The 57,671-nt window shown below is 39.0% G+C and carries 53 protein-coding genes, 1 tRNA gene and 1 rRNA gene (1 of these 55 running past the window's edge); 24 read left to right on the top strand and 31 right to left on the bottom strand.

Going from position 1 to position 57,671, the window contains the following annotated elements; all coding sequences use genetic code 11:
* On the bottom strand, positions 1–480 hold the 5' portion of the coding sequence (locus tag T432_RS0105145; protein WP_028884438.1) for an FAD-binding oxidoreductase. Its footprint begins 945 nt before the window's first position; the window shows 480 of its 1,425 coding nt (coding positions 1–480); it begins with the start codon at positions 478–480; its stop codon lies off the left edge, out of view.
* Positions 481–556: 76 nt separating this feature from the next.
* Between T432_RS0105145 and T432_RS0105140 the strand changes: the two genes are divergently transcribed.
* Complete coding sequence (locus T432_RS0105140; protein WP_248646282.1) at positions 557–1,978, top strand: phosphohexomutase domain-containing protein; 1,422 nt, start codon at positions 557–559, stop codon at positions 1,976–1,978.
* 52 nt (positions 1,979–2,030) lie between these two features.
* Here the strand turns inward: T432_RS0105140 and tviB are convergent, their stop codons facing one another.
* Genes tviB through gcvT form a run of 6 tightly spaced genes read right to left on the bottom strand, consistent with a single transcriptional unit; the run spans position 2,031 to position 9,025 of the window.
* Positions 2,031–3,305, bottom strand: coding sequence for a Vi polysaccharide biosynthesis UDP-N-acetylglucosamine C-6 dehydrogenase TviB (gene tviB, locus T432_RS0105135; RefSeq protein ID WP_015552071.1), 1,275 nt, complete (start codon positions 3,303–3,305; stop codon positions 2,031–2,033).
* Complete coding sequence (locus tag T432_RS0105130) at positions 3,295–3,801, bottom strand: dihydrofolate reductase (protein WP_028884436.1); 507 nt, start codon at positions 3,799–3,801, stop codon at positions 3,295–3,297. Before T432_RS0105130 ends, tviB begins: the two co-directional genes overlap by 11 nt.
* 2 nt (positions 3,802–3,803) lie before the next feature.
* Positions 3,804–4,598, bottom strand: coding sequence for a thymidylate synthase (locus T432_RS0105125; RefSeq protein ID WP_028884435.1), 795 nt, complete (start codon positions 4,596–4,598; stop codon positions 3,804–3,806).
* A 1-nt stretch (position 4,599) separates the two neighbouring features.
* Positions 4,600–7,557, bottom strand: a complete 2,958-nt coding sequence (gene gcvP / locus T432_RS0105120) for an aminomethyl-transferring glycine dehydrogenase (protein WP_044971139.1) — start codon at positions 7,555–7,557, stop codon at positions 4,600–4,602.
* A gap of 6 nt (positions 7,558–7,563) precedes the next feature.
* Entirely contained in the window at positions 7,564–7,929 is a 366-nt protein-coding gene (gene gcvH, locus T432_RS0105115; RefSeq protein ID WP_028884433.1) for a glycine cleavage system protein GcvH, read from the bottom strand.
* 16 nt (positions 7,930–7,945) lie between these two features.
* Positions 7,946–9,025, bottom strand: coding sequence for a glycine cleavage system aminomethyltransferase GcvT (gcvT, locus tag T432_RS0105110; RefSeq protein WP_028884432.1), 1,080 nt, complete (start codon positions 9,023–9,025; stop codon positions 7,946–7,948).
* A gap of 111 nt (positions 9,026–9,136) precedes the next feature.
* On the opposite strand from gcvT, the gene T432_RS0105105 reads away from it, so the two are divergent.
* Positions 9,137–10,342, top strand: coding sequence for a cobalamin-independent methionine synthase II family protein (locus tag T432_RS0105105; protein WP_028884431.1), 1,206 nt, complete (start codon positions 9,137–9,139; stop codon positions 10,340–10,342).
* On the opposite strand, the gene T432_RS07945 is transcribed toward T432_RS0105105, so the two are convergent.
* The 6 genes from T432_RS07945 to apbC are packed head-to-tail and all read right to left on the bottom strand — an operon-like array spanning position 10,331 to position 19,225.
* Complete coding sequence (locus T432_RS07945) at positions 10,331–11,239, bottom strand: BaiN/RdsA family NAD(P)/FAD-dependent oxidoreductase (RefSeq protein ID WP_282705281.1); 909 nt, start codon at positions 11,237–11,239, stop codon at positions 10,331–10,333. The two genes, T432_RS0105105 and T432_RS07945, sit on opposite strands and share 12 nt — an antisense overlap.
* 28 nt (positions 11,240–11,267) lie before the next feature.
* Positions 11,268–11,570 (bottom strand): NAD(P)/FAD-dependent oxidoreductase, encoded by a 303-nt coding sequence (locus T432_RS08750; protein ID WP_282705280.1) that lies wholly within the window; start codon positions 11,568–11,570, stop codon positions 11,268–11,270.
* Positions 11,570–12,133 (bottom strand): dCTP deaminase, encoded by a 564-nt coding sequence (gene dcd, locus T432_RS0105095; RefSeq protein ID WP_028884430.1) that lies wholly within the window; start codon positions 12,131–12,133, stop codon positions 11,570–11,572. The genes T432_RS08750 and dcd overlap by 1 nt, the downstream gene beginning before the upstream one ends.
* Positions 12,134–12,139: 6 nt before the next feature.
* Positions 12,140–16,309, bottom strand: a complete 4,170-nt coding sequence (locus T432_RS0105090) for a translocation/assembly module TamB domain-containing protein (RefSeq protein ID WP_028884429.1) — start codon at positions 16,307–16,309, stop codon at positions 12,140–12,142.
* 1 nt (position 16,310) lies between these two features.
* On the bottom strand, positions 16,311–18,098 hold the full coding sequence (locus T432_RS0105085; protein WP_028884428.1) for an autotransporter assembly complex protein TamA: 1,788 nt from the start codon (positions 18,096–18,098) through the stop codon (positions 16,311–16,313).
* Positions 18,099–18,142: 44 nt separating this feature from the next.
* A complete protein-coding gene (gene apbC / locus T432_RS0105080) occupies positions 18,143–19,225 on the bottom strand; it encodes an iron-sulfur cluster carrier protein ApbC (protein WP_028884427.1) in 1,083 nt (360 codons plus the stop codon).
* Between the two features lie 90 nt (positions 19,226–19,315).
* Here apbC and T432_RS0105075 point away from each other — a divergent pair, with 90 nt between their 5' ends.
* From T432_RS0105075 to lysM, 4 genes are read left to right on the top strand one after another with little or no spacing between them, the layout of a single operon-like run.
* Positions 19,316–19,609 (top strand): hypothetical protein, encoded by a 294-nt coding sequence (locus T432_RS0105075; protein ID WP_028884426.1) that lies wholly within the window; start codon positions 19,316–19,318, stop codon positions 19,607–19,609.
* 7 nt (positions 19,610–19,616) lie between these two features.
* Positions 19,617–21,725, top strand: a complete 2,109-nt coding sequence (metG, locus tag T432_RS0105070) for a methionine--tRNA ligase (protein ID WP_028884425.1) — start codon at positions 19,617–19,619, stop codon at positions 21,723–21,725.
* Between the two features lies 1 nt (position 21,726).
* Positions 21,727–22,437, top strand: coding sequence for a tRNA (guanosine(46)-N7)-methyltransferase TrmB (gene trmB / locus T432_RS0105065; RefSeq protein ID WP_028884424.1), 711 nt, complete (start codon positions 21,727–21,729; stop codon positions 22,435–22,437).
* Between the two features lie 53 nt (positions 22,438–22,490).
* Positions 22,491–22,934, top strand: a complete 444-nt coding sequence (gene lysM / locus T432_RS0105060; RefSeq protein ID WP_015552085.1) for a peptidoglycan-binding protein LysM — start codon at positions 22,491–22,493, stop codon at positions 22,932–22,934.
* Positions 22,935–22,988: 54 nt separating this feature from the next.
* On the opposite strand, the gene ffh is transcribed toward lysM, so the two are convergent.
* Positions 22,989–24,404: a signal recognition particle protein gene (ffh, locus tag T432_RS0105055; RefSeq protein WP_028884423.1), complete on the bottom strand. Its 1,416-nt coding sequence runs from the start codon at positions 24,402–24,404 to the stop codon at positions 22,989–22,991.
* A gap of 63 nt (positions 24,405–24,467) precedes the next feature.
* On the opposite strand from ffh, the gene T432_RS0105050 reads away from it, so the two are divergent.
* From T432_RS0105050 to purU, 6 genes are all read left to right on the top strand, one after another.
* On the top strand, positions 24,468–25,307 hold the full coding sequence (locus T432_RS0105050; protein WP_028884422.1) for a cytochrome C assembly family protein: 840 nt from the start codon (positions 24,468–24,470) through the stop codon (positions 25,305–25,307).
* 8 nt (positions 25,308–25,315) lie between these two features.
* A complete protein-coding gene (locus tag T432_RS0105045) occupies positions 25,316–25,621 on the top strand; it encodes a PP0621 family protein (protein WP_028884421.1) in 306 nt (101 codons plus the stop codon).
* Positions 25,618–26,202, top strand: coding sequence for a 1,6-anhydro-N-acetylmuramyl-L-alanine amidase AmpD (gene ampD, locus T432_RS0105040; RefSeq protein ID WP_028884420.1), 585 nt, complete (start codon positions 25,618–25,620; stop codon positions 26,200–26,202). The genes T432_RS0105045 and ampD overlap by 4 nt, the downstream gene beginning before the upstream one ends.
* 52 nt (positions 26,203–26,254) lie before the next feature.
* Positions 26,255–26,339, top strand: a tRNA-Leu gene (locus T432_RS0105035).
* Positions 26,340–26,513: 174 nt separating this feature from the next.
* Entirely contained in the window at positions 26,514–26,906 is a 393-nt protein-coding gene (locus T432_RS0105030) for an SEN1984 family lipoprotein (RefSeq protein ID WP_015552090.1), read from the top strand.
* A 55-nt stretch (positions 26,907–26,961) separates the two neighbouring features.
* Positions 26,962–27,807: a formyltetrahydrofolate deformylase gene (gene purU, locus T432_RS0105025; RefSeq protein WP_028884419.1), complete on the top strand. Its 846-nt coding sequence runs from the start codon at positions 26,962–26,964 to the stop codon at positions 27,805–27,807.
* Positions 27,808–27,879: 72 nt separating this feature from the next.
* Here the strand turns inward: purU and T432_RS08555 are convergent, their stop codons facing one another.
* Positions 27,880–28,053, bottom strand: coding sequence for a hypothetical protein (locus tag T432_RS08555; RefSeq protein WP_014110986.1), 174 nt, complete (start codon positions 28,051–28,053; stop codon positions 27,880–27,882).
* A gap of 132 nt (positions 28,054–28,185) precedes the next feature.
* On the opposite strand from T432_RS08555, the gene T432_RS0105015 reads away from it, so the two are divergent.
* The 4 genes from T432_RS0105015 (at position 28,186) to T432_RS0105000 (ending at position 30,845) form a co-directional block, all read left to right on the top strand.
* Positions 28,186–28,971, top strand: a complete 786-nt coding sequence (locus T432_RS0105015) for an enoyl-ACP reductase FabI (RefSeq protein WP_015552091.1) — start codon at positions 28,186–28,188, stop codon at positions 28,969–28,971.
* Positions 28,971–29,687 (top strand): DNA polymerase III subunit epsilon, encoded by a 717-nt coding sequence (gene dnaQ / locus T432_RS0105010; protein ID WP_049959888.1) that lies wholly within the window; start codon positions 28,971–28,973, stop codon positions 29,685–29,687. The genes T432_RS0105015 and dnaQ (T432_RS0105010) overlap by 1 nt, the downstream gene beginning before the upstream one ends.
* Positions 29,688–30,248, top strand: coding sequence for a DNA polymerase III subunit epsilon (gene dnaQ / locus T432_RS0105005; RefSeq protein ID WP_028884417.1), 561 nt, complete (start codon positions 29,688–29,690; stop codon positions 30,246–30,248).
* A gap of 78 nt (positions 30,249–30,326) precedes the next feature.
* Complete coding sequence (locus T432_RS0105000) at positions 30,327–30,845, top strand: universal stress protein (RefSeq protein ID WP_028884416.1); 519 nt, start codon at positions 30,327–30,329, stop codon at positions 30,843–30,845.
* Here the strand turns inward: T432_RS0105000 and bioB are convergent.
* Positions 30,832–31,824 (bottom strand): biotin synthase BioB, encoded by a 993-nt coding sequence (bioB, locus tag T432_RS0104995; RefSeq protein WP_028884415.1) that lies wholly within the window; start codon positions 31,822–31,824, stop codon positions 30,832–30,834. The two genes, T432_RS0105000 and bioB, sit on opposite strands and share 14 nt — an antisense overlap.
* 108 nt (positions 31,825–31,932) lie before the next feature.
* Here bioB and T432_RS0104990 point away from each other — a divergent pair, with 108 nt between their 5' ends.
* Positions 31,933–32,922 carry a YoaK family protein gene (locus T432_RS0104990; protein WP_028884414.1) on the top strand — a complete coding sequence of 330 codons (990 nt, stop codon included), beginning with the start codon at positions 31,933–31,935 and terminating at the stop codon, positions 32,920–32,922.
* A 7-nt stretch (positions 32,923–32,929) separates the two neighbouring features.
* Here T432_RS0104990 and T432_RS0104985 read toward each other — a convergent pair whose 3' ends face one another.
* Positions 32,930–33,709 (bottom strand): transporter substrate-binding domain-containing protein, encoded by a 780-nt coding sequence (locus T432_RS0104985; RefSeq protein ID WP_028884413.1) that lies wholly within the window; start codon positions 33,707–33,709, stop codon positions 32,930–32,932.
* A gap of 135 nt (positions 33,710–33,844) precedes the next feature.
* On the opposite strand from T432_RS0104985, the gene T432_RS0104980 reads away from it, so the two are divergent.
* Entirely contained in the window at positions 33,845–34,549 is a 705-nt protein-coding gene (locus T432_RS0104980; protein ID WP_028884412.1) for an ABC transporter permease, read from the top strand.
* Positions 34,549–35,244: an ABC transporter permease gene (locus T432_RS0104975; RefSeq protein WP_028884411.1), complete on the top strand. Its 696-nt coding sequence runs from the start codon at positions 34,549–34,551 to the stop codon at positions 35,242–35,244. Before T432_RS0104980 ends, T432_RS0104975 begins: the two co-directional genes overlap by 1 nt.
* Here T432_RS0104975 and cls read toward each other — a convergent pair.
* Both cls and T432_RS0104965 read right to left on the bottom strand, forming a co-directional pair.
* Positions 35,239–36,720, bottom strand: coding sequence for a cardiolipin synthase (gene cls / locus T432_RS0104970; RefSeq protein ID WP_028884410.1), 1,482 nt, complete (start codon positions 36,718–36,720; stop codon positions 35,239–35,241). The two genes, T432_RS0104975 and cls, sit on opposite strands and share 6 nt — an antisense overlap.
* Positions 36,721–36,727: 7 nt before the next feature.
* Positions 36,728–37,675 carry an NAD(P)/FAD-dependent oxidoreductase gene (locus T432_RS0104965; protein WP_014110975.1) on the bottom strand — a complete coding sequence of 316 codons (948 nt, stop codon included), beginning with the start codon at positions 37,673–37,675 and terminating at the stop codon, positions 36,728–36,730.
* A gap of 99 nt (positions 37,676–37,774) precedes the next feature.
* On the opposite strand from T432_RS0104965, the gene T432_RS0104960 reads away from it, so the two are divergent.
* From T432_RS0104960 to queF, 3 genes are all read left to right on the top strand, one after another.
* Positions 37,775–38,143 carry a dihydroneopterin aldolase gene (locus T432_RS0104960; protein ID WP_014110974.1) on the top strand — a complete coding sequence of 123 codons (369 nt, stop codon included), beginning with the start codon at positions 37,775–37,777 and terminating at the stop codon, positions 38,141–38,143.
* 1 nt (position 38,144) lies between these two features.
* Positions 38,145–39,014 carry a tRNA 2-thiocytidine(32) synthetase TtcA gene (ttcA, locus tag T432_RS0104955; protein WP_028884409.1) on the top strand — a complete coding sequence of 290 codons (870 nt, stop codon included), beginning with the start codon at positions 38,145–38,147 and terminating at the stop codon, positions 39,012–39,014.
* Between the two features lie 112 nt (positions 39,015–39,126).
* On the top strand, positions 39,127–39,987 hold the full coding sequence (gene queF, locus T432_RS0104950; RefSeq protein ID WP_028884408.1) for an NADPH-dependent 7-cyano-7-deazaguanine reductase QueF: 861 nt from the start codon (positions 39,127–39,129) through the stop codon (positions 39,985–39,987).
* Positions 39,988–40,001: 14 nt separating this feature from the next.
* On the opposite strand, the gene T432_RS08675 is transcribed toward queF, so the two are convergent.
* A complete protein-coding gene (locus T432_RS08675) occupies positions 40,002–40,082 on the bottom strand; it encodes a hypothetical protein (protein ID WP_081799298.1) in 81 nt (26 codons plus the stop codon).
* Positions 40,079–40,336, bottom strand: a complete 258-nt coding sequence (locus tag T432_RS0104945; RefSeq protein ID WP_028884407.1) for a hypothetical protein — start codon at positions 40,334–40,336, stop codon at positions 40,079–40,081. The genes T432_RS08675 and T432_RS0104945 overlap by 4 nt, the downstream gene beginning before the upstream one ends.
* A 141-nt stretch (positions 40,337–40,477) precedes the next feature.
* Here T432_RS0104945 and T432_RS0104940 point away from each other — a divergent pair, with 141 nt between their 5' ends.
* Positions 40,478–41,056: a TMEM165/GDT1 family protein gene (locus T432_RS0104940; protein ID WP_028884406.1), complete on the top strand. Its 579-nt coding sequence runs from the start codon at positions 40,478–40,480 to the stop codon at positions 41,054–41,056.
* Positions 41,057–41,078: 22 nt separating this feature from the next.
* Here T432_RS0104940 and T432_RS0104935 read toward each other — a convergent pair whose 3' ends face one another.
* Positions 41,079–41,450, bottom strand: a complete 372-nt coding sequence (locus tag T432_RS0104935) for a hypothetical protein (RefSeq protein ID WP_248646280.1) — start codon at positions 41,448–41,450, stop codon at positions 41,079–41,081.
* A gap of 193 nt (positions 41,451–41,643) precedes the next feature.
* On the bottom strand, positions 41,644–42,480 hold the full coding sequence (locus T432_RS0104930; protein WP_028884404.1) for a DUF3289 family protein: 837 nt from the start codon (positions 42,478–42,480) through the stop codon (positions 41,644–41,646).
* 345 nt (positions 42,481–42,825) lie between these two features.
* Between T432_RS0104930 and T432_RS0104925 the strand changes: the two genes are divergently transcribed.
* Positions 42,826–43,920, top strand: coding sequence for an NAD(P)-dependent alcohol dehydrogenase (locus T432_RS0104925; RefSeq protein ID WP_014110967.1), 1,095 nt, complete (start codon positions 42,826–42,828; stop codon positions 43,918–43,920).
* Positions 43,921–44,016: 96 nt separating this feature from the next.
* On the opposite strand, the gene bioD is transcribed toward T432_RS0104925, so the two are convergent.
* From bioD to rrf, 8 genes are all read right to left on the bottom strand, one after another.
* Complete coding sequence (bioD, locus tag T432_RS0104920) at positions 44,017–44,664, bottom strand: dethiobiotin synthase (protein ID WP_028884403.1); 648 nt, start codon at positions 44,662–44,664, stop codon at positions 44,017–44,019.
* Entirely contained in the window at positions 44,661–45,422 is a 762-nt protein-coding gene (gene bioC, locus T432_RS0104915; RefSeq protein WP_028884402.1) for a malonyl-ACP O-methyltransferase BioC, read from the bottom strand. The genes bioD and bioC overlap by 4 nt, the downstream gene beginning before the upstream one ends.
* Positions 45,419–46,075, bottom strand: coding sequence for a DUF452 family protein (locus T432_RS0104910; protein ID WP_028884401.1), 657 nt, complete (start codon positions 46,073–46,075; stop codon positions 45,419–45,421). Before T432_RS0104910 ends, bioC begins: the two co-directional genes overlap by 4 nt.
* Complete coding sequence (locus T432_RS0104905; RefSeq protein ID WP_028884400.1) at positions 46,056–47,180, bottom strand: aminotransferase class I/II-fold pyridoxal phosphate-dependent enzyme; 1,125 nt, start codon at positions 47,178–47,180, stop codon at positions 46,056–46,058. The genes T432_RS0104910 and T432_RS0104905 overlap by 20 nt, the downstream gene beginning before the upstream one ends.
* The gene (bioA, locus tag T432_RS0104900; protein ID WP_028884399.1) at positions 47,161–48,477 is read right to left on the bottom strand and encodes an adenosylmethionine--8-amino-7-oxononanoate transaminase; all 1,317 of its coding nucleotides are present in this window, start codon (positions 48,475–48,477) and stop codon (positions 47,161–47,163) included. Before bioA ends, T432_RS0104905 begins: the two co-directional genes overlap by 20 nt.
* Positions 48,478–48,680: 203 nt before the next feature.
* Positions 48,681–56,420, bottom strand: coding sequence for a pectate lyase-fold domain-containing protein (locus tag T432_RS0104895; protein WP_248646279.1), 7,740 nt, complete (start codon positions 56,418–56,420; stop codon positions 48,681–48,683).
* Between the two features lie 17 nt (positions 56,421–56,437).
* Positions 56,438–57,133 (bottom strand): hypothetical protein, encoded by a 696-nt coding sequence (locus T432_RS0104890; protein ID WP_028884397.1) that lies wholly within the window; start codon positions 57,131–57,133, stop codon positions 56,438–56,440.
* A gap of 236 nt (positions 57,134–57,369) precedes the next feature.
* A 5S ribosomal RNA gene (gene rrf, locus T432_RS0104885) occupies positions 57,370–57,482 on the bottom strand.
* Positions 57,483–57,671: the final 189 nt, after the last annotated feature.

Genomic DNA, 57,671 nt, shown 5'->3' with positions numbered 1-57,671 from the left:
ATCACGTGCATTCCCGTAACGAAGAACCTGAGTACCACCAGCATTTGTAGCAAGATTACCGCCTATAGTACAACTGCCTTCCGCTCCCAAGCTTAGTGGAAACAATCTGCCAGCTTTATCTGCCGCATCTTGAACATCTTGAAGAATACAACCAGCCTGAACAGTCATCGTGTCATTTGCTGTATCAACATCAAGAACCTTATTCATGCGGGATAGAAGAATGATAACGGCATCTCCCTTATTTGAAGGGGTCGCACCACCACACAATCCAGTATTTCCGCCCTGTGGAACCATAGGGGCATCCGCCTGCTGACAAAGTTTAACGACTTCCGCCAACTCTTCGGTATCAGCTGGTTTAACAACAGCTAAGCACCTACCTGAGTAACGATTACGCCAATCTGTAAGATAAGGGCTTGCTTCTTCTCCAGTGAGTACATGCTCACTTCCAACTAATGCAACTAAATCTTCTAATAATGACATACATTAAGCGGTGTAAATAAAAATTTGATTTTACAATAATTTGTAGCAATATAAATTTAAAGGAAACCCTATGTACATGCTGCCAGTTAAAGTATTCAAAGAATACGATATTAGGGGCAAATACCCAGAGGAAATTAACCCTCAATTTGCTTATATCTTAGGTATTGCTTTAATGAAAATATTTGCACCTAATAGACTTGGATGTGTCCTTATTGCTCACGATTCCAGAGAAGGCGGACAAGAATTGGCCAAAGCCTTATATCACGCTCTTAAAACAAAAGTTCCTGAAAATAAAATTAAATTTTTAGGCATGCAGCATTCAGGGGGTTTGGGCGTTCTTAATCTGAGCATAGATGGTGCTCTGGCGATTTATATTACGGCAAGTCACAATCCACTAGGCTATCACGGATTCAAAATATATATCGATCGCTTACCCTTTAATAGCGAACTAATAAATATCGTAAAAGTCAGTGCCTTAAGTCTTATAGGGGCTGATGCGAGTGTATATAAATATGATGCAGAAAGTTTCGCTGAGCCCCCTATTGAGAGGCTTGATAATTCATACTATATAGATGCGATTTTGGCTGAGCCTTTTTTGGAACAGCCGAAGTATAAATTTAGAGTTGCTGTTGACGGTGGCAATGGAGTCGGCGGTATCATTGCCAGCGAACTCTACAGAAAAATGGGACACGAGGTGTTGGAATTAAATTGCGAGCCAGATGGGAGTTTTCCGAATCATCATCCAGACCCGTCAATTCCTGAAAATATGGTTCAGCTACAAAATTTTGTTCGCGAAAACAACTCTGATATTGGCTTAGCATTTGACGGAGATGCGGATAGACTGGGCGTTGTAGATTATCGCGGTGAAATTGTGGACCCAGATCGTGTATTCATTTTCTTTATACGGCAAATGATGAAATATCATCATTCTCATGAAATGCAACATAAAGGCGAAAAAGTAAGAATTGCGTATGACCTTAAATCAAGTAGGCATATTGAAAAAGAGATTTTGAAAGCGGGGGCATTGCCACTGATATGTAAAACAGGGCACTCAAATATGACATGGGATATTCATCATAAAGACGGTGTGTTGTTTGGGGCTGAATACAGTGGGCACTACTATTTTTTCAAAGACGGTTATGTTTTAAACGATGGGGTCTACTCAGGGTATAAGCTATTGCGATTTCTTTCATTGGCCGGGCGTGAGGCTTTCGATAATTTGCCGCAAGATGAGTCGATTCCAGAGCTACGGATTCCATATTCACACGAACATATTACTGAGTTTTTGACTTTTGCGAAAGACGAAGCTACCGCTTTACTAAAGCCGAAACAGATTATTGAAATTGATGGAATTAGGATTGAAACAGAGCATGGATTCTTATTGATACGGCCCTCAAAAACGGAAGAAGTGCTTTCGATACGGGCAGAAGCAGATTCCAAGGAGCATTTAGAGGCTTTGCTTGATTTTGTACACGCAAAAATTGCAGAATTCGGCTAAAACAAAAGGCTCGCCCCAGATGAGAAGCGAGCCTAGAGTCTCAGACTACAAATTACAAACGGATATCGGAATTCTCTTTATCTAAGACATATTTAAGATCATAAAGCACATGATTCTCTTTGCCGAGCGCACGAATTTTATCCACTCCCATTTCGCGGAATTCTTTATGACCTACAGCAAGCACTATGCCGTCATACTGTCCATCTTTCACTGAATCGGTAAGTGTAATTCCATACTCTTGTTGAGCCTCTTCTGGATCGACCCATGGGTCATAAACATCCACATCGATGTTATAGTCTTTAAGTTCTTCCACGATATCAACAATTCGCGTATTTCTGATATCGGTGCAGTTTTCTTTAAATGTAAGGCCCATAACAAGCACATGACTTCCAACGACCTTAACATTTTTCTTAGTCATAGCTTTCACAAGCTGTTCCACAACATAACGTCCCATAGAGTCGTTCAGACGACGGCCAGCCAAAATAATTTCAGGATGGTAGCCGATTGATTGAGCTTTATGCGTTAAATAATAGGGATCGACGCCAATACAGTGCCCGCCCACAAGACCAGGCCTAAATGGCAAGAAATTCCATTTTGTACCAGCCGCCTCAAGCACATCTTCCGTATCGATACCTAAGCGATTACAAAGCAGTGCAAGCTCATTTATGAGGGCAATGTTTACGTCTCTTTGCGTATTTTCTATAACTTTAGCCGCCTCAGCGACTCTTATCGACGAAGCTTTATGCGTACCAGCTGTGATTATGGATTTATAAAGTTCATCAACCAAATCCGCTATCTCAGGAGTAGAGCCTGAAGTAACCTTCTTGATGTTATATACTCGATGCTGTTTATCGCCTGGATTAATACGCTCTGGGCTATATCCAGCATAAAAATCTTCGTTATATTTAAGACCCGAGACTTTCTCCAAAACGGGAATACATACCTCTTCTGTAGCCCCTGGATATACAGTCGATTCATAGATTACGATATCGCCTTTTTTAAGGGCGCCGCCTATAGTCTCACTCGCTTTAATAAGCGGTGTGAAATCAGGAATTTTGTGGTCATCGATTGGAGTCGGTACAGTTACTATAAAAGTATTGTAATTTTTAAGACTCTCTGGATTGCTTGAAAATTTGAGATGTTTGGCCTCGGCTAATTCATCATTCTCAACCTCAAGAGTGATATCTTCTCCCGCTTCTAGCTGATCGATGCGCTTTTGATTGATATCAAATCCGAGCACCTCGCGTTTTTTTCCAAATTCAACTGCAAGCGGTAGACCAACGTAACCTAGCCCAACTACGGCCAGTTTCAAATCCTCAAGTTTCACTATTAACTCCTTTTTCGTACACGACAAAGTCGTACGAAATTCCGTTTTCTTCGGGTTGTGGATCTCGTGAAATTTCAATCCACTCCGACCCATCTAATTGCGGAAAAAAAGTGTCGCCTTTGAACTCATGTTGAATTTCGGTTGCATACACTCTGTCCGCAAGGGGCAAAGCCTGTTTATATATTTGCCCTCCGCCTATTATAAAAATATCTCGAGTTTCATAGTGTTTCTTTGCAAATTTCAATGCATCCTCTAGAGATGGCAATGTTTCCGTCCCCTCTGCCTTGTACGTTGTATCCCTAGTAATTGCGATATTAAGTCGTCCTGGCAAGGGTCTTCCTAAAGAGTCTCTAGTTTTACGTCCCATAATTATAGGGCAGCCCATGGTGGTTTTTTTAAAATAGGCCAAATCACCTTTAAGCCTCCACGGCATATCACCGTCTAAGCCGATAACATGATTCTTTGAGTAGGCTACGATAATACAAATTTTAAGCATTCTTATACGGCAACAGGTGCTTTAATGTGTGGATGATGTTGATAGTCGATAATCTCGAAGTCTTCGAATTCGTAATCGAAAATGCTCTCAGGTTTACGCTTTATACTAAGCTTCGGATATGGGTATGGATCTCTTGAAAGCTGCTCTTTTACCTGTTCAAAATGATTTGTATAAATGTGGCAGTCTCCGCCTGTCCAAATAAATTCCCCAACATCAAGACCGCACTGTTGAGCAATCATATGAGTAAGCAAAGAATAACTTGCGATATTAAAAGGAACTCCCAAAAATATATCCGCACTTCTTTGGTATAGCTGGCACGATAACTTGCCCTCAGCTACATAGAATTGGAAAAACGCATGACACGGTGGAAGCTTCATTTGAGGGATAAGCCCTACGTTCCATGCACTCACGATCAATCTGCGAGAGTCGGGATTGGCTTTAATTTGCTCGACAATCTGAGAAATTTGATCGATTTTAGAACCATCGGGTGCAGGCCAACTTCTCCATTGCACCCCATAGATTGGGCCAAGTTCACCGTTTTCATCGGCCCATTCATTCCAAATTGAAACTCCCCTTTCTTGAAGCCATTTCACATTCGAATCGCCTCTTAAAAACCAAAGCAGTTCGTAAATTATGCTTTTTAGATGAAGTTTCTTTGTGGTGACCATCGGGAAGCCTTCTTGCAAATCAAATCGCATTTGATAGGCAAATAAGGACTTCGTTCCAGTTCCAGTTCTATCTGTTTTATCCACGCCATTTTCAAACACATGACGCATAAAATCTTCGTATTGTCGCATTTTAAATATAAGCCTCTATATTTGGGCAAGTACACACAAGGTTTCTGTCGCCGTAAGCATTATCCACACGAGCTACAGGGCACCAGTATTTTGTTTTAGGATCTACTCCATCAGGAAATGCCGCTTCTTGACGAGAATATGGATGAGTCCATTCGTTTGAAGCAACCATTTGAGCAGTATGAGGTGCATTTTTAAGCAAATTATCATTTGCATCCGCAGCACCCGATTCAATCTGAGCAATCTCTTTTCGAATTTCTATCATCGCATTGATAAATCGCTCTAATTCTCCAAAATCCTCTGATTCAGTCGGTTCAATCATAAGTGTTCCAGGCACAGGGAAACTCATGGTTGGTGCATGAAAACCATAGTCCATCAAGCGCTTGGCTACATCATCTACCGTAACACCGCATGACTCCTTAATTGGACGCAAGTCGATAATACACTCATGAGCTACAAAACCATTTTGATCTGTATATAAAATCGGATAATAATCAGCCAATCTATGAGCAATATAGTTCGCACTTAAAATTGCACATATAGATGAAAGTTGACAACCTTCTTCTCCAAGCATAATTAAATACATATATGGAATTGGCAATATCCCTGCCGATCCGAATGGTGCAGATGAAACGGGTCCTGCTTCATCAGAATCCGTAAGAACTCCTTGCTCATTTAATATACCTGGTAAAAATGGGGCAAGATGTTCTTTTACGCCTATTGGTCCAACACCTGGCCCACCTCCACCATGAGGGATACCAAAAGTCTTATGCAAATTAAAGTGAGAAACATCAGAGCCAAATTCACCAGGAGCAGCAAGCCCAACCATGGCGTTCATATTTGCTCCATCAAGATATACTTGAGCTCCAGCCATATGAACCATATCGCAGATTTGAATAATATTCTCTTCAAACACACCATGAGTAGAGGGATAAGTAATCATCAAAGCGGCTACTTGATCGCCAAGCTCATTTAATTTGGCGTTCAAGTCTTCTACATCTACATAGCCATCTTTAGTCGTATTAACGATAACGACTTGATAACCAGCCATAACTGCAGAAGCTGGGTTTGTTCCGTGAGCAGATGCTGGAATTAAACATATATTGCGATGCTCTTCACCATTTGCCTCGTGATATGCACGAATAGTGAGTAATCCTGCATACTCTCCCGAAGCCCCTGAATTAGGCTGAAATGAAAACGCATCATACCCAGTCACTTTTTTCAAAATATTTGTTAGACGCTCTATAAGCGTTCCATACCCTGTGGCTTGATCAGCTGGGGCAAATGGATGCATATTCGCAAATTCTGGAAATGTTATCGGAATCATTGATGAAGCCGAATTCAACTTCATGGTGCATGAACCCAAAGGAATCATACTGCGATCTAATGCCAAATCCATATCAGAAAGCTTACGCATATAACGCATCAATTGAGTCTCAGAATGATACGTATTAAAGACGGGGTGTGTAAGAAATTTAGAGGTTCTTGCCAAATGGCCAAATGTTTCTTCAAATAGGGTACATATAGATTGAGACGTGTTTGAAGGATTGTCTTCTTCAGCCTCTAGATTAGGAATAAAATCGTAATCCTCTCCATATTTCTTTATTGATTCAGATATAAGTTCATCAAGCTCTATCAGTTCTAGATTATTAAGCTCATCAAAACTAATAGATACAGAATTAGAGTCTACTAAACGAATATTAATTCCCTTTTGAGCCAAATCGTTTACTAGTTCTTGAGCCCATGGGCAGGCAATATGTAGAGTATCAAAATATCTTCTATTTAATATTTTTAAACCCATACTACGTATTATCTTAGCGAAATCGTCTGTAGCCCGATAAATAAGCAAAGCAATTTTTGTTAAATTATCTGGTCCGTTATATACGGCATACATGCTAGCCATAATTGCTAATAGAGCCTGTGCTGTACAAATATTGGAAGTGGCTTTCTCTCTTCTAATATGTTGCTCTCGCGTTTGCATTGCCAACCTAAGGGCAGGGGCACCCTGAGCATCAACTGAAACACCAACGATACGACCTGGAATTGAGCGCTTTAAATTTTCGCTTACTGCAAAAAATGCCGCATGAGGGCCACCAAAGCCCATAGGCACACCAAATCGCTGAGAATTCCCGAAGGCAATATCCGCACCCCACTCTCCAGGCGGTTTTAGCAATGTAAGTGCCAATAAATCTGTAGCCACAGCTACTAATGAACCTTGTGCATGAGCCTTTTGTACTTCTTCAGAATAGTCGCTCACATCCCCTGTAGATTGAGGATATTGCAAGATTACTCCAAAGCAATCACCGAATCCATCAAACTCATCGCCTATTTCTAGCTCGATTCCAAGCGGAGCGGCCCTAGTTTTTAAAACCTCAATTGTTTGCGGATGAAGATGTTTTGAAACAAAGCATGTTTTACTTTTATTTTTCGCTGCCCTATACATTACGAGCATCGCTTCTGCGGCTGCTGTTCCTTCATCTAACAATGATGCATTTGCTATTGGCAATGCTGTCAAATCCGACACCATAGTCTGAAAATTCAAAAGTGCTTCCAAACGTCCTTGCGAAATCTCAGGTTGATATGGTGTGTATGCTGTGTACCAAGCAGGATTCTCCAATATATTTCTTTTAATAACGCTTGGTGTTATAGTGCCGTAATAACCCTGCCCAATAAAATTCAATTTAAGCTGATTTTCTGATGCTATTTTTTTTATTTCATCAAGTGCATCTTCCTCACTTGAGCCAAAATAATCATAAATTGAGATATTTCTTTGAGGATCAAATATAGACGCAGGCACTATATCCTCAATAAATGATTTTAGAGAATCGTAGCCAAGCTCTGAGAGCATTTCTTCTTGAGCAGCTTCACTCAAACCAATATGTCTATCTTTAAAAGACTTTTTAGATATTGAGGGCCTTGAAAAACTAATCTCAGGACCATAAAGTCCTACTGGAATACTCATATAATACTAAGCCTCGTATTGGTCTGAATTTAGCAAGCTATCAAATTGAGAAGCATCACTAGCTTTGATTTTAAAAATCCAGTTTGCATATGCATCTTGATTAATCAAAGTTGGATCAGAATCCAAAGCCTCATTAAATTCAACGATTTCACCATCTACAGGGGCATAAATATCAGAAGCGGCTTTAACGGATTCAACTACAGCAGCCGTTTCACCTGCTTTTAAAGTTTCACCCACTTTTGCATCACCGACAAAAACAAGATCACCCAATTGATCCTGTGCATCATTTGTGATTCCGACTAAGAATAAGTCACCCTCTTGTTTTACCCATTCATGAGATTTTGTATATTTGCGATCTGTAGGTAGATTCATAAAATTTCCTTTAAATTTAAACTAATGCTTTTCCGTTTTTAACAAATGGCAATTTCACTAACTCTGCTTCGTGCCATTTGCCGCGAATATCGACTTCAACTTTTTGATTAGGCTCTGTCCCAAGCGGCATGCGAGCAAAGCCAATCGAATAACCTAATGTGGGCGACATGGTCCCACTTGTGATTTCACCTTCGGCCCCATCAGCCGTGCGCACTTTCATATGAGAGCGCATAACACCGCGTCCCAATAATCGCACCCCTAAAAACGCCTTTTTGCGTGAGTCATCTAATGCAGCACGTCCAATAAAATCACGCCCCTCATCCTTAAGCGATACAGTCCACTGTAAGCCACTCTCAGAAGGTTGAGTGCTCGTGTCCATATCAGACCCATAGAGGTTCATACCCGCTTCAAGACGCAAAGTATCTCGTGCACCCAATCCACATGGCTGAGCCCCTAGTGCCACCAAATCATTCCATAATTTAATAATTAAATCGGGTGTTGCAGAAATTTCGAACCCATCCTCGCCTGTATATCCTGTTCTGGCTATAAAATACGATTCCGTTTGCTTACTTGAAAATGGCTTAATATCGGAAAGCCCCTCTATTTGTGGCAATGCCTCCGCTACTCTATCCACTGCGTTTGGCCCCTGCACAGCAATCATGGCTAAATCCCTACGAGATTTAACTCCGATATCGTAGGCCGCCGCTTGTTTTTCGATCCATGCCAAATCGCTATCGGCACATCCTGCATTTACGACAAGACGCCATGCCCCATCATGAATAAAATACACTATAAGGTCATCGATAACGCCTCCTGCATCGTTTAACATGCAGGAATATAGGGCTTTTCCAGGGATTGTAGAGATTTTTGATACGTCGTTTGCTAGAAGTGTGCGTAAAAATTCCTCGCATCTAGCACCTGATAAATCGATATTCAACATATGAGAAACGTCAAATAATCCAACGTTCGTTCGCACAGCATTATGTTCTTCAATTTGTGACCCGTAGGAGACGGGCATCTCCCATCCTCCAAAGTCTATTAATTTTGCTCCTGACTCAAGATGTAATTCATAAAGTTGCGTGCGTTTTGCGCTCATATAGTCTCCAAAATTAATCCTTAATTGTATCTTATGACTTTTCTTTATTTAAATATAATGGTGGTTATAGAAGTTAACGGGTATATTCTCTTATGAAATAAGGAGCCATTTATGAGCAATAAAATTTTAACTAGTCATGTGGGCTCTTTGCCCAGAACACCAGAACTTCTTGAGGCCAATGAGAGAAGAGCCGCAAACAAAATTGACGATAAGGAATTTTTTGAAATTCTGCAATCGGCCGTAGATAGTGTTGTAAAACGTCAAGTCGATATCGGATTAGATATCATAAATGAGGGCGAATATGGCCATATTACAAGCGGTGCAGTTGATTACGGTGCCTGGTGGAACTATTCATTTAGTCGCTTAGGTGGCCTAACTTTAACCGACGAAGATCGTTGGGCCAATCAAGATAAGGTCCGTTCAGCCCCAGGTGATATAAAACTAACCTCATTTACAGATCGACGCGACCGCGTCAAATTCAAAGAAGCTTACGAAGACCCCGATTCAGGAATCTTCACAGGCCGCAAAAAAGTTGGAAATCCAAAAATAACCTCAGAACTAACATATATCGGGCTTGATCAAGTACAAACCGATATAAAACTTATGAAAGCCGCATTTGAAAAATATGGGGTTGACCGCGGATTCATTGCCGCCCTATCGCCTGGGTCGTGTGCACGCATCAAAAATGAATTTTATGCTTCAGACAAGGAGGTGCTAGATGCCTGCTCAAGGGCCATGGCACACGAATATAAAGCGATTACGGATGCTGGATTTATAGTGCAGCTAGACGCACCTGACTTAGCTGAATCATGGGATCAAATCAATCCCGAGCCATCGATAAAAGATTATCAGGATTGGTTGCAGCTTCGCATCGATGCTATAAATCGTGCTATCGAAGGGATTCCACGTGAGCTAGTGCGACTACATATCTGCTGGGGGTCTTGGCATGGACCGCACACTACGGATATACCATTTAAGGATATTGTGGACCAGAGTTTGGCTGTAAATGCTGGCGCTTATAGTTTTGAAGCATCATCACCGCGACATGCTCATGAATGGACATTGTGGAAAGACCATGCATTGCCACCAGGGACGAAAATTGTGCCAGGTGTCGTAAGCCACAGCACAAATGTAGTAGAACACCCTGAGCTAGTGGCAGAGCGGGTCATAAGATTTGCCGAGCTCGTAGGCCCTGAAAATGTTATCGCATCTACCGACTGCGGTTTGGGCGGCCGATTACATCATCAAATCGCATGGGCCAAGCTTGAGAGCTTAGTGGAAGGTACGCGCATCGCAGAGAAAAGGTTATTCGGATAATCTCGATTTGAGTGCCCGAGCACATGTGACGGCACTCGACCACGCCCACTGAAAATTATAGCCACCTAAATGGCCCGTAATATCGAGGACCTCGCCTATGAAATATAGGCCGTCCACGAGCTTGCTTTGCATTGATTTCGGGTCAACTTCCTTCGTATCCACGCCTCCAGACATGGCTTCCGCTTTTTTATATCCTTGAGTGCCCGTCGGTTTCACACGAAAATTATGAATCGAGTCGGCCAGTTGTCGCAAAGCCTTATGTCCTAATTCCGATAGATTCCTATTAGGTGGCAATGCCCCCACCATCACCGCCTCAAGCCTTTTCGGCATATATTGCTCTAATATCGAAGCTGGTTTTGACTTATTCGATCCACTCGATTTACTCGCTTCAATTAATACTTCAGCTAAATCAATGCTAGGACACAAATTAATGCTAAGTTCTTCACCTTCATTCCAATATGATGATGCATTTAATATTAATGGCCCCGACAGACCCTTATGTGTAAAAAGCATATCATCTTCGAAAACGCATCCACCAATTGCAATAATGGCCCTCAGACTTACGCCTGCTAGCTGCGAAAATGGCTCCCACTCTTTTGGATCAAACACAAGGGGCACCAATGCAGGGTTTGCAGGAACAATAGTGTGACCAAATTTGCGAGCAATATGAAGTCCGAAATCCGTTGCACCCACTGCTGGTGCAGCCATACCGCCTGTGCCAATGATTAAATACTTTGCTCTAACCTCACCTTTATCGCAAATAATCCTAAATTCATCGCCTTCCTTTTGCATCTCAAGCACACTTACAGGATTATGTATTTCAATATTTGGTGTATCACAGTGTTTAAGAAGCAGATTCACGATTGCATGACTTCCATCGCGTGTAAAGTACTGCACATCATTTTTAAGAACCCATTCTACTGAGTTACGCTAATAATCGTAGGAAATCATCGGGCTTATATGCATTTAATGCATGCTTTGCAAACTTTGGATTCTTGGAAACAAAATTATCTGGAGTTACTTTTTTATTTGTGAAATTGCATCGTCCACCGCCACTAATGCGAATCTTCTCTCCAAGTCGTGTTGCATGATCAAGCAAACAAATTCGTAATGAATCTTTGAAGGGACAAACCTCCATACCAGTGCAACCCGCAAGTTCAGCCGCAAACATAAGCCCGGAGGCCCCTGCCCCAATTACGACTATATCGTAAGATTGGCTCAGTTGCATTAGATTCGTGGCAATGTCACGCCCTCTTGCCCTTGATACTTGCCGCCTCTGTCTCTATAGGATACTTCGCAAATCTCGTCCGCCCCTAAAAACAAGAATTGAGCACAGCCTTCATTTGCATATATTTTCGCTGGCAATGGCGTCGTATTCGAAAATTCCAGTGTTACATGCCCCTCCCACTCTGGCTCAAGTGGTGTGACATTAACGATTATTCCGCAACGCGCGTATGTGCTTTTTCCAAGACATATCGTTAAGACATCACGCGGAATCTTAAAGTACTCAACGGTTCTTGCAAGAGCAAAAGAATTAGGCGGAATTATGCAAACATCACCTTCGAAATCAATAAATGATTTTTCGTCGAATTTTTTCGGATCGACTATAGTGGAATTAATGTTTGTAAATATTTTGAATTCACGTGCACATCTAACATCATATCCATAACTACTAGTGCCGTAACTTACAATTTTATTATCGTTTACGTAACGCACCTGACCTTCTTCATAAGGTGTAATCATGCCATTGAGTGCGTGTTCTCGAATCCATCTATCGTTCTTAATACCCATATAAAACTAAAACTTAAATACTCTTTTGTAAATTAATTCTATACCATTCACTGAACCAGCTTTAATATCGGCCGTTACGTTCTCGAATAATTTATAACTTGCTCGTATAACTGTACCACCCCCTGATATGGATTGTTCCAAAGCAGCAGACCATTTTTCTGTTAATTGTTTTGAGATATACAGTAATTGCTCTGAAGTTTCACTACCTCGATATGAAGTACTATCTGCAACAGATCTTTGTGGCAATATCGCTCCGCTCGCACCCACTGCCCCTGAACGCACACCAATATTATCTATTCCGAGCCTTCTATAAAGTGGTTCCTCACCACCAAGCAATGAAGTACCGATAGATAAAAGCAAAGCCAAATCGGCACCACTACTATCTGGCCCCCTACCCATAATTAGCCATGAGAGTTTTTCAACTTCGCTCACATCAGGATATGAGACAAGTGAGATCTTAGGTAATCTTGCATTTCCTTGGACTCGAATACCTGCTTCAACTTCAAATCCTTTGCGAATCGCCTCTATATCAAGGTTTGGATTTTCGATAGCTCCATTAAATGTAATTTGTCCTTTTTCGATGGATAACTGCTGACCATAAGCTTCAATTTTTCCGCCATCAGTCTCAAACATACCTTCTGCAGAAATAGGACCATCTTTTTTTACGATATTTAATGAACCTCTAACTTTTGAATCAAGTCCAAGACCCACAATAAAGAATCTATTTCCCAAATTAAAATCGATATCTAAATCTAATTTAGTATCAGTTTTTCGTGGTGCAGGATTTGCCTCACCTTCTTTTAGAATGATGATATCGCTATCAAGTTTAGGAGTCGACTCAAGAATATCAACGCTCGCAAAGCCAGCATCCGTAGTGAAATCACCAGTGATATTAATTTGAGGAAGAGGAGCGGTTATTTCACCATTGCCACTGACCATTATGAAACGGTCCGATCTTTGAACGATTGGATATTTACGAACTTCAGCTTTAAATTCTCCATTTGAATCGACTAAATCCCAGAAACCGTTAAGTTTAAAATACCCCCCAGATCCATTTTTATCGACCCATAATCTTGTGCGAGGCTCATTTGGTTTTACGCGAAACACACTTGGGAACGTTAATTCATCTATAAAGTATCGTCCAGAATCAAGATGTGATTTTAGTGTACCTTCTAAGAAACGCACCCCATTTTCGACTTCAACAATCTTCAAATTTTTCGCATTAAGATATCCCGTCGTAGTCCAATTTCCATCTGATTTTGTATTAAGTTTTATATCAAAATCAGCTTCCCCTCCAAGTTCTAGCAAATCATCCGTAAAAGCGGACACCCATGCAATATCATTAATTTTTCCGACGGCCGTAACTTGAGTACCGCTTCTTAATTGGGGTTGTAACCCAATAAATGGTACTTTTGCAACAATCTTAAGGTTACCTGTAGTATTGGTATTTAAAACAATCGACGCATTAAAATCACTGCGATTTCCAGTGGTTGGAGCAAAGTTTGCCTTGATATCAAACTCTTGAATACCCATATGTTTATTATTACTACGTGGCAATACAAAGTCGCCCGAAACCCGCTTAACAACTAAGCCTCCACGCAATGCTTCATCAAATTCAATACCCCACTGGGCATCAACTTTTAAATCACTAGATTTTTTATCTGCTGGATTTCTAACGACTATTCCACCAGGACCAGAATTCTCTTCGAATTCAAGCATTTTTGTGAAATCGCTTAAGTACTTATCAAGGACTATGTTTTTAATTTCTCCAGAGGAGCGCCACTTATTCCCTTGACCTTCTGAATTGATATGATTCAGAGTTATGACATGCTTATTAGGCATGGTTAGATTAAGTGTACCTTTAGTGACTTTCCAACTTAAATCACTAAGATCGCTCTCCTTCTTAATCTCAATATGAATAGAATCGTCACTCGATAAATTGTATTTTTCGAATTCTGATTTAATATTAGTTAATTCACCAGCCCAAGCTTTAATTTCATCACCAGCAGTAATCAATCCTCCTGTCACCGAACCAGATAAATCAATAATTTGTGGATCTTTTCCACCAAAGCCATTTGGTGCATATTGCAGTTTACCTGTAGTGGTATGTCTTGCAGCAGTACCTGTTGTAGAGCCCTCGATTTTCGCACCCCCTTCTAATGTGGGCCATAATTCTTTGAAATTAGGGGCATCGATTTTACCCTGGAGTTTATCGTCTGGCCTACCGAAAGAGCCGCTTGAAACTATAGAGTTAGAACCGATTTTTAAATTGGTATCGGCTTTCCCGAATATATATAACACGGGGGTGAATATAGTTGAGTTTTCTACAAGCTCTTCATCAAATGGAACGAATTTTAAATCCGCAACCCCTGAAATAGGTTTGCCCAACCATTTACTATCTTTAGAGATATCAAGTTTAAGACTGCCTTTAGTAGGAATTTTGTTTTTATTTAATCTTAGTATTCCGTTTATATTTCCATTAATAACAGAGTCTTTAACTGCTCCTGCAGTAAGCAATTCAACATCTAATCGATTAGTATTTACGTTTAATGCAATGGATTGCTCGTCCTCTGCATCAGGGCCAATATTGCCTTTTAAAGAAGTTCCATTTGAGAGGGTGATATCGATTTCGCCTGTCTCAAAACCAATCATATTTTTTGGGTCAACGATGAAATCACCCTTAACTTCAGTTGATTCACCATGACCTTTCAAATTAACAACTAGTTTTTCTTCAGGAGTTGCTTTTAGATTGAGAATTAATTCCTTAACATTTAAAAGTGGATTTTTTTGAAGATCTAGGCTCTCTTCACCCTTACGTGACAGAGTTATATCCGCCTCAAGAAGTGGTGCTTTTTTAAGGTTCCATCTAGCATCGTAGAGTTGATTTTCATACATCAAATCTTGCACATAACCTTCAGAGAAAATTTGATTTTTAAAACCATGACTCGATTCATGAATTATAACAGTATCCGTCATACCCTTACGTTCAAATACCAACTCAGTTTCAGCTATTTTCCATTCTGCAGGCGGACCAAACTGCACATCGATATGAATTGGGGCGTTATTAAAAAGTTTATTTTCATTATTATGAATATCAATTTTCGTGATATCCCCAATCCAAGACTTATCTGAACCTTGACCAGAAGCTTCGATATCGATTAATAAATTATCCTTTCCTAAAGGAAAATCTGGCAATGGCTCATACACTCCATTCACCTTAAATTTATGAGCAGCAATATCTCCCGTTATTCTTGCATCAAGTGTTAATGATTTACCAGCCCCTGGTGCCATATTATCCAATTTAGGGGCGGTCGCTTTTAATAAAATCCCTTCAGATTGCTCACCCTTTTCAATAGGCAATGATCCGCCGATATGAAGTTTATTATCTCCAATTTGAATATCAACAAGAGGCTTAATTTGCTTACTAGAATCGATAAGAATTTTTGCTTCACCTACAACTGCCTGATTTAAGAGAAGGCTCTTATCATCTAGTTTTGCATCAATATTAAGATTATCCCAAACAACAGGACTTAAACCCGAACCCTCACCTTTTATATCTGATGTGATGCGATAGCCCTGACCAGTTAGTGTAATGTTTGAATCAAGTTCAAAATCAAGATGTTTTTTTCTTAAAAAATTAAGTTTTAAATCATCAACCTTGCCTGCTATTTCAACCATAGGAGGGCTTTCTTTAAGAATGTTCCCTTTCTTTACCGTTTGTTGAATATCAAAGTTATAAAGACTGGCGCGCTCCACAATTATGTCTACAGGTAGGCTTGGATATTCAATTACACTACCTTCTCTTTTATCGACTTCTTTGGCTACATCTTCAACAACTTCTGCAGCATCCTTAGCCACAATTTGCATATGTAAATTACGACCAGTAAAGGATGAGATATAAACTTGTCTATCGAGTAATTTGGCTAACTTGGCTTTTAGGGCCAATCCTTGGGCATCAACTTTAATAGTTGGTGTATCAACCAATAAATTTCCGATTAATATGCCATCCCAAAGATTGCCTTGCACATCGTCCGCATGAATTCCAGCTTTTGGCAATACATGGTCAGTCATAATCCTAAGACCAAAATTTGTAAATATCACGGTATAAAAAGTTACACCGAAAATAATCAAAAACAGTAGAAAGAGGACCAGGAAAATTCTTAATAATGCTTTCATATTAGAACGAAGCTCCTAGCGTGAAGTGGAGCCGAATTTTCTTATCGTTTATAGCCCATGCTAAATCCGCTTTTAATGGGCCAGCTGGAGTTTTAACTAAAGCTCCAACACCAATACCGACCTTAGGCTTCATGTCACGAAGTTTTTCGGTCGCATTTCCTATATCAATAAAAGCTGACATGCCAAATGTGTCATCAAAATATTTTTGATACTCTGCACTTACTACAGCCAGATTCTTAGCTCCAACTATGGTGTCACCTATGGATTTCCCAAGACCGTAATATTTATAACCGCGAATTGAACGTGCTCCACCAGTTCGATAGGCAAAATCATCGGGATATAAAGTCCCTTCACTAGCCCATACACGACCAATTTCTCCACGAATGGTCACAACATCACGCTTTCCTACTGGAAACCAGTACTGACCACGAATCGAGGCTCTGTAGAACATTCTTTGCTGCTTCAGATTACGCCCAATGCCTACACCCATTCCAAATGCATTTCCCGCACGAGGGTCTTCTTTTGACTTTATATCGCGGCGGACAACTTCATAAGTAGCAACTACGGATGGCAATACATAATCTTTATTTATCGGATCTTCAGGTCTCTTAATCCTATCCCGATTCGCCATAATCGCCCAACCGTTTGACCATTCAACATTACTGTCTGGATCAAGTTTGAAGTCGCGTTTTCTTCTAAATCCAAAACCAAAACGCAAAACTTTCTCATTATTTATATTTGATCTACGAACCATAACCCCCATGCTATCGACTGAGTGATTCTGATTTGGAGGAAAGTAAACATCAAAATAAGCACGTTGAGCTTTCTTATCGACTCCTACACCGCCTTCTATAACAAGTGGCTGTTGGATAATAATATTCTGTCTATAAACCGCTTCAGCATGGGCACCCACACTATCATCCACACCTATTGAACCTGTCAATACACTTGCTGGTGCCTCGGTAACCCTAACCTGAACTGGTAGCTCAATCACTTCCCTGTTCATAATATCTGGATCATTAGGAACGATAGGGTTTATAAAAACGCCACGAAAATAATTAGTTTGCTGTAAGAGACTAACCCACTTATCGAAATCGTTTCTATCGTAAGCTCTACCTGGTTTGTAATTTAGATATTTTTCAACAATTTTCCTAGGTACACGCCTAAGGCCAAAAATTTCAATATGACCCAATTTAACTTCGGGCCCACTATCGATAAGCACTAATGTTTCAACTGAAGATTTTTTTGGATCTACAACAGCCCTAGTCTGACGAAGTTGGGCAAGATAAAAATCTCTTTGTAGCACTTCATCCAATATATCTGTTTTAGCCTCAGACCAATTTTTATTAATGAAAGCACTTCCCTCGGGCAATTCCCATGAAGCTTTGATACTTTGGACTCTAGTGACATGTTTAGGTTTAGTTATCGCACCTTTGAACTGAGTCGTGGCCTGAGTAACTTTACTTAATTCACCAGCTTCTATGGAAATATCCCAAGTATCGCCTCCAATGTCTTGACCTACTTCAAGTGTCACTAATGGAGAATAATAACCCATAGTTGCAAGTGCAGTCACAACTGCCTCATGACCTTTTCTTCTGATACGTGCCGCCTCGCCTCCATCTTGGTCATCGGCTTGACGCACTACGGCACTAATAGCTTTTTGGACGGCGGTAAGTTCTTCCGGTGATAGACCACTCGGAATGAGAAGGACCTCTGGCTTATGATTAGCAGACGATGAGGCAGATATTGAAAATAAAAGACATAGCCTGAGCCATGTGCTTACTCTCATGAACTTTCCTGAAGCAATAATTTAAACAAATGTTAATTATATCTTTAACTTTGTACCACAACGTTAGGCATTTTATGGGCCATATCGTTTGGAGTCCTCGAAATAGATATTGCAATCTGTCTCGATATGTTTCGATAGATTTTTGAAACCTCTGCGTCAGGATTGTTTAAAGTTAATGGAACACCCGCATCAGAGCCCTCTCGAATTTTTATTTCTATTGGCAATGCCCCCAAATACTGCAATCCCATTTTTTTCGCCAGTTCGAGGCCACCATCTTTGCCGAAAATATGATCCGAATGCCCGCAATTAGGACAAATGAAAATGGACATATTCTCCACCACTCCCAAAATTGGGACCCCCACTTTTTCAAACATTGCAACTCCACGCTTAACGTCCATTAAAGCGAGATCTTGAGGTGTCGTGATAATCACAGCTCCAACCACTGGTATTTTCTGTGACATGCTCAAAGCGATATCTCCAGTTCCAGGAGGCATATCCACGATTAAGTAATCTAACTCTGGCCAATCAGTATAAGAAATCAATTGATTTAAAGCTTGCACAACCATAGGCCCACGCCAAATGGCTGCCACATCATCCTCAACTAAAAAGCCAAAGGAATTTGTCCAAATACCATGTTTGTAATGAGGGACCATAAGTTGATTTGCATTTATCTGAGGCTTTTCATGTAAACCCATCATGGTAGGGACACTCGGGCCATATATATCCGCATCAAGCAAACCTACTTTAGCCCCTAATTGAGATAAACCAATAGCAATATTAATTGCACAAGTACTCTTTCCGACACCGCCTTTTCCTGATGCTATGGCAATAATATTTTTAATCTTCTCCAGTGGCTTTAGTCCAGTTTGCACTTTATGTTTTCTTACTGTGGTATCGAAATTTATATCCACATTTCTTAAGTCATTTGAAACTAGTAAATTCCTAGCTTGCTCTTGAAGATTTAAAATTTCGTTATCACTTAAACTATACCCAACTGGAAAGTTAACTTTGTAGGTACCACTTTCGTTTTTTACATGTGATGGCTTAAGAATTCCTCTTAGCTCAAGGCCTGTAAGTGGGTCTTTTAGTTGACTTAAAGTTTCGATAATGAGTTCTGTTTCATTCATGGGTATACATTTAAATATCGATTTCTGTAATAATATCTTGTTTTAGTCTTTCAGGATTAAAACACCTCATAAAGTATAGGAGTTTGTTTAATGGAATTAATCCTTGGTATCTTGCAAAATATTTTTATTATAGGGATTACAATTCTTGGCTTTTTATTAGTTCTCTTTTTGATTTTAATTGCCTTCATTATTGGAGGTTTTATGTTCATTGCGAATAAATTAACTGGGAGAGCCTTCTCATTCGGAGACTATATGAAACGCACAAGATCTAAAGCCGTTAAAACTCAGAAAGACTTTGCGGAAAAATTTAGACATCCGACTTATAGCCGCCGTGAGCCTGAAGAAATCACGGACGTTGACTTTGTAGAAACAAAAACAAAATAGGACACACATGGCACGCACCATATTTGCTACCACAGCATTACCATACGCAAATGGATCTTTTCATATCGGTCATATTATGGAATATATTCAGGCCGACATCTGGGTTCGGTCTATGCGAATGTCGGGGCACACTGTTTATTTTATGGGTGCGGATGATGCACATGGTGCCCCAATTATGCTTAAAGCTGAAGCTGAGGGAATCACACCAGAGGAGCTAGTCGGACGCATTGCCAGCGAAAGACCAAAATACTTAAATGGCTTTGAAATTGAACATGATTTCTGGCACAGCACTCATAGTGAAGAAAACAAGGAAATTTCACAAGATATCTATAAGGTACTTAAGTCTAATGGCTTTATATCCTCAAAAACGATTGAGCAATTTTTTGACCCTATAAAGGGGATGTTTCTTCCTGATAGGTATATTAAAGGCGAATGCCCTAAATGTCATGCGAAGGACCAATACGGGGATTCATGCGAGAGTTGCGGAGCTGTTTATGCACCTACAGACTTAATCGAACCATACTCTACTCTTTCAAAGGCTAAGCCCGAAATTAGAAGTTCTGAGCATTTCTTTTTTAATTTATCCGATTCGAGATGTATTGAATTTCTTCATCAGTGGACTAATAGCAGTGGACAATTCGAAACGCCGCATCTTCAAAATGAAGTGTTAGCTAAGACAAAGGAGTGGTTGGGCGATTCGGAAAATGAAAGCAAGCTAGGGGATTGGGATATATCTCGTGACGCGCCTTATTTTGGTATTCCTATTCCTGATCAAAAAGACAAATATTTTTATGTTTGGCTTGATGCACCAGTAGGTTATTTAGCGGCTCTTAAAGCATTTACAAAAAAAGAAGGCTTGGATTTTGATGCGATTGTGGACCCTAATGGTGATACGGCACAAATACACTTTATCGGTAAAGACATTATCTATTTTCATGCATTGTTTTGGCCTGCTATGCTTAAATTTTCAGAACGCAAAGTACCAGATAGGATACAGGTGCATGGCTTTATAACCATCAAAGGCGAGAAGATGTCTAAGAGCCGTGGTACGGGAATTTCACCTTTGAAGTTTCTTGAAGTTGGCTTAAATCCAGCATATCTTCGTTATTACATAGCCGCTAAGTTAAGCTCGAAAGTGGAAGACGTGGATTTCACAGCTGAAGATTTCATTGTGCGCGTTAATTCAGATTTAGTGGGTAAATACGTGAACATTGCCAGCAGAGCAAGCACATTTATAAATAGATTTTTCGATGGAAAATTAGGCTATAGTGAAAGCTCAAAGACTCTTTTCGATGAGATTAAATCTACAACTGAGACGATAAAAGCGGACTTGGGGAGCTTTGAGTATTCAAAAGCGATACGTGCAATCATGGCATTCGCAGATAAGATAAATACTGACTTTGATCAAGCGAAACCATGGGTTCTAGCAAAAGGATTTAATGAAGCGAGCGATGAGACTAAAGCTCAGTTACAAGATATCTGCTCGCAAGCTATAGCTGGATTTAAAGCGATATGCACATGGCTATATCCGATAACTCCTAAGCTTAGCTTATCGATATATAAGGACCTTTTTAATTTAAGCAAAGATTTAACTTGGGAGGATGCATACGATGAGCCTCTCACAACAAATCCTTTTAAACATTTATTACAAAGAGTTGAGGAAAAACAATTGGACGATTTAATTGAAGCTTCTAGCAAAGAAGCTGCTTCAAAATCAGATACAGATTCTGCTTCTGAAAATGAAACTATCCTGCCAGGTGGTCAAGCAATTGGAGAAACTATCACTATAGATGATTTTGCAAAAATTGATATGCGTGTTGCGAAAATTGTTGATTGTAAAAAAGTTGAAGGCTCTACTAAGCTTTTGCAATTAACACTGGATATTGGAGAAGGCCGTAACCGCAATGTTTTCTCAGGCATTCAATCTGCATACGATCCAGAGGATTTAATTGGGAAACTGACTGTAGTCGTAGCAAATTTAGCTCCTCGAAAAATGAAATTTGGTGTATCAGAAGGCATGGTTTTATCTGCAGCTCATGCGGATAGAGATGCACATCCAGGGCTTTGGATTTTAGAGCCTCAATCTGGAGCTCAACCAGGAATGCGTATTGGTTAATATGACTCAAAAGCAGTCAAACAATCCCATTCTGGAAGAATTTAAAAGAATACGTTCTTTTAGTTCTCAACGAAATAGTATGACCACGGGGCAGGCTCGGGCTATTGAGATTTTAGGCCCTAAGTGGCTTATACCCTCATCTGAGAAGCTTTTAAATTTTGAGCATGAATTCGGACGCATTGCCCCCACTATATTAGAAATTGGGTTTGGCATGGGCGAAACAACCGAAAAGATTTGCTTAGCTAAACCCGACCATAATTTTATCGGCGTTGAGGTTTTTGCTGCAGGCGTTGGTGCCATGCTTATGCGAATCCGCGACTCTAATTTAAGCAATATTAAGCTTATAAAAGAAGATGCTTATGTGGTGCTCACAAAGATGATTCCATTAGAGAGCTTAAGTGGAGTACATATTTTCTTTCCTGACCCTTGGCATAAAAAAAGACATCACAAAAGACGCTTGATACAAGATGAATTTGTAGAAATTCTTTGCCAAAGACTTGTATCAGGAGGTTACATTCATTGTGCAACTGATTGGGAAGAATATGCTCATCAAATGCTTGAAGTTTTATCTAAAAACAAATTGCTGATTAATCAAAGCCCCTATGAACACGGGTTTTCCGACAAACCTAGTTATAGACCTCAAACCAAATTTGAGACTCGTGGATTTAGGCTAGGCCACGGTTCATGGGACTTGGTTTTCAAAAAACATTAATTTTCGACCTGTATAATAAATTTTCCTTAACTTACATTTATGAAGGAAGAAAAATGGGTATTATCAATTTCATTAAAGAAGCTGGTGAATCTTTATTCGGTTCAGACGACGATCAAAATCAATCTCCTGAGCAACTTAAAAGCCAACTTGCTAAACAAAATATCGACACTGACGGTATCGAAATCAAACGTGATGGCGAAAAAATCTTTTTAGATGGTATTGCTAAATCTCAAGAAATTGCTGAGCGTATTGCACTAGCTTTAGGAAATAATAAAGGTATTTCTCAAGTTGAAAGTAACGTTCAAGTTCCTGATGGTCAGAAAGAATCAAAAATGTACACTGTAAAAGAAGGTGACACTCTTTCTAAAATCTCTCAAGAAGTTTACGGTGACGCTAACAAATACAACTCAATCTTCGAAGCAAATCAACCTATGCTTTCTTCAGCAGATAAAATCTATCCAGGTCAAGTTCTTCGTATTCCAGAAAACGTAGCTTAATTTTTTTTAAGCTTAAACCAAAGTGCACCCTCGTGGTGCACTTTTTTTATTTTTTTATCGTCTTCCACCCATAAAGCGACCCATACCCGCAAGACTGTTCATACCTTTCATAAGCTTGCCCATACCGCCTTTTTTGAGCTGCTTCATCATGCCCTGCATCTGCTCAAATTGCTTAAGCAATTTATTGACTTCCTGCACAGGCACACCCGCACCTTTTGCAATTCTCTGCCTGCGTTTTCCGTTAATAATTTCAGGTTTACGTCGCTCGTGCGGTGTCATTGAATTAATAATGCCCTCAGTTCGGCGAAGATGCTTATCTGCTTGCTGTTCATCGATTTGGCCAGCCATTTGCGAGAATTGTCCAGGCAGTTTTTCCATAAGACTAGTCATGCTGCCCATTTTCTTGACCTGTTGAAGCTGATCTTTAAAATCATTCAAATCAAATTTATCTTTAGATTTAATTTTTTTGGCAATGCGCTCGGCCTCAGCGATATCGATATTACTCTGCACCTGCTCAACAAGAGAGACGATATCACCCATCCCCAAAATTCTTTGAGCCATGCGTTCAGGATGGAATGGTTCAAGCCCATCTAGCTTCTCAGAGACACCTATAAATTTCAGAGGCTTTCCAGTTACCTTACGTACTGATAAAGCTGCCCCGCCTCGTGCATCACCGTCCATCTTCGTGAGCACTACACCTGTTAGTGGCAATGCCTCCGCAAAAGCTTTCGCTACATTTACGGCATCTTGCCCCTGCATCGCATCGACAACAAACAAAGTTTCAACTGGATTTAAGAACTTATGCAGCTCACTAATCTCATTCATCATGTTCATATCGATACCAAGACGCCCCGCCGTATCCACAATAAGCACATCGTAGAATTGACGTTTCGCATGGTCTAGAGCCGCTTTTGCGATATCAAGCGGCTTTTGATCTGAAGTCGATGGAAAGAAATCCACCCCCGCCTGTTGGGCGACAGTTTTTAATTGTTCTATGGCCGCTGGTCTATATACGTCCGCACTAACAACAAGCACTTTTTTAGGATTATGCTTTTTATTATTCCCTGCTGGCAATAAACCCTTAACCAGCAATCTCGATAATTTTCCTACGGTGGTAGTTTTTCCGGCCCCTTGTAGACCAGCCATTAATATCACTGCTGGTGGTTGAGCGGCTAAAGAAAGCTGTGATGCTTGCTCCCCTAAATCTCCACCCATAAGAGCTGTTAATTCTTTATGAACAACGCCCACCAAGGCTTGACCGGGATTTAGGCTTGTGGCCACATCCTGCCCCATAGCCTTAGACTTGACTTCATCTATAAAAGATTTCACTACTGGCAATGCCACGTCGGCCTCTATCAGGGCCATACGAATTTCGCGCAGCATGTCTTTTGTGTTTTGCTCTGTTAGACGTGCTTCGCCTCGCATTGTTTGCATTACACGGGCTAAACGATTTGATAAATTTTCGAACATTTAATTGAGATTTAATAGGTTATACTTGTGATTTACATCAATTATAAGTTGAAGGCTTTATAGATGTCGAATGATGTCGTTCTTCATTACGTTGCTGCTCTGATGTATTTGCTTTTAGGCTTACTTTTACAGCGCGAACGCCAAAATATTCTTCTCCAGTTATTGCTTATCGCAACAGCAGTTGTACATGGCTTTGCTGTTCATTTTAATATGTTCACCCCAAGCCACCATGGTTTAACGACTATAAAAATTAATTGGGCATTAAGCATATCTTTTATGATGTGGTTAGGTCTTCTATTCTATTTGTTTGAAAGTACATTATTGAAAATTAGAGGTTACCTATATCTAATTTTCCCAGCTGCAGCTTTAAGTTGTTTGATTGCGGCGATATTTCCACCATCAGAACAAAGCATAGGTATACCAATACTTAATAATATGTTTTTAGTGCATATGGTATTTTCATTTTTTGCTTATGCCATTATCGCTATTGCTGCTATTCAAGTAATTATTATGTTTTTCTTAGATAAGTACTTAAGGCGACCTACTGACTTAACTAAGCAAACTTCTATTTTTGCAAGATTGATAAATGCACAACCGCCTCTTATGGTGCAAGAGAGAATGCTTTATCGCATTATTTGGGTTGGTTTTTTATTATTAACAATTTCCATAATTACTGGCATTTTCGTGTCTATGGATATGCGAGGGGTTATATTGCCACGAGACCATAAGACTTTCTTTACCTTGTTCTCATGGATAATCTTTGGTGTATTACTGATTGGTAGATCGATTTGGGGTTGGCGGGGACGAAGTTATTTGCGTTGGACTCTTATAGGGTTTGCATTGCTTTTTCTAGCTTATACTGGAACTCGGTTTATACTTGAAGTTCTACTACATAGGGTTTAGTTGTTATTATGATTAGGCTTCTGTTTTTTGTTCTATCTTTAGCGATAGTATTTTTCTTTCTTGTAGGTGCTTGGGGTATTTTTCGTCAGTTCAATCGTTCCAGTCAGATTGCCCGAGAAAACCGCAAACGTGTTGAAGAAAGCTATAAAAATTTTGACTCAGAGGCATCTCATGCATCTCCAGAAAATATGATTGAGTGTGATTTCTGCGGCTTACATACTCCTGAAAGTGAAATCGTTAAAGCCGATGGAAAACACTACTGTTGCGATGACCATAAACGCATGGCCCTATCTCGACCTAAAAAAGAAAATTGAATTATACATATATCGATAGATGCGGCTTTTTAAGCAATTGCCCCAAAGTTTTATCTCCTAATTTCGTAGAACGCCCTTCTGGAACTCAAATTTCACTACTTGTAGTGCATTTCATATCATTGCCACCTTATAAATATGGTGGGACTTATGTAGAGAAATTATTCACAAATTCATTGGACCCACACGATCACCCCTATTTTGCAAATATTTCACATCTAAGAGTATCCTCTCATTTTTTAATCAAAAGGACGGGCGAAATAATTCAGTTTGTAAGTACGGATAAGATGGCTTTTCATGCTGGTATTTCTTTTTTCGGTGGACGTGAAAAATGCAATGAATTTTCACTGGGCATAGAACTAGAAGGCTCTGAAATAGATGCATTTACAGAAGAACAATATAAAAGCCTCTCGTCACTTACTAAGATCTTAAAATACCGTTACCCAATTACCGATATCAGGGGACATGAGCATATCGCTCCTGGAAGAAAAAACGACCCAGGTCCATTTTTCAACTGGGCAAAATATAGAAAATATGGTGGCTGCACTTTTAGAGAAATACCACTATCTTTAGAGAATTCATAAAACTTTAACAATAATAGAATTTATTGGTATAATTTTTAACTTTTCCACGTAAGCCCGAGTGGTGAAATTGGTAGACGCAGGGGACTCAAAATCCCCCGCCGCAAGGCGTGCCGGTTCGATTCCGGCCTCGGGCACCAAAAATTTGCTTGAAAGCCTGTATTTATGCGGGTCTCACATTTTATTTTCAGCCTTTACCACCATCATTACCCTAAATATAATCAAGCCAATTTATTTAGCTTATTAGTTAATCTTATGTAACAGTACCATACATATAATATAATCGTCTGAAACACCTCTCTAAGGAATTCCTCATGAAAAATATTCTTATTGCTACAGTATTAGCTTCTGCAGCTATTATCTCTGGCTGTGCGAGCTCAGGAAATGCTGCTATTAAAGATGTTACGGTTGAAGAACTAAAAGAAACTGTTGTTAAAGGCAAAACTACAAAATATGATATTAGGGCATATTATGGCGAACCTAATGAATTGACTTATAACAATGGTTATGAAATTTGGGTTTATCGTTATGGCGAATCTACATCTCACGTAACTAACTTTATTCCTGTAGTAGATATGTTCTCTTCAGGTAATGACAGCAAAGGCAAATCTATCATTTTCGAATTTAATAAAAACGGTACAGTTAGAAATTACACAATTAGTTCATCATCTGATACTTCTAAATCTGGTATCTTAGGTAAAAGTTAATTTTTATTTTTATTTTTCAGACCCAAAGCCCCTATTGCTTTGGGTTTTTATTTGCATGAAACATTACATTCTCACACTATCATGTCCTGATCGTACAGGTATTGTTCACACTGTATCTGGTTTTCTTCTTAATCTTGGCGGAAATATTATCGATTCCCAGCAGTTTGGCGATTACGACTCCAAAACTTTCTTCTTACGTGTGCATTTCTCGCTTGAAAACTTTGATTTAGAAACTCTGCGGGAGAAGTTCGGGGGCATTGCCACCCAATACGATATGAATTGGAAAATATGGGATTTAGAGCAAAAAAGCAATGTTCTTATTCTAGTAAGTAAACAGGGACATTGTCTTAATGATTTGCTTTTTAGGACAAAAAGCGGCAATCTGCCCATCAATATCGTGGGCGTAGTCTCTAATCATAGAGTTTTTGAGAAACTCTCGAAAAGCTATGGAATTCCTTTTTATCATCTACCTGTTTCGAAAGAAAATCGCAAGGAGCAAGAGACTGAAATTTTGCGTCTTGTTGATGAATTAGAAGTTGATCTTGTAGTGCTTGCTAGATATATGCAAATTCTTTCAAATGAAATGTGTGAAGCTTTGAGCGGCAAAGCCATAAATATACATCATAGTTTCTTGCCTAGTTTTAAAGGTGCGAAACCATATCATCAAGCTTATGCACGTGGGGTAAAAATAATCGGTGCTACTGCTCACTATGTAACTTCGGATTTAGACGAGGGTCCGATAATAGAGCAAGAAATCGAGCATGTAGATCACAGACACACGGCGGAAGATCTTGTTAATGTAGGGAGCGATATTGAATCTTTGGTGTTATCACGTGCAGTGCGAAGCCATATTGAGCATCGCATATTAATCAACGGCAGTAAGACTGTAGTATTTGACTAGGAACACGGATTATTTTGCTTGTGAGCTTGTGTGTGATTTAATGTGATTTGAGGGGCTTAAAAGCCCCTTATTTTATTTAAGACTTACTTCCATTAGTGGTTTAATAGAATCGTCTTTATTTGGAAGAATTGATTGAGTCAATTCATTAATTACTTGTTGAATTTCCTTATCCACAGTAGTTTCAGGAACAGTTGATGAGCAGTCTTTAGAAGTAAACTCATTACGGAAACGATTTAGTAATTTCATTTTTTTGTCTCCTTAAAAAAGGTTATATAAGACTAATTCCCTAATATGTCACCAATATTAAAATGGCCATTCATACAAACTAGGGTATGATAAGATAACTTCAATTTTCAGAATTTAATATAAGGAAAAACCATGGGATTTCTAGATAAGAAAAAGATAGTTATCACTGGATTAATTTCAGACCGTTCCATAGCCTACGGTATTGCCAAAGCTTGTCATGAGCAAGGTGCTGAACTGGCGTTCACATACGTTGGTGATCGTTTTAAGGAGCGTGTAGAAGAATTAGCCTCAAGTTTTGGTAGCGATTTTGTAATCTCATGTGATGTTTCTAGTGATGACGAAATTAAAAATGCCATCGGACAAATTGGTGAAAGATGGGGTGTTATTGATGGACTTGTACACTCTATTGGATTCGCTACACGTGAGTCAATTGCGGGTAAATTTTTGGATGGTTTGAGCAGAGATGCATTTAAGATAGCTCACGATATTTCTGCATATAGCTTTCCTGCATTGGCTAAGGAAGCATTGCCATATTTAGAGAAGGCACAAGGTTCAGTTTTAACTTTAACTTACTTGGGGTCTGAGAAAGTAATCTCAAACTACAACACTATGGGTGTTGCAAAAGCGGCTCTAGAGGCATCTGTACGTTATTTAGCCGCTGACCTAGGCCCTCTAGGCGTAAACTGTAATGCCATTTCTGCGGGCCCAATTAAAACATTGGCTGCGTCTGGCATTAAAGGCTTTAGCAAAATTCTAGACTATGTAGCATCGAACGCACCTATGCGTAGAAATATAACTATTGAGGAAGTGGGAAATGTAGCTGCATTCCTTCTATCTCCTTTATCTAAGGGCATTACGGGCGAAATCATTCACGTGGATAATGGTTTCCATGCGGTAATTCCTGGCATGAATGAATAATGCGTCAGGTTTGTCTAGATACTGAAACAACTGGCCTGGACTATAAGTCTGGGCATCGAATTATCGAACTTGGTTGTGTTGAGTTACTTGATGGGAAACTAACAGGTAACGATCTACATATCTACTTTAATCCTGAAAGAGATTCGGACCCAGATGCACTAAGAGTTCACGGATTAACTACTGAGTTTTTATCGGACAAACCATTATTTGCAGATAAAGCAGATCAAATTATCGAATATTTAAGTGGTGCTCAGCTTATTATTCACAATGCCGCGTTCGATATGGGGTTCTTAAATACTGAGTTTTCATTATGTGGAAAACCATTATTAGACTCGTTTATAAACGGCGTTATTGACTCTCGTAATTATGCTCGAGAAAATGGATTTGCATCAGCCGTAATTACTCTCGATAAACTATATAAAGACTTAGTCGACGAAACATTCGATAAATCAAAAGATAGAAAAATCCACGGGGCTCTGCTTGATGTCACCATGTTGGCTAAAGTTTTTATTAAATTAAATTCTGGCCAAAACGATTTGTTTTCAGAAGTTCAGGTAGAAGCAAAACAAGAACATGGAGAAGCTGTTACTTCTGGATCAGTAGACCTATCCAAATTTGATTTGAAACTCGTTAAGGTTAGCGAAGAAGAGATGAAGGCTCATAGCGAGTACATTGCCACCCTAGCGGCAGAAAGCAAAAAAGAAATCAACTGGTAAATGCGTTATATAAGTCTTGATACTGAAACCACAGGCTCTAAATACTACGAGGGCGATAGAGTTATAGAGCTTGGTTGCGTGGAAGTCATCGATGGCCAGTGCACGGGACATAATCTTCATATGTATTTTAATCCTGAGCGAGATTCGTCTCCAGGGGCTTATAGAACTCATAAAATTAGTCGCCAATTTTTGATGGATAAACCAAAATTTGCGGATTGTGCCGAAGAATTTCTTAATTTTATTGAAGGCACTATTCTAGTAATTCACCATGCAGCTTTTGATCTTGGATTTTTAAATAACGAGCTTAGGCTTTGTGGAAAACCGAGCCTTAAAAATTATGTGGTTGATATTATTGATACGGTATTGCTCGGAAGAAAAAAATTTCCAAAGGCAGAGTTCCCGAGGCAACGATATTCTTTAGATGCTTTGTATAAAACATTAGTAAATAAAAATTACAATCCCAAAATACACAGAAATCCTCACGGTGCCTTGTTAGATGCTCAAATGTTGGCTGAAGTTTACATTGCATTAAATATGGGTCAAGTTGAGCTTCCGATATGAGTCTTTGACTAAATTTGACTGTACATTTGACGATATAACAAGTGGTAAAATTATATTATCAAATGTTGGGAGATTTTTATGTACAAACGTATCTTGCTACCTATAGACGGTTCTGATATTTCTCTTGAAGCGGCTAAAGCTGGTATTTCCTTAGCTAAAGCTATGGGTGCGGAGGTTTTAGCACTCAATATTACCCAACCCTTCTCTACCTTGATTGGTTTTGATGGTATGGTTGCTTCATATGCAATCTCAGATGGTGATTTTGAAGAAGCGGCTCAACAGGAGGCGAAAGAATATCTTGAGCCTATCTTAGAACATGCGAATAATGAACATGTTAAGTTCACCTCTATCATAAGCGGAAATTACAATGTTGCAGAGGGCATAGTTAATATTGCTGAAGAGCAAAATTGCGACCTAATTTTTATGGCTACTCATGGTCGCAGTGGCTTATCTAGCCTTCTTCTTGGAAGTGTAACTAATAAAGTTATTTCTTTAGCTAAAGTTTCTGTTTTAGTTTATAGAACTTCTAACCCAGAAGAAAAACCTAAGTCAGAAGATACTAAAAAAGAAGAAGCACCTGAAACTAAACCTGAGTAGCAGCCTGCACTCCACCAGCTACGGCTTGAATTTTTAAATTACTCATCAAAGCTCGATCCGCATTAATTTGCGGATTTGAAGTAGTGAGTAAACATTCTCCATAAAACATTGCACTAGCCCCAGCCATAAAGCATAAAGCTTGCATTGTTTCGGGCATTTGTTCTCTACCTGCTGATAATCGTATAACCGATTTAGGCATCATAATACGAGCTACGGCTATTGTTCTTATAAATTCAAATTGATCGAGATCATCCACATTTTCAAGAGGCGTGCCAGGCACACGAATCAGTTGATTTATAGGGACTGATTCAGGCGGAGGATTTAGATTTGCGAGTTGAACCAATAAACCTGCTCTCTGAGCCCTAGACTCACCCATTCCTACGATACCACCACAGCAAATTTTTATTCCTGCATCACGCACCTTTTGTAAAGTATCAAGGCGATCTTCGTAAGTTCTAGTAGTGATAATTTCACCATAAAATTCTGGGGACGTATCTAAATTATGGTTATAGTAATCAAGACCTGCATCCTTAAGCTCTTTTGCTTGACCCTCTTTAAGCATACCTAGGGTTACGCATGTCTCCATGCCCAACTCCTTTACTGCTTTAACCATTTCTTTTACTACTTCAAGATGGTGCTCTTTAGGGCCTCTCCAAGCAGCACCCATACAAAAACGTGTAGCACCACTAGCTTTTGCTGCCTTAGCAGCCTCAACCACCTCTTCGACCGCAACTAACTTTTCTTTTTCTACATGTGTTTGATAGCGATTTGATTGAGGGCAATATTTACAGTCCTCAGGACAGGCACCCGTCTTAATAGACATCAATGTAGAGAGTTGGACTTTATTTGGATCATGATAATCGCGATGAATTTTTTGTGCTAAAAAAACTAAGTCTATAAATGGCATATCAAATAGTTCCATAGCCATATTTACATTCCATTTGTCCAATGAATGCCTTGAAATACTTTTTATTTCCATTATTATGTAACTGAATTGTATTAAGATATGTAATATTAAATATATCTGCGACTTAGTGCAATTTAAATCAAACAATAAAGATAACTACATTTTCCTTCAATTTAAGCGATGTTAGCTAAATATTCACGAAGACTCACTGGTAAAGCACGCACATATTCTGCAAATGTGGAACTTGCATGCTTTTTGTCATTTGTTGCGGGCGCAATAAATGCTGGTGGTTTTTTTGCTGTTGGTGAATATACGTCACATATGACTGGAATAGTCTCTCATATGGCTGATATGCTAACCATAGGAGATCTTGAATATCTTTTTTGGGGCTTAGGTGCATTGATGGCCTTTATTGCAGGATCAGCATGTACATCGATGATTATCAATTTTGCGAGGCATCGATATTGGCAGAGTGAGTATGCATTGCCAATTTTTATAGAGGCTAATGGTTTAATATTTTTTGGTGTGATGGACGGGCTCCAACTTAACGTTGCGTGGCTGTGGACGCCATTTACGGTGGCTACATTGTGTTTTATTATGGGTCTGCAAAATGCGATTATCACTGATATATCTAATTACAAATTACGTTCTACGCATATGACAGGTACCGTAACGGATATTGGAATCGAGCTAGGAAAGGCCTTTTATTGGAATCGTGCCGATCGAGATGGTCAGAAAGTGCATCCAGTTAGGGCAAATATGAAAAAGCTTTGGCTTTTGGTCGAAGTGTTGATTTTATTTTTTATTGGGGGAGTATCGGGGGCGATTGGCTATAGTTATTTTGGCTTTTCATTTACCGTTTATGTGGGCTTAGTGCTTTTGTATATTTCGAGCACACCGCTTCTAGATGATCTCAGACAGATAGTTAAACGCCTAAATTCTCCGCCAGTCGTGTTCGATTCTGCACCTGAGATGGAGAAAGAGAATGTCATTGCCACCCCAGAAGATAGGCCTGATATTACTGTGACATGGAAAGATGATTTAAGTCCAGCGGACTGGGCGGAGGCTCAAGAGGCTGAGATTTGGGCTATGGACCATAAAGAGCTACTTGAAGCAGAAACAAATGAGGGGCCTGAAGAGACCCCTGCGAAGACTTGGATGCGTCAATAGTTAAAGCTTACTGATACATATCGACTTTAAAATATTGTTTTTGAATCTTATCGTATGTACCGTCTGCACGCACTTCATCAAAAGCTTTATTTAAAGCCTCTAATAGCTCTGTATCTTGCTTACGAACCGCAAAACCAGTACCTACACCGAAAATTTCTGGATCATCTTTAGATAGTACTGCATCTCCGATAAATTCAAAATCTCCACCCTTAGATGATTTTAAGAATTCATCGCCCACACCAACGTCACAAAATACTAATTCAACACGACCTAGAACTAAGTCATTTAGAGCATCATCGAAAGTTTTATAACGTTTGATAGTCGCATCTTTAAAATACTTAGTTGCATATCTATCTTGAATAGTAGCTTGCTGTACGCCAACAACTTTACCTTTAGTACCTTCTAGTGTAGGCTGAGCCGTAGTACCTTTTTTACCTACTAGTGGGTTTGGAGAGTTCCAAATCATCTTTGTAAATGCTACAGCTTTTTGGCGCTCAGGGGTGATACTCATAGATGATGCAATTACATCGAATTTCTTAGCACGAAGTGCAGGAATAATTCCGTCCCAAGCTTGATTTTGGAAAGTACATTTCGCTTTCATCTTCTCGCACATCGCTTTGGCAATGTCTATGTCAAATCCAATCACTTCGCCTTCAGCATTCATATATTCGAAAGGCGCATACGTGGCATCAGAGCCGAAACGTATAACTTTTTCTTCTGCTTGTGCTGCTCCAACAATAGACGAAGCCATAAAACCAGCAAGTAGAATTTTTCTAACTAGAGTCATAAAACCCCCTTTATTTTGAAATTAGTAACTTGAATATATCATATGAACTATTTAAGGATATGGGTAAAAATACCAACTTTTAATATTTTGATATTTCTATAATAATTGCTGTTTCATTGTTCAAAATAGTGCTAAATGACAGATTTCGAAGTTTTTCTAGAGTATTTGCCCCGTATTCTGCAAGGAGCATTGGTTACTCTAGAAGTTGCATTACTTTCTGTAGTACTGGCTGTAGTAATTGGTTTTGTAGGGGCTTTGTTTAGGCTTTCTAAAAATCGAGTCATAAGTTCTATCGGTACTTTCTATTCTACTTTTGTCCGTGGGGTTCCAGAATTAGTTTGGATGCTTATGATTTTCTACAGTATCCAGATAGGCTTAAATCAAGTCACCGAATATATGGGATGGAATTATATTGAAATCAGTCCTATGATTGCAGGCGTTCTTACCCTAAGCTTTATTTATGGGGCCTTCTTTACAGAGACATTTAGAGGTGCTATTTTGGCCATTCCTAAAGGCTCAATTGAAGCTGGAGAAGCCTATGGTATGAGCAAGTTCCAAGTGGCTACTAGAATTATTTTCCCTCTTATGATGCGTTTTGCTATACCAGGAATGAAAAATAACTGGTTAGTCCTAAATAAAGCAACTGCATTGGTATCGCTTATAGGACTAGAAGATATGACCCTAATAGCTCATATGGCAGGTACTGCTACTCATATGTCCTTTACGTTTAATCTTCTATCAGCTCTGGTATTTTTAATGGGGTCATGGCTTTCATTAAGATTATTCAAATATCTTGAAGTGCATTATTCTAGAGGCGTTTTACAGGGGGTTGAAGTTTGATGGAATCCCTAGATTTGTTGTTGCAAGCCTTAAGCGATTGTATTAGAGCATTGCCTATGACACTATTTTTATCCATAGTGTCCGTAATCATTGGAATATGTATCTCAGTACCTCTGGCTGTTATGCTTCAGAGAAAAACAATTTTTACTCCTCTAATAAAAGCATATGTTTTCTTTTTTACTGGATCGCCACTTCTAGTTCAGTTATATATTTTCTACTTTGGGATTCCAAGCATCGGATTTATTCAGGACCTTATGCAACAGCCTGGATTTGAATTTTTAAAAGATGGGAAAATTTATATTTTTGCGGCTTTAGGATTAAACACAGCCGCATATACTACACAAATCTTCTCAGGTTCTATTAAAAATATGGATCGCAAAGAAGTAGAAGCTGCTTATGCATATGGCATGGACAGAAAACAGACTATGAGAAGAGTTATATTACCTTCGAGTTTAAGGAGAGCATTGCCAGCATATAGCAATGAAGTACTTATGACCATACATGCAACTTCTCTAGCAAGTACTGTGACTATAAATGAAGTAACTAATGCGGCCAGCCTATTTAATAGCACTTTCTATGAGCCATTTATCGCATACACTGCGGCTGGTATTGTGTATTTGTGCTTGACTTTCTCATTTATTTATCTTTATAAACTTGTAGAGAAAAGGCTTGTGCTAGCTTCTAAATCGCTATAATAAAGGGCTCGATAAACGTGCTAGGGCATGTACGAATCGAGTCCAAAGACCTAGTTTTTGTGGGACATACGTTTCTGAATTAGCGACACAATTTCTAAACTCTTTAGTAAGTATGCTGTTTGCCTCTTTTTCATAACAGAGAATCGAAATTTCAAAATTAATATAAAAGCTTCTGTTATCGAAATTCGCACTGCCTAAGAAACTAATATCCTCATCCACAATAAGAATTTTTGAATGAATCATACTTGGTTGATATAGATGAATCTTAACCCCTGCTTTGTAGAGCTCATCAAACCAAGATCTTGTTGCAAGAGTCACCCATTTAAAATCGCTCATAAGAGGTACTAGAATTTGTACGTCCACGCCACGCAATGCAGCTGAAGTAAGCCCTTCAATTGCGGCCTCATCTGGTACGAAATAAGGCGTGATTAAATAGATATGCTTTCTTGCTCTATGAATGGCAGCCATCATTGCACGCATAATGGGTGCATATTTTGTGTCTGGACCAGATTGAATAAGTTGAACTCTAAATCTAGAATCATCTTCGCTATCGTCGGATGAAGATGTGTTTAGATTTACTTTATTGAGTTTGCGATTATTTCTTCGCTTATAACTATCTTTTAGAACTCTAAATAAATCTTTATTCCCTGTCGAATAAATCCAATCCTGTGCAAATACACTCTCGAGCCACATAACAGATGGGCCATTTAGCCTGATATGCACATCATGGAAGGCTTCTGGATTTGCCGCATGATATTCCAAATCCGTCATATTCGTACAGCCTGTAAAGGCATATAAACCATCGCAAATTACGATTTTTCGGTGATTCCTAAAATTAAGTAATGACGGGAGTCGTTTAAAACTTAGATTATGAAAAAACTCAAGATGACCACCTGCATCTAAAAAAGGTTTTAAAAACCGACGTGTCAGGCTTTTAGAACCATAGGCATCCACAAGCAAATAGACTTTTACCCCTTGATGCAGTTTCTTAATAAGTAAGTCTCTAAAGCGAGTACCAATAGTGTCACTATCGAATTGATAGTACTGCACTAAAACATACTCTGTACTATTTCTAACTCCTTCAAAAATAGCCTCAAAAATATCATCGTCCGAATAAAATTTATACTCCCAACTATATGTAGTTGGTGTATGGCTAGTGTTATCAATTAGTAAAGATATGTCTTTGTAGCTTGGATCTATGTAATGAGATCCGTCTTGAATACCCCAAATATTCGCATTTTTCGAAATTGTTTTGCGGCTTCGTCTTCGAGCGTTGCGTTGACGTTTGAATTTTTTAGGACCAAAAAAGTAATAAACGACAATACCGATAAAAGGTAAAAACCCCAAAAGCATAATCCATGCTAGTGTCGAAGAAGGCTCACGTTTTTGAAGAATAATCCAAAACGCCACTCCTATCATATATAAGACCCATATTAGGCCTATGACAAAACCAATGTGTTCAGAGAACCATTCCATCAAAGCACTAGTCCTTGAATTCCAATACAAATTGAATGGCTTTTGCCGCAACAATGCCATCAGCCATCGAAGTAACAACACACGGATGCATACGATTAGCAACCTCTCCAATCGCATATATTCCTGGTATATTGGTTTGTGCCGTCTTTTCATCGGTCCATAAATAGCCATTCTCCTGAACGCGCAATCCAATATCTGGCAAACCATCGAGCTGCGGTTCATATCCGTAGAACACTAAAATCGTGTCATATCGTTTACCGTTTACGGACATATGATCGGGGTCAAATTTATATGGGCCTAGATGTAAAGAGTCTTGAGGAATATTTTTCATCCATTTGTTTTGCGCTCTAAGCGTGCGACTATATACATCGATAGACTTCGCCCCTCTCTGAGCAAGGTATATAGCGTTTTCCATAGCATTATCCCCGCCGCCGAGAATTGCAATTTCTCGCATAACAAAATCATGCTGATATACATGTTTTCCTGGGCCCACTAGAATTTGAGGATAATTTTTAGACCCCATCTCTGGTGGCCTTTTATACTTTACACCTGTGGCAATGACCACGCTTCTAGCCACTATTGCTCTTGATTCCAAACCGTCCTTCGTATTTTTAAAAAAGATTTTGTATTGGGGAGCTCCACGCTCTACTTTATTGAGTTTGAAATCTGATGGTGAACTTACGGATTGAATATCATATACAGATTGTTCAAAAAGCACGGGAACACGGGCATGGTCAATACTTTTACGCATCTGTTTTGCGGCATCTTCTCCTGTTAATTCAGGTGCTGTCACATTCCATACATCTTGATATGGGTTATTTGCAGCTAATCCTCCGATATGGTTTGATCTTTCTATAACTACAACCTTAAACCCTAGCAATGATAGCCATACTGCACAGGACACGCCCGCAGGTCCTGCCCCTATAATCACAGCATCATAAACTTGATTAGCCATAAAATAAAATTAGTGGAAATAATTTAGTGATTGTAACCAATTTAATCTCTGTAAACATTACAATTCTTGCTATTAATTGGCTATAGCTATTCGAATAAAATGCCTCAGATGAAAATATTTTTTAATAAACTCAAAATCGATGCGAAGATTGGAATTCTTGAGCACGAGCTACGATCCACTCAAATCATAGAAGTGGATATTGTTTTAGATATAAAAACACCCACTAAAGTTGATGATAAAAATATAAAAACAGTACTCGACTACAGAAAAATCAGAAATATTATTCATGAAGAAGCCGTGAGACAACATGTGCATTTGGTTGAGACATTACTTATTTCTATCTCTAAAAGACTCTATAGAGAATTTGAGGAGATAGAAAAAATCGATCTTAAGATTGGGAAACCAGCAGCTTTCTCCGATTCTGATGCAGTTGGTGTTCAGCTAATTTCTACAAGAACTGATTTCTAATATGGACAACAAATTAGAAAAAAGAATTGTTCGTGAGACGGCCATTGCCATCACAAAATATAGAATGATTGAGAACGGAGATCGAGTAATGGTGTGCCTTTCAGGAGGAAAGGATTCATACACGCTTCTTGAAGTTTTGCGTCTTCTTCAAACTAGGGCCCCGATAAAATTTGATCTTGTAGCTGTAAATTTGGACCAGAAGCAGCCTGGATTTCCAGAACATATATTGCCTGAATATCTTGAAAGCATCGGTGTTCCATATCATATAGAAAATCAAGACACGTATTCTATTGTGAAGCGCATAATTCCTGAAGGGAAGACAACTTGTTCTTTATGTTCTAGATTAAGACGTGGAATTTTATATAGAGTAAGCGATGAGTTATCTTGCAATAAGATTGCTTTAGGACACCATCGCGACGATATTTTGGCTACTTTTTTTCTTAACCTTTTTTATGCAGCCAAGCTTAAAACTATGCCTCCGAAATTGGTTAGCGATGACGGTAAGCATATGGTTATTAGGCCTCTTGCATTTGTAGCTGAGAAAGACATCATAGAGTATGCGAAGCAGAAAGCATTTCCAATTATTCCATGCAATCTATGTGGTTCTCAGGAAAATTTAAAACGCAAGGAAGTGGGCGACATGATTCGTACTTGGGAAAAGCAGAGTCCTAAAAAAGTATGGAATACATTTAAAGCATTATCTGCAGTAGCTCCATCTCATCTTTTGGACACAGATCTTTTTGACTTTTTAAATCTTAAAACTACTGGTGAATTTTTTGAAGATGGTGATACTGCCTTTGATCAAGACACATTTCCCGATTTAGAAAAAGAACAAATCATTAATATAAACAATCTTAAAAAAGATAAATAAAGCAAAAAAAACCTAAAGACTTTCATCTTTAGGTTCTTTGAGATTTAATACTTAAGCTCAAGGGTTAAAGCAAAATTGCGTCCCGGAGCTGCATATTTTGGAGTATATAGTTATGGATTTAAGTCAGTCAGCATTAGGCAAAGCAACCGAATATCCTCAAGGATACGATTCTAGTTTGCTTCAACCAATCTCTCGCGATTTGGGGCGTTCAGAAATCGATCTTAATAAAATAGATTTTCAAGGGGTCGATATTTGGTATGCTTATGAATTCTCTTGGCTTAATCCAAATGGAAAACCTGAGATTGCGGTGATTAGGTTTACTTTTCCAGCAAGTAACCCTTTTCTTATCGAGTCAAAATCATTCAAGCTTTATCTGAACTCATTTAACAATGAACATTTAGAAAAAGAGGAAGTTTTAAAGCTAATGACACGAGATTTAAAAAATGCAACCAAGGGTGATGTAAAAATTGAATTTTTTGATATAGATGAATCTGAAGAACTGCTTTCTTATTCGGTAATAAGGAGAAATGCCACTTCTAGGATTCAAAATATAGATAAATTGGATATAGATTTTTTCCAATATTATCCTGACACAAATTTACTTCAGACAGAAGAAATTCAAGGTTCGACTTATATTTCTGAAGAATTAGAGTCACACTTACTTAAGTCTAATTGCCCCGTTACTGGTCAACCCGATTGGGCAACAGTTCATATTAAATACTCAGGCAATAAAAAAATAAATCATGAAGGATTACTCCGCTATATCGTTTCCTATCGAAATCACTCTGGATTTCATGAGCAGTGCGTAGAACGAATATATGCGGATATATGGAAGCATTGCCAACCCAAATACTTATCTGTGTTTGCAATGTACACAAGACGCGGCGGACTGGATATCAATCCTTTTAGGGAAACAGCTGGCAGCGTAGAGGATTACGAAGACCTAAAGGAAAAACGCCAATTCCGCCAGTAATCAAAAGCTTTTGCTCACTGAAAATAAAGATTGATCTTGTTATAAGAATATAACTGCACATTGCTTTTCGCTTTATGGTAGGTGTAATTTATCATTGGGGTGAGACCCGCATAGTGTATATTTCTATGCCAAATGGTGGCACCTCACTCATAGTCGTGGTTAACTTGGACATTATTAAAGAAGCCAATTCCATCGAATTCTTAAAGTGCTTTGAGGGCTCAAATTGAGTCGTAAGCCCTCCTGCCCACGACTGAACAATCGGCTCCTTAGCTTCAGGTGGCAATGCCTCGTAGTACGGGTACAAAAAGACTATATCATCGATATTGTTATTTATCAGAGCATATAACATATGGCTTCATAAGGTCCCCTAAAATGAAAATCTATATGATAGTAATTCTCATCTTGATTTACCACATATTTGTTAAAACGTAAGTTAAATATTTTGTTACTTCTGCGATGCTAATATGATTTCTTTCACTTAAGCACCACTATGAACACTTACCTTGTATCCACTTTTTTAGTGGCTGTCGCTGAAATAGGCGACAAAACACAGCTACTTGCACTATTGCTAGCGGCACGATATAAAAAACCTATTGCCATCGTGACTGGAATTCTTATTGCCACAGTATTAAATCATGCATTCGCTGGAGCTGTTGGTGTATGGATCCAAACACAGATTTCACCTGAAACTCTAAGATATATTATTGGCGGCCTTTTCGTGGTTATGGGCTTGTGGTCTCTCATTCCCGATAAACTTGACGATGGTGAAATAAAGTCACGGGGGAATAAATACGGTGCATTCGTTGTGACATTGGTTGCATTTTTTCTTGCGGAGATGGGCGATAAAACTCAAATAGCGACAATTGGATTAGCTGCCAAATATCATCCTGCGTGGGCAGTAATTATGGGAACAACTACAGGATTAATGATCGCAAATGTACCAGCGGTTTATTTTGGACATAAGATGTCTCAGAAATTGCGGTTTAAAACAATTAGGTATGTAGCGGCATTACTTTTCATATTATTAGGAGTAGCCACTTTACTTAAATTAGATGAGATGATTTTTTGAATTCGGTAATCTGAAATGATGCTCAAAAATTTGTCTTAAATACCCTAAGATTTTTTGCGTATGGATCAATAATCTTCCCCGACTTAGAATCATAAACTAAATAAGGCTCAATTATTGATGCATCAGGTCTATGAAGTTCGTAGTTCCCATCCTTTTTGATATATATAACACCGAATAAATTAGATTTTGACACACAGCACTTTGGAGATTTAATTTCATCAAAACAGTAATAATCCCCATCATTGGCAAAAATACCATCGAGCTTATAATTATCTGGGGCTTCTACTAGACCGCCTTCAGCTAACCACACGGTTATTTCTTTTTCGTCGTCAAATTCAATTTCATTAATAATTTTTAAATAATAACTATCCCACCACTTAATATAGCTATTCATTGAATAGGGTTTTCTGTTCAATATTAAATCATAAGAGTTTTTTATGGGGTGCTTGTAGGAACCGTTATGAATTACTTTAAACTTGATGAAATAAAGAGCATCTAATTTTTCGGCTGTGAATACATAGTATGCATTTACTCCGAGCCATATCAATGAAACCAGAATAAATAATTTCAAAATAAATTTGAACATATCACAACCTTTTTTGTATTTTTATTTCTGATTGCATATTAAATAAAAATGGTTTGAAAGCAAATTTTTCATATCTTTGAAGGAGAAACCATATTCCAAAGGGTTGTATATAATTTTGAGGAATTTTAAGAACATCATTATCGTCCAAACCGAAATGATCTTGAGCATAGAATCCTATCACCCCATCGTACCCATTTTTATTTATATCTAAATGTTTAATAACTATCCTAGTTGCATGCATGTCATGAATAGAAATTATAGTTCCATTAAAGTAGTCCCAGAACGAATTAAATTTAGGTAAAGTCTTTCTTCTCACTGCTTTTTCAAGTAAATCCCTTAATTCATTTCTTGAAATATTAAGATTGTTTTTCAAGATAAATTCAAAATGAGAAATACTTAAATATCCATCTTTAGATAAAGGAACACCTGCATCCTTATATATACGAGATCTATAGATTCTATCTAGGTCGGGATGATTGAACGGAGCGTATGAATTTTGTTGAAATCTATCTATCAATTTGTATATTATCCTTGTGGATGGTCCTCCTAATCCAAACATAGAATAATAACCAACGAAATGTCGAAATTCGTCAAATAACATTTCAGTAATTTGTTGGGTATTCAACTTTTTTCTTAGTTTGTTTTTAAATCCAGTTATAGGGTTCGGGTCCAGTTGAAACAGCTGTCCAGTGTAGGGATTTAAGAGTTGAGATGGATTAATTATTTTAAATTTAGAAAGCAGAGTTTCTAAATTTAAATCTCCACACTTCATATCAGGAGAAGAATAATCATTAAACAGATTTACAGATTTAAAAATTTCTAAATTTTCTATATACACATACCACCCCTTGCCTTCCAAATAAAACCATATTATTGGGGAATTATTTCAATGAAATTAACGTCAAAAGACCTATAGACATTTCGTTACAAAATTTACAAATTGGTACAAAATCCGTTTAAATTTTTATGCTTAAAGTTAATTAAAAAGTATGTGCTTGACTAGACAGATATTAATGCGGTGTTGAAGTGAACTTAAAATTATAAGGCACTTGCATTGCCAACATTACAAAAAAATGCTCACCGTACATAAATAAAATGTAAGCAATTGTGTAATTTGTACTTTTGCGTGTATTTTGTAATAATTATAAGACCCGATTAATAGCAAACCTTAGGAGGGTTGACTATGACTATGATGAAAGCAGCGGTTTTTGTTGAAAAAAATCGTATCGAACTAATCGATAAAAAAATTCCAGATGTTGGTCCTAATGATGCACTTATTAAGATCACCACTACTACTATTTGCGGTACTGATATTCATATCTATAAAGGTGAGTATCCAGTAGAAAAAAATCTAACTATTGGTCACGAGCCGGTAGGTATTATCGAAAAACTAGGTTCTAACGTTAAGGGTTATAAAGAAGGCCAACGCGTTATTGCAGGTGCGATTTGCCCTAGTTTTATTTCTTATCCTTGCCAAGACGGCGTTCCATCACAAGACGGTGCATACTTAACAGCTGATGGTACTTGCTCTTGCCACGGTTATAAAGCTACAGCTGGCTGGCGTTTCGGTAATATTATTGATGGTACTCAAGCTGAATATGTTTTAGTTCCCGATGCTGAAGCTAATATGGAACCTGTACCAGAAGGTTTAACTGACGAGCAAGTACTAATGTGCCCAGACATTATGTCTACTGGCTTTAAAGGTGCAGAAAATGCGAATATTCGCATTGGTGACTTCGTTGTAGTTTTTGCTCAAGGTCCAATTGGTTTATGTGCAACTGCAGGTGCTAAGCTTCTTGGTGCTTCTACAATTATCGCCGTTGACGGAAATGATGAGCGTCTAGCTATCTCTAAAAAACTAGGTGCTGACGTTACTATTAACTTCCGTAATGCAGACGTTATCGATGAAGTTATGAAAATCACTAAAGGTCGCGGTGCAGATGCTTCAATCGAATGTCTTGGTACTCAAACAACATTTGAGCAAGCACTCAAAGTTTTAAAACCAGGTGGTACTTTATCTAGCCTTGGTGTGTATTCTGAAGATTTAGTTATCCCTCTTGGTGCATTTGCAGCAGGTCTAGGCGATCACAAAATCAATACTGCTCTTTGCCCTGGTGGTAAAGAACGTATGCGTCGTCTACTTAAAGTAGTTGATAGTGGTCGTGTTGATCTTAAACCTCTAGTAACTCACGAATATAAACTAGATGATATCGTTGAAGCTTATGATTTATTCATGAATCAACGTGATGGTGTTCTTAAAGTTGCTATTAAACCTTAAGCACTTCTATTAATTCATACTTAGTTGATTGATAGCCCCGCAAATTCTATTTAAAGAGTTTGCGGGTTATTTTTTGCTTATTAGACTATTTGTGGCTTAATTTATATCAATGCCCTCGAATTCTTCAAATTGAGTTTGAGGGTATTTTTTCTCTATATAGCCCCTTAAAAACTCGATCGTATTATTAGTGATTTTTGGGTCAAACATCAAATACTTATTAAATACAACTTTTTGTACTTGTATGCCCATAGTATCGCATGCCATAAGACTTAATAGTGCATGATTAATGCTACCAAGTTTCCCGTTGGTCACTAAAATTACTGGCAATTTATAGGTGGCAATAAAATCGAGTGTCATCACTTCTTCTGTTAATGGTGCCATAAGCCCCCCTGCCCCCTCCAAAAGAACATATTCATAACTTTTAGAAAGCTCCAAAGTGTCCTTATAGATTTGCTCTAAATTTAGAGGTCTGTTCTCTAGAGCCATAGCCATATGGGGTGAACATGGATATTTATAAATAAAGCGACAGGTCAGTCCCTCATAGTCCTCTGGCATCATCCCGATTCCCTGAATGCGACGATGAGTGCGAATATCATCCGAAACTCCCTCACAGCCTGTCTGCACAAGTTTTTGCGTGATTACACCACGTCCCATATTCATAAGGCATTTCGCATAATAACCTGTGTAAAAAGTCTTACCTACATCAGTATCAATGCCGCTTATAAAAATAATTTTTGGGTTCATAATTTCTTAGCTAAAAATAAAAAAGCCGAGTATGTAAGAGAGAATTTTCCATTTGGCAATGCACTCGCTTCTTCATACCTTTTTATTAATTTTCTAGTATCTGATAGCGAAAAAGATTTATCGGAAACTGCATTTACCCCTGTTTCTCTCAAATGATTAAGCATATCTCTTCCTGAATCAAATTCAAGTTGAACTTTAAGAGGCTCATAGTACAACAACTCGTAGCGTTTTCTAAGAGCGTTTAAAATTTTCTCTTCTGATAAATAGTTCAAACTTAAACTAGTTTGCGTTTGGATTTCCTTTAAATTATCAGGTAAATAGGTGCTAATTAAAAGTAAGCCATTGTTATTAAGATGGTCATTTAAATTGATTAAAAAAGCCTCCAGATTTTCAAACCACTGAACCGTACTAGCACTAGCAATTAAATCAAATCTATCATTAAATTCAAGAAATTCAGAGTCACCGCATATAAATTTAAAATCTACTAAAGGCAGCTTGCCTCTAATAATATCTTCAATATCAGCAATTAAATCATTGAAGACCCACTTTTTTGCAGAACAAGACTCCACAAGTCGCACACTAAAATCACCTGTCCCACACCCGAGTTCTAAAACACTATTAAATTGGGTGCCTCCATATTCCTTTATAATTTCAATAAGCCTTGCATTTACCGCTTTCTGAGCTATTGCTTGCGTATCATAAGTCGCAATTGCACTTGCAAATTTAGACCTAATGCGTGATTTATCGATAATATTCATCCCAGCAATTCACTCCATGAATTAACTTTATCGAAAAACATATGGCCGTAAGGATTAGAATCGATGAGGGTGTTGCGGGAGCATTGCCAACTTGCAAGCTGTTTGCGTGAAGGAAAAATATAATCCTTATCTGACACGATAGCACGCGTCCACATTATAGGATTGCCTTGCTTGCCCATCGCAACTTCATATATAGCCTTAAGTTCCGACCGCTTCTCATTCAGATTACGCAAATTGCGAGCTTCGAAAAAGTTAAGCGACTCTTTAGTCAGACACATAAGTTTATTAAATTTCTGAAGCTGTCCCTCATCCAAAGAGTACATCATATCTTGGTATAGCTGCGGATCCAGTCCATATTCAGAATTAATGGCCCGCAAAGTGCCATTAATTGCGCACGCAGAGCTTATAGACATATTTGCACACAAAGTATTGGCCATGAGCACACCAAGCGACCACGCAATAATATGCACCTCCTTATACCCTGTGGCAATGCCTACGCCTTCATCCACCGTCCGATAATCCCACAAACAGAGCACATCAAAGCCCTCTGGTACTACCAGATGTTCTACTAACTCAGGCCCTGTTCCCCATCCTGCGAAATACAAAATCAATCGCTCCGATGGTAATGCCCCCTTAATCAATCGCCGCTTCATTTCTAAGAAACTCAATTAATTGCTGCAAATCATCTTCTTCCACATCCGCTGTCAACGAAAACCGAATCCGTGAGGTCCCCTCAGGCACAGTGGGCGGCCGTATTGGCAAACAGTAAAATCCCGCATCACGTAAGGTTTTCGATAGTCTCACAGCCGCCTCGTCCGAGCCTAAAATCAAGGGGATGATATGGGAGGCATTGCCACCTAAAGAGAGGGCCCTACGCATTGTGGCCGCCGCTTTAAGCAATTTCGCTCGCCGCCAATCCTGTGCGGACACTGCATTCACAGCAAAATCACTCCAAGCATACGTAATCGGTGGCAATGCAGTCGTAAATATCAATGATCGCATTGAATTCACCAAGAACCGCTTCAGCTCCTGCGAACAGATAATATAGGCACCATAGGAACCGAACGCCTTGCTGAAAGTGCCCACAAGAATATCGATATCCTCAAGAACGCCGCATTGCTCGCAATAGCCAAGACCGCGATCTCCGTAGATGCCCACGGCATGAGCTTCATCGACATAAAGCGAGACATTTGCGTATGTGCGTTTCAACTCTGCAAGCGTTTGCAAATTACAAAAATCGCCGTCCATACTATAGAGGCTCTCAACCACGATAAACACTTGCTCATACTGTGCGTGATTTTGCTCAAGCAGCTGACTAAGATGCTGCATATCATTATGTCTAAAGCGAAGCAGACGAGCTTCTGATAGGCGTGCCCCATCGATTAGAGACGCATGAGCAAGCTTATCCATAAGAATGAGTGAATTTTTATTTGCGAGAGCAGGCAATATCCCAATATTCGCATGATAGCCGCTATTTGCGAGGAGACAGGCATTTGCATAAAGTGCGGAAATCGTAGCCTCAAGCTGGTTTGCGGCTTGTGAGTTGCCCGTAAGAAGACGTGAGGATGTAGAACCCAGAAGGGTTTCGTGTGTCAGAGTTTCTAAAAATTGCTTACGCAAATTTATATCGGTGGCAATGCCTAAGTAATCATTCGATGTGAGATTTATGCGAGCACTTGCAATGGCCTCTGGATGTGGCAATACTCTCGCTCGCCCCATCAGCTCTAGTTCTTCTAGTCTAGTTTTGTAAATACTCACGGACAACACCTACTAGGGCTTCACACAAGCGACTCAATTGATCCTCTGATATCACATATGCGGGCATAATATAAACGAGATTGCCAAATGGGCGAATCCATACACCTGCATCCACAAACATAGGCTGTATGCGTTGCATATCAACAGGTTCATCGAGCTCTACGACACCGATAGCACCGAGAACTCGAATATCGGCTACACCTTTGGTATTAGAGAGAGTGGAGAGATGCGAGAGCATTGCCACCGCGATATTGTGAACGCGGTCCTGCCAAGGAGATGCTAGCAAGAGATCAATGGATGCAGATGCGACGGCACAAGCGAGTGGATTGGCCATGAATGTAGGCCCATGCATAAACGCAGGAGATGGGCTTTGCGATATGCCTTGTGCGACATGTTCCTGTGCGATAGTAGCTGAGAGCGTCATATAGCCACCTGTGAGGCCCTTACCGATGCATATGATATCGGGAACCACCTGTGCATGCTCAAGTGCAAACATGCGTCCCGTGCGGCCAAAACCTGTTGCGATTTCATCGAATATTAGCAAAACACCATGCTCTTTGCAGAGAGTGGCTGCAGCTCGCAAATACTCAGGACTATAAAAATACATACCGCCCGCACCCTGCACGATAGGCTCTAAAATCAAAGCAGCAATTTCGTGTGAATGCTCTGAAAGCAGGCTCTTCAGTGGCTCTATGTCGTGTGGGTCGAATTCGTGCCCGAATCTACTTTTAGGCTGCGGCAAGAAAAACTGTACTGGCAATGAACTTCCAAACAGCCCATGCATTCCGTTTACAGGGTCGCATACTGACATCGCGTGCCATGTATCGCCGTGATAGCCAGAGCGTATGGTCGCAAATTTAGTGCGCATGGGCGCGGATGCTGCTTCGGATATGGGTGAGGCTGCGTGTGCGGCGTGGAATTGAATAGCCATCTTCATCGCAACTTCAACAGCAATTGACCCAGAATCTGCAAAGAAAATCTTATTCAGCTGCTTAGGCAATAGACCCAAAAGCCGCTCTGCAAGCTGTGCTGCAGGCTCATGCGTCAACCCACCAAACATAACATGACTCATCTTATCGATTTGTTTGCAGGCAGCTTCATTGAGTTGAGGCACATTGTACCCGTGTATAGTACACCACCATGAAGACATCCCATCGATTAATTTTCTTCCGTCTGCGAGGTGGATATACACTCCCTCTGCATGAGAAACTGGATAGATTATCGGAGGATTAGTGATAGAAGTATAAGGATGCCAAATATGGTTGCGATCGATATCTTTAAGATGCGAAAGTTGCATTTGCTAAATAAGAATTGAAAAAATTATTCTAACAAAAAAGAGGCTTTAAAGCCTCTTATGACTATGTATTAGCCCCGTAGGTATGTAGAACACGTTTGGACCTTTTGAAGTAAGAAGTCCATAGAATTCTAAAAAAAATCATAAGGCACCAAAATAGGCCAACTCAAGAATTTCTTTGAGCTGGCCTCAGGACCCTTATCCTACTACCAGAATTTAATTTTTCCTTCTAGACCAACAGTCCATTGTTTTGTAGTAGGTTTAATTCCAGCGAATCCTCCGATACCCCAATGGCGTTTCTCAAGACTTGTACGTCCAAGAATCTCGATATCTAAAGCCCCTTTATTATCTTTACTCAAGTCAGTCCAATCGTTTTTCGCTTGTGAAATACGAACTTGCATTGGATCACGATTGTATGCAAAATCATAACCAGCAGTCACGTTTAGTCGATTAACAACACGACCATCAGCTAACTCAGTTTGATGTTCTAGACCGAAACCTACTTTTGGTTTCAAGGTGTAGTAAGTCGCCTCATTCACATATAAACGAAGGTCACCACTTTCACTGAATTTGTAGATTTTTCTAACACCAAGATCAAGACCAATTGATGGGCTAACTAACAAATTAGGACTTACACGCTTATTCCACGCATAATTCATATCCACAAAGCCACCAATCATTTGGCTTTCGCCTGTGCTTTGGAATTTCTCACCTGAGACAACAAATTTACGTTCCATCTCACGCATGCTTGCCTCTCCGCCTAAACGCAATGAGAATATGCTTTCTCTGTTATGGCCAAAGCCTTTCGCATAATGCATGCCGAAGTATAGAGATTGAGCATCTTCTTTACTTCCGCCCATATCATTAAATTTGATATTATCGCGTGCATATCCAAAGAATAGCCCAGCCTTATCGCCTAACTTAACAGTCTCTTTTTGATGCACAAGCATAAAGCCACGAGCATTTCTCTTATGACTAAATAAACCTGCTTCATCAGTGTTAAATTCACTGTATTCTCCAAACACTTTAAGCTTAGTCGCATGTTTAGTACTTGTATCCCAATCAAGGATTTGATTAAATTCTCGATCGAATAAGTTTTTAGTCTCTGTATATCGACGATTTTGTGTAGCATACTGATACCCAGAAATCTCATCAACCGCCTGCATAAATAAACCAAGCTCAGATGCTCTAAATAGATTCATCTTGTTGAAGATTTGTTTTTCTTTAGAATCAAGCTCAACATCAGAATATCTATCTTCCAATCCTTTAAGCAGGTTATGATGTTTGTTTCCTTTATCTACATAATGGTCATAAGGTAATTTAACTAAATACACTTTGCCCAATTTAGAACCAGCATCCGCAGAATTGGCTACAGCAGCCCAATGCAAGGCATCAGTCTTAACATAAACCTCTTTTGGAGAAGTGCTTAAAATCTGTTGATTGAATGGCTCAATAATAGATGCATCCACTTCGATTACTTTGCTATTAGTATGCACAGATGCTTCCGTACCCACCACTAAAGTCATTGCCTTTTCGCCCTGTGGATCTAATACTAAGTTTTCTATAGGCTTAGTAAAGCGTTTACCAGAAGTATCTACGTACATAGCAAGATCTTCAGGTTTACCAAAGTTTGCAGCAGGAGCATTATATCCATTTAATCTGGCAATGATCTCGTCTTGTGTCAAAGTCTCAATGCCCTCCAATGGATCAGTAATCTCTACCATCTTGTTAGGGTCCATTGCATTTGGAATAACAGCTACATTTACCACACGGCCCGCAGCTAATTTATCGATATTCAATCTCTCTGTATGACTTCCAATTTCAACATTAACATCGTACTTTGAGCCTGAGCCATTTGAATTTTCATATTCTCCAGGTTTACTATCAGATGCAATGCTTCCGCCATTGTTTACAATATCTGCCGCTTCCTCAGCCGTCTCTTTTATGATTATGCGACCATAGTTTTTAAGCAATGCACCGCCCTTAACGTACATACCGATAGAGTTTTTAGCATGTAGTTCAATCACGCCAGTTTCGCTATTTTCAATAGTTGCACCTTCAGCTGCGTACATACCTATAGCACCTGTAGCACTTTGATTTACTTTAATCATGCCTTTGTTAATAGCCGTAGATCCAGCCCCAGCTGCCGCTAAACCAATGCTTCCAGCAGCATCAATCTCAATAGAGCCATTGTTTACGACATGCCCAGTATGAGTTGCACCGCCTAGAGCAAACATACCTATGCTATACAATGAACGCTCGCCTTCAACCCTAGTCACATACGAAAGTCCTGGTTTAATTGTGCCTTCATTAATGGCAGATTTCGTATTGTTTAGCTCTCCTCTTGATAGGATGGCAATGTTCCAATAGCTATTGCTCATATCAATATTGCCACTAGATTTAAGGTCACCAGCCACAAAAAAGCCTAAATTACGTCCCTTGCTATTTGGTCCGTCAAAAGCTTGTGCAGTCGTAGTAATGTTTGTCTTAGCTACTATGCTTGAGTCAGGACTGTCGCTATATAAGAATATAGAGCCGTGACTTAGTTGGCTAGATGGAGTATTCACGGTCACTGTATTATTAGAACCGCTTATAACATAAGGGATGGAATAATCCGCTTGCGTAATAGGACTATGATTAAGAGTTACGCTTGTACCAATACCTCGATGAAGCACACCAACCGTTTGTTTGCTTATAGAATCTTCACCCTCAGCAAGCACGAGTTTGCCTTCTAAGTTTAGATTACCTGTGGCAATGATACCGGTCCCTTTAGTTCCAATATTTAATTCAGAAGCATTGTTTGAATTAATATCATGACCAACTATGCCAACAACATTTTTCCCTGCTTTTAGCAACCCATTATTGTTGATCGTATAGTATTTGCGATCTGAATAAATGGCTACTGATGGGTGTTGAGCATTATCTGGTAAATCTCCAATAGAGATTTCTCCAGTATTTGTAAATACGCCTGTGTGATTATTTACATTACCCTCTGCGGCTCCTGTTAAATGAACAGCAGCATTATTTTCGCCTTCAAGAGAAATTTTGCCTGCATTATTCCATACGATATCTTGGTCTGCTTGAGGGTCTATATAAGAGACAAGCCCAATCAAGCCATCTCCATATCCTTCTATGCCACTACTAGCAGCAATACTAAGATTATATAGATTTAAAGATTGAACACCTATACTATCAGTAATTCTATTAGCGAATGTGCCCATTAAAATTTTCTTATTCATCGATATAGTACCAACTTCAAGTGGCAATATACCGATGGTTTCATCAGCTTTTAATGAGATTTCTCCATGTTGCTCTAATGTACCAACATTGCGTGCACCTAGTGCTTTGGTACCTTTAGATTCCATAACGAGACTACCACGACTTATAAAGCTAGCATCAGCTTCATAATCCGCTTCACGACGGAATAGCCCGATACCGCTTTCTCCACCCTTGATAGTCACATTTGCCTTCAAATCGATAATATCATTTGGCAATGCATCCTTCTTCACATGATGAAAGAACATGCCCATATTATTGTTTCCTGTGAGCGTAAGATTCACAGGATTCTCAGTAATAATGCGGCTATCAGAATCAGTCACATAAGCGACCATAGAGTTATTGCCCTCTAATTGGACATCTGTTGCTAGCTTAACTTCACTTCCTTCACGAAGTAGCAAGACCACACTCTCGTTTAAATTCTGAAGAGATGCACTCAATGGTTTTGCAAATGTGTATTTCGCTTTTTTAGTTAAATTGATTAAATTTAAACCTGCTTTCGGACTATTACTTGTTATGCTGGCAATGTCCAAGTCGGCTTTCGTTGCTTGATTTAAATCTGCACCGTCGATAGAGTAGACGATATTAATGCCATCACCTACAGCCGCATCTATAACAATATTTGGATTTGTTACTATTGAGCGACCTACAAAATTATTATTGTCCTTATCTTTAGAGAATTGATAAGCTGCAGCACCATCGGCGAAGAATGTAATTGTAGAACCGTCATCTTGTGCATTACTATCAAGAAGCTGAACGCCTATAGAGCTTTTGCCTACATTGATTTTAGTGTTTGTATCAGCAGTGTAATTTAGATTTTCTAGATAGACCGCAATACTTTTTGATGCCTTAGAGAAGTCGATTGTGCCCTTATTAATCACACGTTTATGTTTAGCCCCTTGATTCTCAGGGATATCATTATATTTGGCGATTATACCTATGAAGTTTTCAGGTTGTGTCGCATTAGTTTTAGTCGATATGGTACCAGTATGAGTAATATCGATACCACCGTCACCTAAACCAGCATACCTTGGATCTTTATAACGACTTTGAGCGATAATTCCGCCAGATTTCTTATCTAGAATAATTGAACCTGAATTAGTTACGGCACTACCACTAGCAGAATAAATACCGAGATTGCGTTTTCCTAATACTTCGATAGTACCTTCATTATTAAGGGTTACGAAGATACCAGCCATAGCCAATGTGCTTTTTGCTGGTTCGGAATCACCAGTTAATTGTATATTGCCATGGTTTATGATTTTGATATCATCGAGAGTACCAATCTCTTTAATATTTTCAATTTCTTCTACAAAGTTAACTCCTACTAATCCTTTTTGTCCTGACCTAGTACCTTTAATAGTGAAACCTTTTTTTAAAGCTTGAGATGTAGATACAATATTGATTTTATAAATATCATCAAGTGGCAAACTACTAGCATCAGATCCATCCATATCTAGGTTAACATCTTGGTCATACAAGAATGAGCCTCGATAGATAGAGTAGAACGTATAACGAGTTTCTCCCGATGGAGTCTTAATCAAAAGATTGCGACCAAAGTTAGGAGTTTCAGTTAGAGGGTCAGGGATACTTGATAAATAAATTTCCCCACCCTGAGGTTTATAAAGAGCAAAGGCATTGCCACGGACACCAAGGTTTAACTCAAGCTTAGAGCCATCATTTTTGGAATTGATAAGCATTTTATCCATATACCTATCGATACCAATAACCCTGCCTTGAACAACTTTCGCACTCTTTAAGAAAAATGCATATGCCCCGTCAGAAACTTTAGCGATAGTGTTGTAATTAGTAGCTGTAGGGTTTTGATTCGCTAAATCATATATGCCAGTAGGTTCATCCACTGTGCCAGGCCTGTTCGTATTTACGAAGAGAAGCGTGTTTTCGCCAGTAGCTGTGAGTACAAGGCTGCCTTCTGAACTTGGTGTCAAGTGGATAGTGGACGAGTCCGAATAAACACCCATACCACCGTCGGTCACTTCAACATTGCCAGCGCGGAGGGTTGTGACAGTATTTTCGCCTTTAGCATAAATTGCTATACTCTCTGATCCGCTAGCTTTGATAAGGGACTTAGTCGGAATATCGATATTTGTTGTGCTTGGACTAAGCGTCAAATTATTCTCTGGCAATGCAGGTGCCGTCACTCCCGCATCAGGGGCCTTCATCTCAAACGTGCCTTCATTATGCAGAGCAATGGTTCTCATACCGTTGACCACTGTCTCGCCCTGAAGCACACCAGTAGACTCTGGCAATACAATCACGCCCACCATCGGGCCTTGCGACGCCTTCGATAAACTAAGGTTAATTTTTCCGCTATTGTAGATTTGACCACCATCTTTAGCGACCATACCAAGGATATTTTTGCCGTCTAATGGGGTGTTAATAATCTCGCCTCTATTAATTGCAGATGCATTGCGAGTTTGATCGGCAGCTGTGAAAAAGCCGGTTTCAGACCCCTCAGCCATCATACCGATACTATATGAGCCTTGAAGTTTAATTTTTCCCGAGAAATCGTTGACTACCGAAGTTTCATATTCGCGGCCTTCAAATTCCCTATTGTAAGATGCGTTAAGAAAACCTTTATTAGCGGCACTGACCTGTTTTGCATACAAAGCGATATTGTAAAGCGGTTCAGTACCATCTCCGTGAGTGTCGGGCTGCGTCTCAATTTCTACGATACCTTGGTTAGCGAAATTGGTGCCTATATCTATAAATACGCCTACTGAGCCTTCGATATTATCTTGAAGACGAATTACGCCAGTAGGTGAATTTTTAGCTGTGTTGTAGTTAAGAGAAACGAATTTATTTTTCTCCATAGCAGGGTCTACATTTATACCCATGCCGATGGAGTGATCGGCTTTATCCACGCCATCTGGATTACGTCTTAAGACGATGGAGCCTTTATTTTCGAAGGCTGAATATTTTGTGGATCCAGAGTTTTCCTGAGCTGACCATTTCATTGCATAGGAATCATGGCCACTAATTAGAATCTCACCACGATATTCTTTTGTGTTATTAGATGGGAGAAGCCCTAAACCAGCTTGATTGATTAGGTAAGTATTACCAAAAAAAGAAAGACTTGGAATATATGCGAAAAGGCCTACACTATTCTCGCCTCTAAGATCAACAGATCCATAATTGTGCATTTCACCATAAACATCAGTTTGTTCTTCAATTTTTGCGATGGCGATTTTATATCCTAAGTATCCATCAGTACTTTTACGAATGCGATATTCGTAGAAGTTTTGGCTTTCATCATAGTTAGACCAACTATTTACAGTACTTGGAAGCCTTGGACCGATTAAGACGGATTTTCCTTCATTAGGGCCGCCAACTTTACCTAAAACAGAATCTTCAACAATATTGCCTTGATCATCTTTATATTTGATTGTATTTAGAAGATAACCTTCGCTATCAACAGGCATATTGATAACATAGTCTTTATCTTTTTCGTACTTATCGGTGATTGAGCCATAATTTATTGCTGAATTATATGCATGGTGATAGTCCTGCTTTGTGATACCGAATACAAGTGGCCCAGACAAACTTAATTCGTGTCCATCAATAAAACTTCCCCCTTTTTCGTGATCATATTCATAACCTCGACTTCCACCGACAAAGAAATATTGATTATTTCTTCTTTTATAAACGTTAGGAATATTGGAACCATTAGGAGGACCAGACTTTTCCCAATCTGCACGACCTAAAGTTTTACCATTATTAAATGTGATGGATTCTTCATTAAATGAATCAATATTAATTAATTTAGTTGCTGTTCCATCCAACATTTTATTTTCTAGATTATTGGGTGTACTAGGACTACCTCCATCTATATATGCAGCTTTAAAAAATATATTTTCATTCTGAAAACTATTGGGCCAAGTGTGATGTATTACATAATAATCAGGGTCGGTATAAGGAGTACCCTTAGAAAACTTGGCTGATAATTGATTATATGGACAATAATTACAGTCAGAAAATGCCAAATACACATGCGGAGCTGGTGACGGCACAACAGGATTTTCAGCTTTAGGAGTTACGATGGTAAAAGACGGGAATATTACATTTGGATTCAGTCTAACATCTGGTAATTCTGTTGGTGGCAATGCACCCGTTGCTTTCGAAAATACCAATGATCCTATAATTACATCTTTATCAAGATCTAATTCATCTCTATTTAATAGACGATTACTAACCTTAGGGTCATAGTCGAGACTTACATCAATTTCTGGTAATTTGCTTAGTTTGATTGGTGATGAATTAATTACGGGTGTGTGAAAACCTGAAGCATAAGATTTGTATTTTTCACCCTTGTTTGCAAAAGATCCACCAAACCAATAGTTCAACCCGAATTGCCATTCATGCTCCCAAGGTTTAACTACTTGTCTACCTTGTTCAAGAAGTTTATATTGCTCATTTTTAAGAGCTGACCAATCTTGACCCGACTTTCTATTAAGAATATTTTGTAGATTTTGGTATGCTTGATTTGCGTTTTGCGAATTTTGATAAGCTAACTGATTTTGAGCTAATGCTTGACTTGAATAAGTAGCAGATAATGCAACTATCGCATATACCATTGCTTGGCTAAGTGTAGATTTCTTAAAAACTTTATTTGAGTTACTACGTAAAATGTATGTATTAGACTTCTTCATAATAGGCACTCTAAAAATTAATTTGTTTGGTTGCTGGTAGATGACTTATTCAAAGTCCATTGATCACAACTGGTGTTTACGATTGGTGAATTGACAATCCATGCATTATTTTTTTGCTGTTCGTGCCAGTATTGTGCAGGTTGATTCTGAGGAATAGAGGATATCTGATGACATGTATCGATATTCTCTATAGCTGATAGCTCTCTATTAACGCGAGACCATTCGTAGAGCATTTCATCAACCCTACCATCTTCTTTATAAAGCTCATTTAATTGGGAATCTACTGTTGAATTAGACTGGATATACAAATCTCTTTTATTACTAGCCATACGATTTGCAGTTAAGCTATTTCTACTATTAAGAAGAACATAAATTCTGTCTACTTTTTTAGAATCATCCCTCATAGAACCAACATAGTTATTTATATTTTGCATACAGATTTGGTCGTTATATTTTTGATTTTCTGAGTTAGATTTAAGTTGACCATTAATATCTGTCACTTTAAGACAGTACCTATCCAATCTATCCAGCTCTCTATAAAAGGTTCGATCAGCTAGTTGCATTAATTGGCTATTAGGTAATTTTGTTCTATCGATTGAAGTTTGATAGTGTTTACTTTGGCTCTGACAACCTGAAAGCAGAGCACTCAATAAAGCCACTGGCAATATGAGTCTCTTTTTAAAATTAATATCCCTTATAACTAAAACATTCATAGACCACCCTTACAAAACTCTATCTAGGTAACCACTTGTAGCTCTTATATACAAGATGAAACCATGTATTATATATTCTGTACAATACTTTAACAAAGTGATTACGATATATTTCTGATTTTTTTAGTAATGCGGTTTTTTTAAGCAACAAAAAAGCCCTCTGAGGAGATACCTTAGAGGGCTTTGAGTATATGGAGGGTTGTTATTATTTTTATAAGGGGTATATGAATAAAAGAGCCTGACAATGACCTACTTTCACAGGTGTCCACCCACTATCATCGGCGCTAAGGTGTTTCACTGTCCTGTTCGGGATGGGAAGGAGTGGGGCCACCTTGCTATTGTCGTCAAGCTACAAACTGGTTATGGCTTTTTTTATCTTTAGCCATTTGGAAGAAGCACTACAAGGTGGGGTTGAGAGTCTTAGATTGCTCTTTTGTTTTTCTCTCTATATATTCTAATTTAAGCGACCCATAACACTGATAAAGTTATAGGATCAAGCCTCTCGGGCAATTAGTACTGGTTAGCTACATGCATTACT

It is taken from the genome of Taylorella asinigenitalis ATCC 700933 (assembly GCF_000687755.1).
Classification (GTDB): Bacteria; Pseudomonadota; Gammaproteobacteria; order Burkholderiales; family Burkholderiaceae_B; genus Taylorella; species Taylorella asinigenitalis.
Note: the sequence above shows the minus strand (reverse complement) of the source record. Positions and strands in the feature narration are given on the sequence as shown.

Bases quoted from the DNA above. Each gene is read 5' to 3' on its own strand.
- purU (WP_028884419.1), top strand. From the start codon at position 26,962: ATGAAACATTACATTCTCACACTATCATGTCCTGATCGTACAGGTATT.
- T432_RS08675 (WP_081799298.1), bottom strand. From the start codon at position 40,082: ATGATAAATTACACCTACCATAAAGCGAAAAGCAATGTGCAGTTATAT.
- T432_RS0105050 (WP_028884422.1), top strand. From the start codon at position 24,468: ATGTCGAATGATGTCGTTCTTCATTACGTTGCTGCTCTGATGTATTTG.
- lysM (WP_015552085.1), top strand. From the start codon at position 22,491: ATGGGTATTATCAATTTCATTAAAGAAGCTGGTGAATCTTTATTCGGT.
- T432_RS08750 (WP_282705280.1), bottom strand. From the start codon at position 11,570: ATGCAACTGAGCCAATCTTACGATATAGTCGTAATTGGGGCAGGGGCC.
- trmB (WP_028884424.1), top strand. From the start codon at position 21,727: ATGACTCAAAAGCAGTCAAACAATCCCATTCTGGAAGAATTTAAAAGA.
- T432_RS0104975 (WP_028884411.1), top strand. From the start codon at position 34,549: ATGGAATCCCTAGATTTGTTGTTGCAAGCCTTAAGCGATTGTATTAGA.
- bioA (WP_028884399.1), bottom strand. From the start codon at position 48,477: ATGCAACTTTCGCATCTTAAAGATATCGATCGCAACCATATTTGGCAT.
- bioB (WP_028884415.1), bottom strand. From the start codon at position 31,824: ATGGAAATAAAAAGTATTTCAAGGCATTCATTGGACAAATGGAATGTA.
- T432_RS0105030 (WP_015552090.1), top strand. From the start codon at position 26,514: ATGAAAAATATTCTTATTGCTACAGTATTAGCTTCTGCAGCTATTATC.
- T432_RS0104960 (WP_014110974.1), top strand. From the start codon at position 37,775: ATGCCTCAGATGAAAATATTTTTTAATAAACTCAAAATCGATGCGAAG.
- T432_RS0104945 (WP_028884407.1), bottom strand. From the start codon at position 40,336: ATGTTATATGCTCTGATAAATAACAATATCGATGATATAGTCTTTTTG.
- T432_RS0105000 (WP_028884416.1), top strand. From the start codon at position 30,327: ATGTACAAACGTATCTTGCTACCTATAGACGGTTCTGATATTTCTCTT.
- gcvH (WP_028884433.1), bottom strand. From the start codon at position 7,929: ATGAATCTACCTACAGATCGCAAATATACAAAATCTCATGAATGGGTA.
- T432_RS0105045 (WP_028884421.1), top strand. From the start codon at position 25,316: ATGATTAGGCTTCTGTTTTTTGTTCTATCTTTAGCGATAGTATTTTTC.
- T432_RS0105090 (WP_028884429.1), bottom strand. From the start codon at position 16,309: ATGAAAGCATTATTAAGAATTTTCCTGGTCCTCTTTCTACTGTTTTTG.
- T432_RS0105075 (WP_028884426.1), top strand. From the start codon at position 19,316: ATGGAATTAATCCTTGGTATCTTGCAAAATATTTTTATTATAGGGATT.
- T432_RS0105015 (WP_015552091.1), top strand. From the start codon at position 28,186: ATGGGATTTCTAGATAAGAAAAAGATAGTTATCACTGGATTAATTTCA.
- T432_RS08555 (WP_014110986.1), bottom strand. From the start codon at position 28,053: ATGAAATTACTAAATCGTTTCCGTAATGAGTTTACTTCTAAAGACTGC.
- bioD (WP_028884403.1), bottom strand. From the start codon at position 44,664: ATGAACCCAAAAATTATTTTTATAAGCGGCATTGATACTGATGTAGGT.
- cls (WP_028884410.1), bottom strand. From the start codon at position 36,720: ATGGAATGGTTCTCTGAACACATTGGTTTTGTCATAGGCCTAATATGG.
- gcvT (WP_028884432.1), bottom strand. From the start codon at position 9,025: ATGAGCGCAAAACGCACGCAACTTTATGAATTACATCTTGAGTCAGGA.
- dcd (WP_028884430.1), bottom strand. From the start codon at position 12,133: ATGGGTATTAAGAACGATAGATGGATTCGAGAACACGCACTCAATGGC.
- T432_RS0104940 (WP_028884406.1), top strand. From the start codon at position 40,478: ATGAACACTTACCTTGTATCCACTTTTTTAGTGGCTGTCGCTGAAATA.
- gcvP (WP_044971139.1), bottom strand. From the start codon at position 7,557: ATGAGTATTCCAGTAGGACTTTATGGTCCTGAGATTAGTTTTTCAAGG.
- T432_RS0104980 (WP_028884412.1), top strand. From the start codon at position 33,845: ATGACAGATTTCGAAGTTTTTCTAGAGTATTTGCCCCGTATTCTGCAA.
- T432_RS0104965 (WP_014110975.1), bottom strand. From the start codon at position 37,675: ATGGCTAATCAAGTTTATGATGCTGTGATTATAGGGGCAGGACCTGCG.
- ttcA (WP_028884409.1), top strand. From the start codon at position 38,145: ATGGACAACAAATTAGAAAAAAGAATTGTTCGTGAGACGGCCATTGCC.
- T432_RS0104985 (WP_028884413.1), bottom strand. From the start codon at position 33,709: ATGACTCTAGTTAGAAAAATTCTACTTGCTGGTTTTATGGCTTCGTCT.
- T432_RS0105130 (WP_028884436.1), bottom strand. From the start codon at position 3,801: ATGCTTAAAATTTGTATTATCGTAGCCTACTCAAAGAATCATGTTATC.
- T432_RS0105140 (WP_248646282.1), top strand. From the start codon at position 557: ATGCTGCCAGTTAAAGTATTCAAAGAATACGATATTAGGGGCAAATAC.
- apbC (WP_028884427.1), bottom strand. From the start codon at position 19,225: ATGAATGAAACAGAACTCATTATCGAAACTTTAAGTCAACTAAAAGAC.
- metG (WP_028884425.1), top strand. From the start codon at position 19,617: ATGGCACGCACCATATTTGCTACCACAGCATTACCATACGCAAATGGA.
- bioC (WP_028884402.1), bottom strand. From the start codon at position 45,422: ATGAATATTATCGATAAATCACGCATTAGGTCTAAATTTGCAAGTGCA.
- T432_RS0104935 (WP_248646280.1), bottom strand. From the start codon at position 41,450: ATGAATAGCTATATTAAGTGGTGGGATAGTTATTATTTAAAAATTATT.
- T432_RS0104895 (WP_248646279.1), bottom strand. From the start codon at position 56,420: ATGAAGAAGTCTAATACATACATTTTACGTAGTAACTCAAATAAAGTT.
- queF (WP_028884408.1), top strand. From the start codon at position 39,127: ATGGATTTAAGTCAGTCAGCATTAGGCAAAGCAACCGAATATCCTCAA.
- T432_RS0104925 (WP_014110967.1), top strand. From the start codon at position 42,826: ATGACTATGATGAAAGCAGCGGTTTTTGTTGAAAAAAATCGTATCGAA.
- T432_RS0104890 (WP_028884397.1), bottom strand. From the start codon at position 57,133: ATGAATGTTTTAGTTATAAGGGATATTAATTTTAAAAAGAGACTCATA.
- T432_RS0104990 (WP_028884414.1), top strand. From the start codon at position 31,933: ATGTTAGCTAAATATTCACGAAGACTCACTGGTAAAGCACGCACATAT.
- T432_RS0105125 (WP_028884435.1), bottom strand. From the start codon at position 4,598: ATGCGACAATACGAAGATTTTATGCGTCATGTGTTTGAAAATGGCGTG.
- T432_RS0104910 (WP_028884401.1), bottom strand. From the start codon at position 46,075: ATGAAGCGGCGATTGATTAAGGGGGCATTACCATCGGAGCGATTGATT.
- ffh (WP_028884423.1), bottom strand. From the start codon at position 24,404: ATGTTCGAAAATTTATCAAATCGTTTAGCCCGTGTAATGCAAACAATG.
- dnaQ (WP_049959888.1), top strand. From the start codon at position 28,971: ATGCGTCAGGTTTGTCTAGATACTGAAACAACTGGCCTGGACTATAAG.
- T432_RS0105085 (WP_028884428.1), bottom strand. From the start codon at position 18,098: ATGAGAGTAAGCACATGGCTCAGGCTATGTCTTTTATTTTCAATATCT.
- dnaQ (WP_028884417.1), top strand. From the start codon at position 29,688: ATGCGTTATATAAGTCTTGATACTGAAACCACAGGCTCTAAATACTAC.
- T432_RS0105105 (WP_028884431.1), top strand. From the start codon at position 9,137: ATGAGCAATAAAATTTTAACTAGTCATGTGGGCTCTTTGCCCAGAACA.